Annotated in this window: 42 protein-coding genes (2 of these 42 running past the window's edge); 24 read left to right on the top strand and 18 right to left on the bottom strand. The window is 57.0% G+C overall.

Annotation, left to right across the window (positions count from 1 at the left end; all coding sequences use genetic code 11):
• From PQU98_RS14845 to PQU98_RS14815, 7 genes are all read right to left on the bottom strand, one after another.
• On the bottom strand, positions 1–100 hold the 5' portion of the coding sequence (locus PQU98_RS14845) for a sialate O-acetylesterase (RefSeq protein ID WP_272745741.1). 1853 nt of this gene lie to the left of the window's left edge; 100 of the gene's 1953 nt are visible here — the first part of the coding sequence; its start codon is at positions 98–100; its stop codon lies off the left edge, out of view.
• A gap of 152 nt (positions 101–252) precedes the next feature.
• The gene (locus tag PQU98_RS14840; protein ID WP_272745740.1) at positions 253–954 is read right to left on the bottom strand and encodes a DUF1013 domain-containing protein; all 702 of its coding nucleotides are present in this window, start codon (positions 952–954) and stop codon (positions 253–255) included.
• A 160-nt stretch (positions 955–1114) separates the two neighbouring features.
• Complete coding sequence (alaS, locus tag PQU98_RS14835) at positions 1115–3751, bottom strand: alanine--tRNA ligase (RefSeq protein WP_272745739.1); 2637 nt, start codon at positions 3749–3751, stop codon at positions 1115–1117.
• Positions 3752–3966: 215 nt separating this feature from the next.
• On the bottom strand, positions 3967–5049 hold the full coding sequence (gene recA, locus PQU98_RS14830) for a recombinase RecA (protein ID WP_272745738.1): 1083 nt from the start codon (positions 5047–5049) through the stop codon (positions 3967–3969).
• A gap of 176 nt (positions 5050–5225) precedes the next feature.
• Positions 5226–8063: a beta-L-arabinofuranosidase domain-containing protein gene (locus PQU98_RS14825; protein ID WP_272745737.1), complete on the bottom strand. Its 2838-nt coding sequence runs from the start codon at positions 8061–8063 to the stop codon at positions 5226–5228.
• A 24-nt stretch (positions 8064–8087) separates the two neighbouring features.
• Entirely contained in the window at positions 8088–9674 is a 1587-nt protein-coding gene (locus tag PQU98_RS14820) for a family 43 glycosylhydrolase (protein ID WP_272745736.1), read from the bottom strand.
• Positions 9675–9684: 10 nt separating this feature from the next.
• Positions 9685–12096, bottom strand: coding sequence for a glycoside hydrolase family 127 protein (locus tag PQU98_RS14815; protein WP_272745735.1), 2412 nt, complete (start codon positions 12094–12096; stop codon positions 9685–9687).
• Positions 12097–12204: 108 nt separating this feature from the next.
• On the opposite strand from PQU98_RS14815, the gene PQU98_RS14810 reads away from it, so the two are divergent.
• On the top strand, positions 12205–13959 hold the full coding sequence (locus tag PQU98_RS14810) for a DUF885 domain-containing protein (protein WP_272745734.1): 1755 nt from the start codon (positions 12205–12207) through the stop codon (positions 13957–13959).
• Between the two features lie 2 nt (positions 13960–13961).
• Positions 13962–14843, top strand: coding sequence for a glycoside hydrolase (locus PQU98_RS14805; RefSeq protein ID WP_272745733.1), 882 nt, complete (start codon positions 13962–13964; stop codon positions 14841–14843).
• Between the two features lie 41 nt (positions 14844–14884).
• Here the strand turns inward: PQU98_RS14805 and PQU98_RS14800 are convergent, their stop codons facing one another.
• Genes PQU98_RS14800 through PQU98_RS14790 form a run of 3 tightly spaced genes read right to left on the bottom strand, consistent with a single transcriptional unit; the run spans position 14885 to position 17648 of the window.
• Complete coding sequence (locus PQU98_RS14800) at positions 14885–15205, bottom strand: ribbon-helix-helix protein (protein WP_272745732.1); 321 nt, start codon at positions 15203–15205, stop codon at positions 14885–14887.
• A 27-nt stretch (positions 15206–15232) separates the two neighbouring features.
• On the bottom strand, positions 15233–16411 hold the full coding sequence (locus tag PQU98_RS14795; RefSeq protein ID WP_272745731.1) for a M24 family metallopeptidase: 1179 nt from the start codon (positions 16409–16411) through the stop codon (positions 15233–15235).
• 10 nt (positions 16412–16421) lie between these two features.
• The gene (locus PQU98_RS14790; RefSeq protein WP_272745730.1) at positions 16422–17648 is read right to left on the bottom strand and encodes an NAD(P)/FAD-dependent oxidoreductase; all 1227 of its coding nucleotides are present in this window, start codon (positions 17646–17648) and stop codon (positions 16422–16424) included.
• An 84-nt stretch (positions 17649–17732) separates the two neighbouring features.
• Here PQU98_RS14790 and PQU98_RS14785 point away from each other — a divergent pair, with 84 nt between their 5' ends.
• The 4 genes from PQU98_RS14785 to PQU98_RS14770 all read left to right on the top strand — a co-directional run bounded on the left by PQU98_RS14785 (position 17733) and on the right by PQU98_RS14770 (position 21722).
• The gene (locus PQU98_RS14785) at positions 17733–18647 is read left to right on the top strand and encodes a dihydrodipicolinate synthase family protein (protein WP_272745729.1); all 915 of its coding nucleotides are present in this window, start codon (positions 17733–17735) and stop codon (positions 18645–18647) included.
• A 215-nt stretch (positions 18648–18862) separates the two neighbouring features.
• On the top strand, positions 18863–19882 hold the full coding sequence (locus PQU98_RS14780) for a 4-hydroxyproline epimerase (protein ID WP_272745728.1): 1020 nt from the start codon (positions 18863–18865) through the stop codon (positions 19880–19882).
• Positions 19883–20031: 149 nt separating this feature from the next.
• A complete protein-coding gene (locus PQU98_RS14775; protein ID WP_272745727.1) occupies positions 20032–20688 on the top strand; it encodes a GntR family transcriptional regulator in 657 nt (218 codons plus the stop codon).
• Positions 20689–21083: 395 nt separating this feature from the next.
• The gene (locus PQU98_RS14770) at positions 21084–21722 is read left to right on the top strand and encodes a GntR family transcriptional regulator (RefSeq protein ID WP_272745726.1); all 639 of its coding nucleotides are present in this window, start codon (positions 21084–21086) and stop codon (positions 21720–21722) included.
• Between the two features lie 143 nt (positions 21723–21865).
• On the opposite strand, the gene PQU98_RS14765 is transcribed toward PQU98_RS14770, so the two are convergent.
• The 3 genes from PQU98_RS14765 to PQU98_RS14755 form a co-directional block, all read right to left on the bottom strand.
• On the bottom strand, positions 21866–23272 hold the full coding sequence (locus PQU98_RS14765; protein ID WP_272745725.1) for an APC family permease: 1407 nt from the start codon (positions 23270–23272) through the stop codon (positions 21866–21868).
• Between the two features lie 149 nt (positions 23273–23421).
• The gene (locus PQU98_RS14760; protein ID WP_272745724.1) at positions 23422–26193 is read right to left on the bottom strand and encodes a DUF5695 domain-containing protein; all 2772 of its coding nucleotides are present in this window, start codon (positions 26191–26193) and stop codon (positions 23422–23424) included.
• A gap of 241 nt (positions 26194–26434) precedes the next feature.
• The gene (locus PQU98_RS14755; RefSeq protein WP_272745723.1) at positions 26435–28432 is read right to left on the bottom strand and encodes a glycoside hydrolase family 97 protein; all 1998 of its coding nucleotides are present in this window, start codon (positions 28430–28432) and stop codon (positions 26435–26437) included.
• Positions 28433–28517: 85 nt separating this feature from the next.
• Between PQU98_RS14755 and PQU98_RS14750 the strand changes: the two genes are divergently transcribed.
• Both PQU98_RS14750 and PQU98_RS14745 read left to right on the top strand, forming a co-directional pair.
• Positions 28518–30020, top strand: a complete 1503-nt coding sequence (locus PQU98_RS14750) for a glycoside hydrolase family 27 protein (protein WP_272745722.1) — start codon at positions 28518–28520, stop codon at positions 30018–30020.
• A gap of 111 nt (positions 30021–30131) precedes the next feature.
• Positions 30132–31760 (top strand): ABC-F family ATP-binding cassette domain-containing protein, encoded by a 1629-nt coding sequence (locus PQU98_RS14745; protein ID WP_272745721.1) that lies wholly within the window; start codon positions 30132–30134, stop codon positions 31758–31760.
• A 54-nt stretch (positions 31761–31814) separates the two neighbouring features.
• On the opposite strand, the gene PQU98_RS14740 is transcribed toward PQU98_RS14745, so the two are convergent.
• Both PQU98_RS14740 and PQU98_RS14735 read right to left on the bottom strand, forming a co-directional pair.
• Positions 31815–34112: a S9 family peptidase gene (locus tag PQU98_RS14740; protein WP_272745720.1), complete on the bottom strand. Its 2298-nt coding sequence runs from the start codon at positions 34110–34112 to the stop codon at positions 31815–31817.
• Positions 34113–34136: 24 nt separating this feature from the next.
• The gene (locus PQU98_RS14735; protein ID WP_272745719.1) at positions 34137–34685 is read right to left on the bottom strand and encodes a hypothetical protein; all 549 of its coding nucleotides are present in this window, start codon (positions 34683–34685) and stop codon (positions 34137–34139) included.
• 151 nt (positions 34686–34836) lie between these two features.
• On the opposite strand from PQU98_RS14735, the gene PQU98_RS14730 reads away from it, so the two are divergent.
• Positions 34837–36348, top strand: a complete 1512-nt coding sequence (locus PQU98_RS14730) for a tryptophan halogenase family protein (protein ID WP_272745718.1) — start codon at positions 34837–34839, stop codon at positions 36346–36348.
• A gap of 102 nt (positions 36349–36450) precedes the next feature.
• Here the strand turns inward: PQU98_RS14730 and PQU98_RS14725 are convergent, their stop codons facing one another.
• On the bottom strand, positions 36451–39192 hold the full coding sequence (locus PQU98_RS14725) for a TonB-dependent receptor (RefSeq protein WP_272745717.1): 2742 nt from the start codon (positions 39190–39192) through the stop codon (positions 36451–36453).
• A 385-nt stretch (positions 39193–39577) separates the two neighbouring features.
• On the opposite strand from PQU98_RS14725, the gene PQU98_RS14720 reads away from it, so the two are divergent.
• The 3 genes from PQU98_RS14720 to PQU98_RS14710 are packed head-to-tail and all read left to right on the top strand — an operon-like array spanning position 39578 to position 44632.
• Positions 39578–41944, top strand: a complete 2367-nt coding sequence (locus tag PQU98_RS14720) for a glycoside hydrolase family 127 protein (RefSeq protein WP_272745716.1) — start codon at positions 39578–39580, stop codon at positions 41942–41944.
• Between the two features lie 22 nt (positions 41945–41966).
• A complete protein-coding gene (locus PQU98_RS14715; RefSeq protein WP_272745715.1) occupies positions 41967–43862 on the top strand; it encodes an Svx/AvrXca family virulence/avirulence protein in 1896 nt (631 codons plus the stop codon).
• Positions 43859–44632, top strand: a complete 774-nt coding sequence (locus tag PQU98_RS14710; RefSeq protein WP_272745714.1) for a hypothetical protein — start codon at positions 43859–43861, stop codon at positions 44630–44632. Before PQU98_RS14715 ends, PQU98_RS14710 begins: the two co-directional genes overlap by 4 nt.
• Here the strand turns inward: PQU98_RS14710 and PQU98_RS14705 are convergent.
• Entirely contained in the window at positions 44629–45393 is a 765-nt protein-coding gene (locus PQU98_RS14705; RefSeq protein WP_272745713.1) for a DUF695 domain-containing protein, read from the bottom strand. The two genes, PQU98_RS14710 and PQU98_RS14705, sit on opposite strands and share 4 nt — an antisense overlap.
• Before the next feature lie 131 nt (positions 45394–45524).
• On the opposite strand from PQU98_RS14705, the gene lepA reads away from it, so the two are divergent.
• The 4 genes from lepA to PQU98_RS14685 all read left to right on the top strand — a co-directional run bounded on the left by lepA (position 45525) and on the right by PQU98_RS14685 (position 49338).
• Positions 45525–47330: a translation elongation factor 4 gene (gene lepA / locus PQU98_RS14700; protein WP_272745712.1), complete on the top strand. Its 1806-nt coding sequence runs from the start codon at positions 45525–45527 to the stop codon at positions 47328–47330.
• 23 nt (positions 47331–47353) lie between these two features.
• The gene (locus tag PQU98_RS14695) at positions 47354–47749 is read left to right on the top strand and encodes a hypothetical protein (RefSeq protein WP_272745711.1); all 396 of its coding nucleotides are present in this window, start codon (positions 47354–47356) and stop codon (positions 47747–47749) included.
• Positions 47750–47997: 248 nt separating this feature from the next.
• Positions 47998–48591: a DUF3833 domain-containing protein gene (locus PQU98_RS14690; RefSeq protein ID WP_272745710.1), complete on the top strand. Its 594-nt coding sequence runs from the start codon at positions 47998–48000 to the stop codon at positions 48589–48591.
• A 66-nt stretch (positions 48592–48657) separates the two neighbouring features.
• Positions 48658–49338, top strand: a complete 681-nt coding sequence (locus PQU98_RS14685; protein WP_272745709.1) for a hypothetical protein — start codon at positions 48658–48660, stop codon at positions 49336–49338.
• 110 nt (positions 49339–49448) lie between these two features.
• Here the strand turns inward: PQU98_RS14685 and PQU98_RS14680 are convergent, their stop codons facing one another.
• Complete coding sequence (locus PQU98_RS14680) at positions 49449–50930, bottom strand: sigma-54-dependent transcriptional regulator (protein WP_272745708.1); 1482 nt, start codon at positions 50928–50930, stop codon at positions 49449–49451.
• Positions 50931–51152: 222 nt separating this feature from the next.
• Between PQU98_RS14680 and PQU98_RS14675 the strand changes: the two genes are divergently transcribed.
• The 8 genes from PQU98_RS14675 to PQU98_RS14640 all read left to right on the top strand — a co-directional run.
• Positions 51153–52955 carry a M3 family oligoendopeptidase gene (locus PQU98_RS14675; protein ID WP_272745707.1) on the top strand — a complete coding sequence of 601 codons (1803 nt, stop codon included), beginning with the start codon at positions 51153–51155 and terminating at the stop codon, positions 52953–52955.
• A gap of 84 nt (positions 52956–53039) precedes the next feature.
• Positions 53040–53303, top strand: coding sequence for an aa3-type cytochrome c oxidase subunit IV (locus tag PQU98_RS14670; RefSeq protein ID WP_272745706.1), 264 nt, complete (start codon positions 53040–53042; stop codon positions 53301–53303).
• A gap of 267 nt (positions 53304–53570) precedes the next feature.
• Entirely contained in the window at positions 53571–54704 is a 1134-nt protein-coding gene (locus tag PQU98_RS14665) for a Re/Si-specific NAD(P)(+) transhydrogenase subunit alpha (RefSeq protein ID WP_272745705.1), read from the top strand.
• 13 nt (positions 54705–54717) lie between these two features.
• Complete coding sequence (locus PQU98_RS14660) at positions 54718–55044, top strand: proton-translocating transhydrogenase family protein (RefSeq protein WP_272745704.1); 327 nt, start codon at positions 54718–54720, stop codon at positions 55042–55044.
• Positions 55044–56462 (top strand): NAD(P)(+) transhydrogenase (Re/Si-specific) subunit beta, encoded by a 1419-nt coding sequence (locus PQU98_RS14655; RefSeq protein ID WP_272745703.1) that lies wholly within the window; start codon positions 55044–55046, stop codon positions 56460–56462. Before PQU98_RS14660 ends, PQU98_RS14655 begins: the two co-directional genes overlap by 1 nt.
• A gap of 246 nt (positions 56463–56708) precedes the next feature.
• Positions 56709–56987, top strand: coding sequence for a hypothetical protein (locus PQU98_RS14650; protein ID WP_272745702.1), 279 nt, complete (start codon positions 56709–56711; stop codon positions 56985–56987).
• A gap of 2 nt (positions 56988–56989) precedes the next feature.
• Positions 56990–57406 carry a DUF1801 domain-containing protein gene (locus tag PQU98_RS14645; RefSeq protein WP_272745701.1) on the top strand — a complete coding sequence of 139 codons (417 nt, stop codon included), beginning with the start codon at positions 56990–56992 and terminating at the stop codon, positions 57404–57406.
• Positions 57407–57468: 62 nt separating this feature from the next.
• Positions 57469–57671, top strand: the beginning of a protein-coding gene (locus tag PQU98_RS14640) for a hypothetical protein (RefSeq protein WP_272745700.1). The gene runs 535 nt beyond the window's last position; 203 of the gene's 738 nt are visible here — the first part of the coding sequence; it begins with the start codon at positions 57469–57471; the stop codon falls past the right edge of the window.

Below are 57671 nucleotides of genomic sequence, written 5' to 3'. Positions count from 1 at the left end.
ACATCTCGGCCAAAAGCGGCCGGTTTGCCGGTGTTTGCGCACCAGCGGGCACACTTATCAGCGCGGCACAAAGCGTGCCTGCGATTGCAGTGAACTTCATATACATCTTCCCTGAATTATTATTTATGTTAGCGCTAAAGCTAACGCGCACCCCGGCAACGGACAACCCGCCCCAGCCATTATATTTTCAGGATTTATCACACAAAAAAGGCCCCCGTTACGGAGGCCTTTGATGCGATTGGATTTAAAGGATTAATCCTCGTCGTCCTCATCGTGAACCGGACGCGACGGGGCCGAACCGAACACGTCTTCGACGCTAAGATCAGGACGGCTGTTGTAGGTATCTTCTTCCTCATCCGGAATGATAGCGGCCGCCGGTTTCAACGACGGATCGTCAAGCGGAATCCCCAGTTTCTCGGCCTGCTTGATCTTGACGGCGGCAGCCTTGCGCACCGCAGCGTCCAGTTCGATCTGCGACACGAGGCCGAGCGTCACCGGATCGACCGGCTTAATATTGGCGGCGTTCCAGTGGGTGTTGTTGCGTACCTGCTCGATGGTCGATTTGGTGGTGCCGAGCAGCTTGGAAATCTGCGCGTCGGTCACTTCCGGATGGTGACGCACGAACCATTTGATGGCGTCCGGGCGATCCTGACGACGCGACACCGGCGTATAGCGCGGGGCCTTTTTGGACGGCTTAAGCAACTCAGCATGGCGGCTGACCAGGGCCTTCATACGGTAGGCCGGGGTGCTTACGGCCTTATCCAGCTCTTCGCGGGTCAACTGGCCGTTGGCAATGGGGTCGGCACCACGAATGTCGCGGGCGACCTCACCATCGGCAATGCCCTTAACCTCAAGAAAGTGCAGGCCGCAGAAATCAGCGATCTGCTCGAACGAGAGCGAGGTATTGTCGACCAGCCACACAGCGGTCGCTTTCGGCATCAAAATCTCAGACATAGGACTATCTTTCCTGAGCGGAGAACGATGATTTTTGTTGAAAAACCACCATTCAGAAACGGCTACGCCCAGCCTTTTCGGCCGGGCGCGGGTTGTTGCCGTCATCTATAAAGCGGTTTTGTCATTTAGGGAACACCCCAAACACAATTTCTTAGATGCGTTAAATCAGGCCCTTAATGGCCGCCAGACCCGCTTCAGCCTGTGAGGCGTCCGGCGCGCCGCCTTGGGCAAAGTCGGGTTTACCGCCCGCGCCTTGCCCCCCCATAGCGATGACGGCAGCCTTGGCCAGTTCGGCAGCATTGTATTTGTCAGTCAGGTCGGATGTCACGGCAACCGTCACCGCCGCTTTACCATCCAATACACCTACCAGCGCCACAATACCGGAGCCCAGAGCTTTGCGGAAATCCTCAGCCAGCGGCCGCAAATCCTTGCCGCCAACCCCTTCCAGGACACGTGCCGTGACCTTGATGCCATTGATCTCTTCGGGGCCGGACGCGGCCCCGCCGCCGCCGACCGCTAAAGCGCGCTTGGCATCGGCCAGTTCTTTCTCAAGGCGTTTACGATCAGAAATCAGGGCCTCAACGCGGGCGGATACCTGTGCCACCGGCACCTTGAACTGATCAGCTAACCCCTTGGCGATACCTGCCTGTTCCAAAAGATATTGTCTGGCGGCCTCACCGGTCACAGCCTCAATCCGGCGCACACCGGCGGCGATGCCGGTTTCCGACACGATCTTGAACAGGGCGATATCGCCGGTACGCGCCACATGGGTGCCGCCGCACAGTTCGACCGAATAGCCCCCCTCGCCCGCCAGCTTGGTGCCGAGCGACAGGACGCGCACTTCATCGCCGTATTTTTCACCAAACAGGGCCACAGCCCCTTCTTCGATAGCGGCTTCGGGCGACATCATCTTGGTCGCAGCCGCCTGATTTTGCAGGATGACGGCATTGACCTCGGCTTCGATCGCCTCAATCTCTTCGGCCGTCACAGGCCCGCCGTGGCTGAAGTCAAAGCGCATCCGCTCAGCATCAACCAACTGCCCTTTTTGCGCCACATGCGGCCCCAGCACGTTTTTCAGCGCGGCGTGCATCAGGTGCGCCGCCGAGTGGTTGGAGCGCGTGGTTTTACGCTTTACCGGGTCGACCTGAAGTTCAGCCTTATCGCCAACCTTAAGCACACCCTCAATGATTTCAATGCGATGAACGATCAGGTCACCGGCCTGCTTTTGGGTATCGAGCACGCGGCCATGACCGTGGATGAAATCGACCACGCCGGTATCACCCGCCTGCCCGCCGCCTTCGGGGTAGAAGGAGGTTTTTTCAAACACGACCTCAACCGTATCACCGGCATGGGCCGATTCGATGCCTTCACCATCATGGACGATAAATTGGGCATGGGCCTGCGCATTGAGGTGGTCGTAGCCGACAAATTCCGACGCGCCGATCTGATCCTTGATCGAGAACCATTCCGCCGCCACAGCCTTTTCGCCGGAGCCGGTCCAGTGTTCGCGCGCACGGGTACGTTGCGCCTCCATAGCGACTTCAAATGCGGCGGTATCGACCGTCAGGCCCTTGGCACGCACGGCATCCTGGGTCAGATCGAGCGGAAAGCCATAGGTGTCATAGAGCTTGAACGCTGTATCGCCTGACAGGACGTCGCCGTCTTTCAGGTTTTCGGTCGCTTCGTCCAGCAGGGTCATGCCCCGGCCCAAGGTGCGGCGGAAGCGTTCTTCCTCCTGACGCAGGGTCTCAACAATGGTGGCTTCGGCGCGTTTCAGCTCACCATAGTGGCCGCCCATTTCCTGCACCAGAACCGGTGCCAGACGCGGCATCAACGGTTCATTGGCGCCCAAGAGATAAGCATGACGCATAGCGCGACGCATGATCCGGCGCAGAACATAGCCACGGCCTTCGTTCGACGGGGTCACCCCATCAGCGATCAGGAATGAGGTCGAACGCAGGTGATCGGCGATAACGCGGTGCGACGGCAGGGCCTCCCCCTCGGCCTTAACGCCGGTCGCCTCGACGCTGGCGCCAATCAACGACTGGAACAGGTCGATGTCATAATTATTGTGCACACCCTGCAAAACCGCGGCGACGCGTTCCAAGCCCATGCCGGTGTCGATCGAGGGCTTGGGCAAATTCAGGCGTGTGCCGTCGGCCTGCTGGTCGAACTGCATGAACACCAGATTCCAGATTTCGACAAAGCGGTCGCCGTCTTCTTCGGGGGAACCCGGAGGGCCGCCCCAGATGTGTTCGCCGTGATCATAGAATATTTCCGTACACGGACCGCACGGGCCGGTATCACCCATGCTCCAGAAATTGTCCGAACCGGCGATGCGTACGATGCGCGATTCTGGCAGACCCGCAATCTTCTGCCACAGGCCAAAGGCTTCATCATCATCGATATAGACCGTGGCCATCAGGCGGTCTTTGTTCAGGCCGTAATCCTTGGTGATCAGGTTCCAGGCATGTTCAATCGCCTGTTCCTTAAAGTAATCGCCAAAGGAGAAATTCCCCAGCATCTCGAAAAAGGTGTGGTGGCGGGCCGTGTAGCCAACATTATCGAGATCGTTATGCTTACCGCCCGCGCGGACAACCTTTTGCGAGGTCGTGGCGCGTTTATAGGGACGGGTTTCCGCACCCGTGAAGACGTTTTTGAACTGCACCATGCCCGCGTTGGTGAACATCAGGGTCGGGTCATTTTGCGGCACGAGCGAGGAGGATGACACCACCTCATGGTCGTTGCGGGCAAAGTAGTCCAGAAAGGTCTTACGGATGTCGTTTAATGAGGGCATGGATAAGACGGAATAACCGCTCCGCGTTCAGGGGATTACAAAATTCAGGCGTATATAAAGGGCTTATGCCTGAGCGCAAAGGGGTTTGCGCGTTATTTGAAGTTTACGTGAAAAATTTACAAAAAAGCCGCCCCATTCAGAGCGGCTTTTAAGACGGTTAAGGGGTGGGATCGGGTTGGTTTAGGGATTCGTCCCCACGCCCTAACCGAATGACCTTACAGCGACTCATCGCCCTCATTGGCGTCGGGTTCAGGAGAGCCCAGCAGATCTTCGGAGAGTTTTTCCGTTTTCTTGCGCACACCCATTTCGATTTCGCGCGCCATATCCGGATTGGCCTTCAGAAATTCACGGGCATTTTCGCGGCCCTGACCGATGCGGGTCGAATTATATGAGAACCATGAGCCCGACTTTTCAACGATACCAGCCTTCACGCCCATATCGATGACTTCACCAAGCTTTGAGATGCCCTCACCGTACAGAATGTCGAACTCGACTTCGCGGAACGGAGGGGCGACCTTGTTCTTAACGACCTTCACCTTGACGTTGTTGCCGATGATTTCGTCGCGCACCTTGATCTTACCGATGCTGCGGATATCCAGACGGACCGACGCGTAGAATTTCAGAGCATTACCACCGGTCGTGGTTTCGGGTGAGCCGTACATGACGCCGATTTTCATCCGGATCTGATTGATAAAGACCACGATGCACTTGGACTTGGAGATCGAACCCGTCAGCTTACGCAGGGCCTGCGACATCAGACGGGCCTGAAGACCGGGCAGACTGTCGCCCATATCGCCTTCGATTTCCGCACGCGGCGTAAGCGCCGCCACCGAGTCGACAACCACGATATCAACGGCACCTGAACGGACCAGCGTATCAGTGATTTCCAGCGCCTGCTCACCATTATCGGGCTGCGACACCAGAAGTTCATCCAGATTCACGCCCAGCTTTTGCGCATAGCCAGGGTCAAGCGCGTGTTCGGCATCCACAAAGGCCGCCGTGCCGCCCTGCTTTTGGATTTCCGCCACCGTATGCAGGGCCAGGGTCGTCTTACCCGACGATTCCGGCCCGTAAATTTCAATCACCCGGCCTTTTGGCAGACCGCCGATTCCGAGCGCAATATCAAGGCCAAGCGAGCCGGTCGATACCGATTCGACCTCGGCAAACTTACCCGATGCGCCCAGTTTCATCACTGAGCCCTTACCAAAGGCGCGATCAATCTGCGCCAGCGCCGATTCCAGGGCGCGTTGTTTTTCTGCTTCGTCTTTTCCCACGAGTTTCAATACCGCTTGTGACATACCAATCCCTTCCCTATGTCACGATTCCCATTCAGGAATGTCCTAAATCTCGAAATCTTTCTGACGCGATATTCGTACCCCATTTGTTCCAAGTTCGCAATATGTTCTCGCTCGATTTTGGAACATTTTTATAATTTCAATAGAATCAAAAAATTAGGGGGATCGCTCCCCCTCTTTTACACCTTGTCGCGAATCCAGACCTGAGACTGTAGCCCCGTCACCCGCACCCGCGGCCCGACCGGTGCCTGCGCCACCGGCGTGGTCGCCCCCGGTGCGAAGTCGACATCGCCGCTACCGATCGCCGCCGCCTCACCGACGCGATTCATACGGGCATAGTTCGGGATGGCCAGCATCGGTGACCCGTCCTGCCACTTACCGGTGAGGGCCATGACCCCGCCCAGCAGATCGCCGCGCCATTCGGCCTTAATAGGTGCCTTGCTCAAAGCCTGCTCGATATTCGGCTGATCGGCTTTTTCGACATTGTAGACCAAGGGCCCATAGGCCAGAGCGACGCGCCCACGGTCCGCCTCAATGCGCTCATCGGCATGAATCCGTTGTGGCGCCAGCGGCAGGTCAAGCTCAATGCGGTCACCGGCTTTCCATTCGCGCGTGACGACGGCATAGCCTTTTTCGATGGTAGGGGTGACGACCTTACCGTTGACCTTAAACGACTTCACGCCGCTGACCGCCGGGGTCAGGGTGTAGAGATCGCTGGTCTTGCGATTCGGGATGCGCACATAGACCGTGAAGGTCTTGGTTTCTTTGGGATTGACGATGATTGAGACCGCGCCCTTCCAAGGATACTCAGTCTTTTGCACCATCTCAACGTCGGTGCCGGCGACGCGGTCGACCACGATCTTTGAGCCGACGAACATATTGACGTAGATGCCCGTCTTGTCTTTCACATAAGTCCAGGTCGGCACCATCAGAAGCGTGCGCGGAATATTGCCGACGCAGCATGGACAGACGTGCCACAGGGTGCGCTCACTGTTGATCAGCGGGTTGGTGTAGCCAAAGCTGGTGCCGTTAAGATCCGTGCCGCCCAGCAAAGCGTTATACATGGTCTGCTCATAGAGGTCGGCGTATTTGGCGTCATGATAGGCCAGGTTGAGCTTATACTGGAAGAATATCTCCCCTGCCGATGAACAGGACTCACAATAGGCATTGTTGCGCAAAGAATAGTCCGCGCCAAAGCCTTCGGCAGTTTCGCCTGAGCCGATGCCGCCGGTGACATAGTATTTGCGGTTGACGATGTTATCCCACAACGACATGACAGCACTTTGGTATTCAATATCGCCGGTTTCCGCCGCGATATCGGCCATAGCGGAATAAGAATAGACGGCACGGACGGCGTGGCCAACGGCCTCATACTGCTTTTCGGGCGGCAGGTGGCTCTGGTCATATTCATGACCGCCTTTGCGCGATTCGAGCAGGAAGCGCGCCAGATCGATATAGGCATCGCCACGCCCGCCGCCTTCCATGTCATTGACGAAGCGACCAAAGCGCACCAGCGCCTGCTCCATCTCCTGATGGCCGTCGAACCATTCGATCTTGCCCGGGCCGACATTGGCAACCCAGCAATCGGCCAGTTTCTTGGCGCCGTTATAGAGCCGCACGTCCTGCCCATTGGTCAGGGTGTAGTGGTTGATGGCCGACTCAATAAAGTAACCGGCAATATAGCCTTCGTGGTCGGCGCGATGGGCCGGGTCCCAACGCTTATCCCACGCGCCGGGCGCGGCCAGAGTCTTGGCCGTTTGCAGATAGCCATCGGATTCCTGCGCGGCGAGAATTGGCGGTATCCATTTATCCAGTGTCGCCTTCATGTGGGCTTGCGCCTTAATCATGTCGGCGTCGCCCTGCGGGTCAACCATCAGAGCGATACAGATAGCCTCGACCGTTTGCAGTACCCAGGCATTCGAGAACACCAGCCCCTTATGCGGGCCGTGCGGTTCGCCGCGATTGGCCTTGGCCGCCTCAAAGAAGTTGTCGATACCGCCCTGCCCCGTCGGCAGATCGGTACGCTCACAATAGTCGATGCAATGCGGAATCCAGTTGACGATCAAAGACTTGGCGCGGGCATTCCACAGCGGGCTGTCGAGGCTGTAGCGACGGGTATAGACCACATCCAGACGCTCTTTCGGCGGCGCGGCCTGAACCCGGACCCTAAGGCGCGAGGTCGTGATGAGATTGCCGTCATGACCGGCCAGTTCCAGCACATAGTCGCCGTTCTCAGAAAAGGTCGCAGTCGTATCAGGCGTCAGGGCATCGGCAAAGGTCACCTGACCGGGGCCGGAGACCTTACGCCACAGGCTGCCAGTCTGGGGGCCTGTCTTGAGCCAATCAGCCTTACCCATCAGATAGGTCTTGCCGCCGCTGATGACGATGCGGTCAACGCCCGCGACCACGGCCGGCGCAAAGGCTGGGACGACGCCAAAGCTATAGACCTTCCATTCCAGCACACCGGTCGACAGCTTTCCGTCCGAGACGATCTCAAGGCGCAGCTTATCGGTCTTGATCTCATCAAAGGTGGTGGTGTTGTAGCCATTGGCCTTAACACCCAGCCCCTTGGTATTGGGCACCGGCACAAAGGCCTTACCGTTCCAGTATAACACGCGGCACGATTTTGGCGCGCCCACGCCCTGCCCGTCGATCCACCAATAGACATCGACCTTATTGGTGGTCACCGGCTGGCTCCAGTCATACTGCACCCATTCGGTGCCGGTCTTGGGCCAGTTACCATAAGAGGTGGCGGCATTGTCGGCAGAATTCTGCGGCTCTACCCCGTCATTAAGCGCCGTCAGCTTACCGTCGCCCGACATGAAGGAGGTCGAGGGAACGGCGACCTTAGCCAGATTGACTACGGTTGTGTCGGCAAAGGCAAAACCTGCGCCCAACCCGATTCCGGCGGCAACCGATGCCCCCGCAGCAGTGGCCAGAAACCCGCGCCGGTCAAGGCAGCGACAATCGGGCTGGCACAGATGAGGATTAGCTTCAGCGGTAAATTTGCGGGTCATGGGTCAGGACTCTTACGGATTTAATTATTCAGATGGGACGCAGGTGGCGGAGGCCGCAAGCTTGGTGTCGGCAGCTTCGACCAGCACAGGCCTAGGGTAGAGCGCCTCCCATTCCTGGGCGGCCACGGCGGCATAGGTTTTACCATCAGTCGAGGCGTCAAACACCGCCCGCAGACAGCGCGTGGTCACCGGCTCAAACGCCACGTCATTAAAGGCGTTGAGCGTCGCGGCCGGATACTGGGCGGCAATCGGCGTCCATTTTTTGTCGGCGTCGGACCAGTATTCCAGATGCCAGGCCTTGGGCGGAGCGACACCAATACCGGAACCGGCGGGCTGATCACCCCAGAAGTAGATGCGTGAGCCATTGAACTTCAGCGCCTGCTCCCACTGGTAAACCACCCACTGCTGCTTGGGGTTATTGGGCGACCATGTGCCCCAGGTGTCGGGCGGCAGCGGCGCTTCGCGTACCTTGCCGTCATTGAGCGCCCTGATCCAGTATTGCACCGGCACGGGTGAGTTCGAGGCGACGATGCGGGCGGCAGGGGCCAGATTGCGGGTCGGGGTGGGCGCCGGCGGCGGAGCCTTGGTCGTTTCCACCACCTCAATGGCGGGCGGGGAGACGGTGTCGTCCCAGGTCACCTTATCCACCGCGACCGAACGACGGAAATGGCCGCCATTTTTGGCATCGGCATTGTGATAGGCGATGTACCACTCGCCCTTATATTCAACGATGCCGGGGTGCGAGGTGGTCGACGATACCGGATCGAGCATCACCCCGCGATAGGTCCACGGCCCCAGCGGCGACTTGGCGGTGCCGTAGGCGATACAGGCATAGTAAACCGCTTCGGTACATTCGGAATCAGGCCCGGCCTTATTGCCGGCATAGGCCATATAATAGATGCCCTTGCGCTTGAAAATCCAAGGCGCCTCAAAGAAACCGGTTAAGGTGTTCACATCGACGGGCGCGCCCTTAAAGGTCACCATGTCTTTTTCGAGTTCGACGCCTTTAAGGCGGCCGAACGTGCCCCAGTAGAGATAAACCCGCTGATCATCGTCGATCAAAACCGTCGGGTCGATGTTCTGAATGTCATTGGCCACCGGATAGGACTGCGACACCACCGGCCCCTTCGGATGGGCATCGACCCACGGGCCGGTCGGGCTGTCCGAGACGGCTACACCAATGGCAAAACCGTCTTTGTTGGTTGTGCCCTTCTGCATCACCGGCGCATAGAGATAGAACTTCTTATCCGGCCCCTGCACGATCTGAGCGGCATAGGCGCGGCCCGGCGTCGCCCATTTGAAGACATCATCCGGTTTCAGGAAATGCGGATAGTGGGTCCACTTGCTCGACTTGGGGTCAGAGGTTTCCAGCATCTGCCATTCCGGCATGATGAAGTCGTTGACGCCCGGCTCGGCCATATCGCGGCCGGTGAGGACATAGAATTTGTCACCTACCACCAACGGGGCCGGATCGGTCGTGTAATCCGCCCCGTCCGACAGGATCGGATTATGGGTTGCGGTAACCTGACGGGTTTCCAATGGAGTTTGGGCGATAACCGGCGCACACGCCGCGATTAACGGCAAAAGGCTTAAAGCCGCAAAACGTTTCATAGTATTCCCCTTAAACCGCTTTGGCCGCAGCCGTGGTAAACAGACGCACGCCAAACACAGGGCCAGCGGTCTTGCCTTCCTGCGGATTGAACTTGACCACGACCTTTGACTTACCCTTGGTCAGGTTATGCGGGATCGGATAGCTGACGTCGATCCAGTCACCCGGCTGACGACCCGACAGGCGTTCATGGGCGATGACGGTGCCGTCGATCTCGATCGTGAAGCTGCGGTTGAACTCCGAGCCCCAATAGGTCGCCTGCAGCACCAATGGGCCAGCGTCTTTGCCGTCTTTGGTCACCTTCATGTCAAACTGGAAGAAGCCCATAGTGCGGGCATCGCGGCCCTTACGGCCACGATAGACGACCGGGAATGAGTTACCACCGGTCGTCAGGTTATGATCCCGTTCCGGCTGCATTTCCCCCAGATACATGACATCAACCGACCGCGCGGCGAGGTCTTTCAGGCGGGCCTGCTCCTCACGGAACGCCACCTGAGCCGTTGCCCATTCGGCATCGTTATAGCGGTTGAAATAGACGGCGTTGCGGCGTTCATACTGGGCATAGAAGGGCTTGAACGTCAGGTCGCCCGGACGGCCAATGCCATTGGTTTTATAGATGGCCTCAGAGGCTGAGACCGGCACAATACCCGCCAGCAGGTCAGCCCCGACCAAAGCGGGCGCATCGCCCTTATATTCCGGATCTTCATCGGCTTTTGGTGCCGCGCCCAGGTCAGCGGCCATGACCATCGGCCCGCGCAGTAGCGCCACGACCTTATCGTTACCCGCAGCGGCTTCAAAGCGCAGATCGAGCGGCAGATCAAGCGTGACCACATCGCCGGAGCGCCATTTACGGGTGATCAGGGCATAGCCCTTATCGATCTTGGCCAACGCCGGCTTGCCATTGACCAGCAGGGTGTTTGACTTGGCCCAACCCGGAATACGCACAGCGACGGTGAACGATTTCGCCCCCTGCACACGCTTGAGCTTCAGCGCGATATTGCCCTCATAGGGGTACTTGGTCAGAAGCTCGAACTCGGCCTTTTTCGTGGCCCAGTTCAGGGTCGAGGGGATAAACAGGTTCACAAACAGCGTATCGCCGCTTTCCCAATAGATGGAATCGCCGTGCTTGGAATGGCTCTCAATCCCCGACAGCACGCAGCACCAGAACGAATCGAACGGCGTCGAATATTCCCGCGCCGTACCCGACATCAGCGGCATCATATAGGTGAACATGCCGGTCTCAGGGTGCTGATGCGCCAGAATGTGGTTCAGATGCGCCCGCTCATAATAATCAAAATAAGACGCCTGCGGCGACCAGCTATAGAGATGACGCGTCAGCTTCATCATATTATAGGTGTTGCAGCTTTCGCAGGTCTGCTCAGTGATGTGGGCCGAAATGGTATCGGGCTCAAAGAAATATTCACGGTCGGCATTACCACCAATAGCAAACGAATGGTGGTTGGTGACCCGCTCCCAGAAGAAGGACGAGGCCTTTTGATACTCCGGCTTGCCGGTAATTTCATAAAGACGCGCCAGTCCGACCAACTTTGGTACCTGAGTATTGGCATGGAAGTTGGCCAGTTTGTCCTCACCGGCCTTGAGCGGATCAAGATTGCGGTTGTCATAGATGCGCTCGGCCAGCACCAGCCAGCGCGCATCCTTGGTGCGGACATAAAGCTCGGCAAAGCTCTCGTTGATCCCGCCGTATTCGCAGGCCAGAACCTTTTGCACCTGCTCATCGTTCAGGGCAGCAAACACCTTTTCAATGTAACCGCCAAGCCCAACCAGGATCGGAATACCGGCATCGTTTCCGGTCAGGGCCTGAACATCGAGCAGACCGGCATAGAGCTTATGCCAGTTATAGAACGGCACCCAGCAGCCATTGAGATCGAAACCAGCCGAGCGGATATCACCGGCCATGATTTCGGGGAAAATCTCTTTGCCATCAACGACCGTGCCGTCTTTGCGCTTACGCATGAAGCCGGCAACATAACCGTCACCATGAGCGGCCTGCACCTTTTTCAGCTCGGCAATGATGTAATTGATGCGGGTGATGCATTCAGCATTGCCCGTCTGGGCGTACATCAGCGCCAGGGCCGACAGATAATGGCCCAAAGCTTCCCCGGCAATCGTGTCCGATTCCCAGCCGCCATAGATTTCGCCCTTGACCGGCAGGCCCGCGAATTTATGGTAGTTGTGCAGCAGGCGGTCGGGCTCAAGGCTCATGAGATATTTGGTGTTGACCTCAACGGCATTGAGGAACGGCGATGGCAACAGCCGCACATCCTTCATCGGCACGGGCGCGGCCTTGAGCGGCACCGCTGTGGCGGCCATGACCGGCAGGCTCAGGCCACTGATAAATGTGCTTGCAGCCACCCCACCCAGAAGGGCGCGGCGGTTGGTGATAAGGGCGGGTCGGGACATGATAGCGGCCTCGCATTTTTGAATAGTCAGACAGTTGCACCACAATCATTATACTGTATACAATTGTCAAGACACATTGTTTCGTTCTGTTCGTGAGGTTCGCACCCTATGAAGTCCCTGTTCGCCGCCACCGCTGTTTCCGCTGTTTTGTCGTTAAGTGCCATGACCTCGTTTGCCGATCCCGCCACCGACAGCCAGTTTAAAGACATCTATACCACCGAATGGAAATGGCGCGGTGAGCAAATGTCAGTCAGCGAAGACATCCCCGCCGATCAGCGCGGCGGCGGCCTGCCCGACGTGTCAAAAGCCGCTCAGGATAAGAAACTGACCTACTGGCAGAACGTGCTGAAACAACTGGACGCCATCGATAAATCCAAGCTGTCGGAAGCCGCTGCCGTCGATTACCAGATCTACCGCTTCCAGATCGAAACGCTCTATAATGCCCAAAAATTCAAGACCTATGAGCGTCCGCTGGCGGGGGATACCTCCTTCTGGAGCGACCTCAGCTACATCACCGGCGGCACCTATCGCACCGAGGCCGATTACCGCAATTATCTGCGTCAGTTGAACGACATGCCGCGCTATTTTGGCCAGAACATGGACAATATGCGCGCAGGTTTAAAGCGTGGCTTTACCGTGCCTAAGGTCGCACTGGCCGGTCGTGATGTGTCCCTGACCACCGTGATCAACGCCAAGGGTGAGGACAACTCATTCTATAAACCCTTCAAGTCCATGCCCGCCTCCATCCCCGCCGATAAACAGGCGGAACTGAAAAAGCTGGCGCTTGAGGCGATCAATAAGAGCGTTATCCCCGCCCACCAGTCGGTGCTAACCTTCATCACCAAGGAATATGAGCCCAAGGCCACGGCCAAAATCGGCGCCTATGACCTGCCCGACGGCAAAGCGTTTTATGCCGCCCAAAGCCGCGAATACACCACGCTTGATCTGACACCGGAGGAAATCCACCAGATCGGCCTCGATGAAGTGGCCAAGATCAAGGCTGAAATGCTCACCGTCATGAAAGAGGTCAAGTTTGAGGGCGACCTGTCCGCATTTTTGAACTTCCTGCGCACCGATCCGCAGTTTTATGTCACCAAACCGCAGGACCTGCTCGATCGTGCCGCCTGGACCGCCAAGGAATTTGATGCGGTGTCCGGCAAATATTTCGGCCGTCAACCGCGGATGAGGTTCGGCATTTTCCCCGTCGCCCCTGAACTGGCGCCCTTTTACACCGGCGGCCGCGGCGGCCCCGGCGGTTACTGGGTCAATACCTATAACCTGCCCGCCCGTCCACTCTATTCCCTGCCCGCACTGACCCTGCACGAATCCGCCCCCGGCCACGCCTTCCAGATGCCGCTGGCCATGGAAAACAAAGGCCTGCCGGAGTTCCGCCAGAACACCTATATCTCGGCTTACGGCGAAGGCTGGGCGTTGTACGCAGAACGTCTCGGTGTGGAAATGGGAATGTATCACACACCCTATGAGCACTTCGGGATGCTGAGCTATCAGATGTGGCGCGCCGCCCGTCTGGTGGTTGATACCGGCATCCACGCCAAGGGCTGGACCCGCGATCAGACTATGGCCTTCATGCGCGATAATACCGCACTAAGTGAGCACGAAATCACGACGGAGACCGACCGCTATATCGCCTGGCCGGGTCAGGCCCTCAGCTACTACCTTGGTGAAATGGCGATATGGAAAGCCCGCGCCAAGGCCGAAGCCGCTTTGGGTGAAAAGTTTGACATCCGCGCCTTCCACGATACCGTGCTGGAACTGGGCTCGGTGCCTTTGCCGGTGCTGGAAACGGCGGTCGATAAGTTCATCGCCCGTGGTGGCACCAGCCCTTATGAAGGTAAAGACTAAGTATGAAAGCGGCTGCGGGGCTTTTGGGACTGGCATTGGTCGGGGCGTCCGCGTCCCTATCTTACGCCCAGCCTGTCATCACGCCCCCGCCGCCCTCGCTGGCCCTCGATCCGTTCTATACCAAATATGCTGATGCAGGCGGCATACCGGTGACGACCTCAGCCAAAGTGCCGGATGACGCCATCCTCGCCGCCCGCGACATCGTGGTCTATCTGTTGAGCGAACGGCCCGACCTGCGCGATGCCCTGATCCGCGAAGGGGCGCGCGTCGGGGTCATGGCGGTGGATGAAACCACCACCGACCTGCCCGAACAAAGCGACTGGAAAAAACCGGCCAAGGACGATCCGCGCCTGTCGAAATGCGATGTCCGCGACTATGACACCACTATCGGCAAGATGACCGACCGTGATTACTGGGCGATGCGTGCCCGCGGCATGGGCGGACTTTATACGACCGGGGCGGCGGAGAATATCTTAGGCGTGCCAAACACCCGCTATTACGGTGAAAACATCATGATCCATGAGTTTTCGCACAATATCCTGAATGCCATCCGCACAACCGATCAGGCCCTGATGAGCCGTATTGAAGCCGCCTTTGCCAATGCCAAATCAAAGGGCCTGTGGCGCGGGGCCTATATGGCGCTGAACATCGACGAATACTGGGCCGAAGGCACCCAGTTCTGGTTCAACTCCAATAAGGCCTATAAGACCGATGATGTGATGATTGCCACCTCTGATGACCTAAAGGCCCACGATCCCGAGCTTTATAAGGTATTATCAGAAGTCTACCGCCGCGACCACCGCATCCCTACCGATGCTTTTTACATGCACCCCGCCCGCCTGAACGTGGCCAAGGCCGATCTGGTCAACGACTGTTTTTCGTGATCAGCGGTTTTGGGCGGCGTGCAGAAACCGGATGATCTGCCTCATTCACCCGCCCTGATCCGGGCGAGAAACGACTGACGCTGGCGCTCCATATTTGCCTTAACCTCTTCATGGCTATGCCAGACGGTATTAGGGTCGTCGGCTTCTTTCAGGCCGGCCTCAACCTCGGCCCGGAACCAGTCATCATATTCACGGGCCTTTTGTTGCTGATCAACATAGTCGCGCATAAATTCCCGCACGATCTGTGACGCCGGACGATGCACGGCGGCGGCTTCCGCCATAAAGGCTTCGCGCAGTTCCGGCTCGATTTTCAAGGTAAATACGGCTTCCTTGGACATGGCGATCTCCGAGAATATACTCACGATGTATATACACCGTGAGTACCTATTCTACAACCGATCGATCGCGGCCTGCGGTTCCGTAAACCACTTAGCGCCAGTTTCGGTGACATACATATGGTCTTCCAGCCGGATGCCAAAGCGCTCCGGCACCACGATCATCGGTTCATTGGAAAAACACATGCCGGGCATAAGCGGTGTCTTGTCGCCACGCACCAGATAGGCCGGTTCGTGGATGGCCAGCCCGATGCCATGCCCGGTGCGGTGCGGCGTACCGGGCAGGCTATAGTCCGGCCCCAGCCCATGTCTTTCCAGAATCGCGCGGGCGGCATAGTCGACGCTTTCGCACGGTTTGCCGACCTCGACCGCCGCAAAGGCCGCCGCCTGGGCTTCCTTTTCGATATCCCAGATGCGCTGCTGCTCAGGCGTGGCCCGACCGTAAATATAGGTGCGGGTGATATCTGACGTATAGCCCTGCACGTAACAGCCGGTGTCGATCAGCACCAGATCGTTCTCGTTAAGCGTCTGCACACCGGGCAGACCGTGCGGATAGGCGGTGGCATGGCCGAACTGCACAATCACAAACGAATTGCCCGCCGCCCCCATCTTACGGTGAGCGGCTTCGATAAAGTTGATGACCTCGGTCGTGGTGATGCCATCACGCAGGATTCGCGCGGTCGCCTTATGCACAATCTCGGTCATGGATTTGGCCTGCTGCATCAGGGCCAGTTCGGCGGTCGATTTATACATCCGGCAGCCATTAATCACTGAGGATGCCTCCTGGATCGCCAGACCCGTTTCGCGCATCAGACGACTGACCATTTCAAATGATAGGGCCGGATCGACCGCGATGCCCCCGCCGCCCCAGTCGGACATGGCCTGCTTAATCAGGGCGTGGGGGCTTTCGTCCTCCTGCCACAGGCGCAGTTCGGCCGGAATTTTCAGATCGGCCTCTAACGACCCGCGCTCAAAGAACGGGCAGATAATCAGCGGCTCCCCATCCACCGGCAGCAACATGGCCACCAACCGCTCCGATGCGCCCCACGGCACGCCGGCGAAATAGCGTAGCGATGCACCCGCCCCGACCAACAGCGCTTTGGCGCCCAGGTCGCGGGTCAGTTTGCGGGCCTTATCCAGACGCACCTGATATTCCGCGGCTGAAATAGCCTCTGCCGCCACTGGGGGCTTAAGCTTGGCCAGTTCGGCCTCAATCGTCGATCCACCGATCATCGTCTATCCTTTACGCAAATCTATTCAAATCAAAGGCTTTGGGCGCATGTCCCGTGGTGATCATGTCCGCCACGATCTCACCGGTCACCGGCCCCAGCGTCAGGCCCAGATGCTGATGACCAAACGCATAATAAAGATTATCCGCCTTATCGCTTTTACCGATGGCAGGCAAATAGTCCGGCAGGGTTGGTCGCGCCCCGATCCACTCGACGCCCTCGCCTTCAAATGGCAGGCCCAGCGCCTTGACATGGCCGCGCAGCCGTTGCCACTTGCGCCCATCGGCGGGCGCATCAGGGCGGTTTAGTTCCACAAAACTGGCCGCGCGCAGACCGCTTTCAAACCCTGTGACGATCATCGAACGATCCTCAAACACGACTGGTGGCAAGCCCTTCGGCCAGCCATGCTGCGCCGTTTGAATGTGATAGCCGCGCTCGGCAATGATGGGGACGCGGTGCCCCAATGGCTCCAGCAGGGCCTTTGATCCCACGCCCGCACTGATGACCACGCGATCAGCGGTCAGTATCTCTCCGCCTCTAAGTTTTACGAAAGCCTGCCCGCCTTCGACGCTAAGGGCGGCCACGGATTTATAGTAGATCACCCCGCCGCGCTCAACAAAGACGGCCTCCAGCGTTTTCAGAAGACGGGCAGTGTCGCTGACCTGTCCGGTATTTTCAAAACGGATGGCCCCCGCTATGGGCGTAGAGGTAATGGCTTTAAGCTGCGCCATTTCATCATCGGTCACCTCACGAAAGCGGGCTGTGCCAGTGTCGGTTTCCTTCCATCCTGCCAAGCCCTTGGCCGCGGTTTCCGGCGTCTCCCATATAACAAAGTGTCCGTCTTCGCGCAGCAGGTCAGTCGCACCTATATCTGCCACCCTGCGTTTCCAGGCGGGCATGGCCTCTGCGATCAGCGCCGACAGTGCGGCCTTGCCTTTGGCGAACCGGGCGGGCGACGATGCCTTGAGCAGACGCCATGAAAACGGCAGCCATTCCCCAAAACCTGCTGCCGGAAACGATAATGCCCCGCCCAGAGCAAACCAGCGCTTAAAGGCCGAACGGATCATGGCCACCGACGCCAGAGGCTCAACCTGTTCGATCGCTATATGTCCGGCATTGCCATAAGACGCCGCCTTGCGCACGGGCTCGGCCTCCAGCAAGATAACGCTGATATTTTTGTTCTGGAGCGCCAGAGCGATGTTCAAACCCACCACGCCACCGCCGACCACAATCGCCTTCATTTAACCAACCAATCTGTGTTGCATTACACCATCGCATATAGTATACGGTATATGTTCCTATACAAGACTCAGGAGTAGTATAAAATGAAAATCGATTGGCAGGGCGTGTTTCCGGCCGTTACCACGCAATTTAAAGAAGATCTTTCAATCGATTATGCTGACAGTCAGCGCGTCGTTGATGACCTGATCAATGACGGTGTTACCGGTATCATCGCGCTCGGCACCTGCGGCGAAAACAATTCACTTGAGCCTGACGAAAAGCGTAAACTCCTGACCGCTATCGTCGAAGTCGTCGCCGGTCGCGTGCCGGTGGTTGTCGGCACCTCCGAACTGACCACCCCGCGCGCAGCCGCATTCGCTAAGGATGCCGAAAAGATCGGCGCCACTGGCCTGATGCTGCTGCCGGCTATGGTTTATGTCCCTAAGACCGCTGAACTGGTTGAGCACTTCACCCAAGTCGCCAATGCGACCTCGCTGCCGATCATGCTTTATAACAATCCGACCGCCTACCGCGTCAATATTGGTAATGACGCTCTGGAAGCTCTGCGTCCGGTTAAGAACATCGTCGCCATTAAGGAATCGGCTGCCGATACCCGCCGCTTCACCGATGTCTATAACGCTTTCGGTGATCGTTATTCGATCTTTGCCGGTCTGGATGACGTGGCTTACGAAGGCCTGCTGCTGGGTGCTCAGGGCTGGGTTTCGGGCCTGACCTCGGCCTTCCCGGCTGAATCGGTTCTGCTGGTTAAGGCGCTTAAGGCCGGTGACCTGAAAACCGCGCTTGAGATCTATCGCTGGTTCCTGCCGCTGCTGCACCTTGATGCCGATCATGACCTCGTTCAGTCGATCAAGCTGGCCGAGCAGATCATGGGTCGTGGCTCTGAGCGTGTACGTATGCCGCGCCTGCCGCTGACGGGGGCGCGCCGCGCCGAAGTCACCAAGATGGTTGAAGAGGCCGCCGCGTCGCGTCCAAGCCTCTCGATCCACAAAGCCGCCTAAACTACTCATGGGGGGAGTTACCTCCCCCCATGTGCCCCCTTGGTTTTTGTTTGATCGCAATATTATAGCCGAAAACCGCAAACACTTTTCGGCATATTGCTCTGTGATGAGAAAAATCCGCTTGAAGCGGTTCTTCGCGGATTTTTCCCTTTCCTGACATTACACGGCAAAGTATTTGCGGCTTTGCCGCCAAACTTTATCCGTGAGTATGCTTTATGCGTCATACCTTCTTCTGCATCGATGGTCATACCGCCGGTAATCCGGTCCGTCTTGTCGCCGGTGGCGCGCCGTTGCTTACGGGCAGCAACATGTCCGAGCGGCGTCAGGACTTTCTGAACCGCTTCGACTGGATCAGAACCGGCCTGTGCTATGAACCGCGCGGCCACGACATGATGTCAGGCGGGTTCCTGTATCCCCCGACCCGCGAAGACACTGACGCTGGCATCCTGTTTATCGAAACCTCCGGCTGCCTGCCTATGTGCGGCCACGGCACCATTGGTATGGTGACGTTTGCGCTGGAAAACGGCCTGATCACACCGCGCACACCGGGTAAGCTTAAGCTCGAAGTTCCCGCCGGCATCATCAATATCGATTATAAGACCAACGGCCCCAAGGTCACGGCGGTCAAGATCACCAATGTCCCGGCTTATCTGGCCAAGACCGGCATCGAAATCGATGTACCGGATTTCGGTCACCTGACGCTGGATGTGTCTTACGGCGGCAACTATTACGCCATCATTGAGCCCACCATCGACGGCCCCTATACCGGCCTTGATGATCTGGGGGCCGCGCGAATCATCGAACTGTCGCGCACGATCCGCACCCTGGTTCGGGAGGTCTATGAGCCCGTCCACCCGCTTGATTCGACCATCCGCGGCGTCAGCCACGTCCTGTGGGCCGACAAACCTAAGAATACCGAAGGTGAGCCTAGCCCGGCTCATGGCCGCAATGCGGTATTCTACGGTGAGCGCGCCATTGACCGCTCACCCTGCGGCACCGGCACTTCGGCACGACTGGCCCACCTGCACGCCAAGGGCGAGCTGAAAGTCGGAGAACCCTTTATACATCAAAGCTATATCACCAGTCGGTTCACCGGGATGGTGACCGAAGAGGTTGATCTGAACGGTGTTGCCGCCATCATTCCGTCTATCGAAGGCTCGGCCATTTCGACCGGCTTCAACACCATCTGGATTGACCGCGAAGACCAGTTCTGGGAAGGCTTTCAGGTCGTCTGACAGCGCTAACAAAACCGCGTGAATCCCCCCTTGCCTTTCGTAACAATTTAATGAAATACTGGTATACTTTATAAGTAAAAGTGCCAGAATTCTTACGGAATAAAGGCCGCAGGGGAACGCCGATTATTCGGTTATAATGGATTTAATAGATGGCCATTGTGGTTCAGACGCTCTCAGAGCAAATATTCTCCCTGGTGCGTGACCGCATCATCTCAGGCAAGTTCCCGGTTGACGTTGCCATCCGTCAGGACGCTCTGGCGGCGGAACTGGGGGTCAGCAAGATACCATTGCGCGAAGCTCTGGCTCGTCTTGAACAGGACGGGCTTTTGCTGTCTCAGGCCAATCGCGGTTTTTTTGTCCGCCCGCTGAATGCCGATGAGGTCGATGAGGTCTATGCCCTGCGCCTCAAGATCGAGCCCGAAGCCGTCGGCATGGCCTCAAAAGTCGCCACTGATGCCGATCGTAAAGCCGCCAAAGAAGCGCTTGATGCCCTTGATCAGGCTGCGATCACCGATAAAACTCAGGTCGGACGCCTTAACCGCGCGTTCCATATGTCACTGGTTCGCCCCTTGCATAAGCAAGTCACAATTCAGATTATCGAACGCCTGAACATCATTTCTGAACGCTATGTGGGTAAGCATCTGGAACCCGCCGGACGCGGTGACCGTGCGCACAATGAGCATACCGCTATGCTGGAACTGTGGGCCACAGGTAAGGCCGATGAAGTGGCTGCCGTGATGTATGAGCACATCGCCTCAACCCTGGTTGATCTGCGTAAGCAATTCGAGGCTGAAAAAGCCGGGTAATCTGGTCAAAAAAAAAAACGATGTTACAAAGCCGCAGCCCTCTGCGGCTTTTTTACTTTTAAAGCCCTCGCCGGGCGGTGGCTCCGCCACCTTGGCCGCCGCCGCAATGGCGGCTTGTTCAGCCCTCGCCGGGCGGTGGCTCCGCCACCTTGGCCGCCGCCGCAATGGCGGCTTGTTCAGCCCTCGCCGGGCGGTGGCTGCGCTGCAAATGGCGGTTTGATCGGACGGCTGCCTTCCAAACATTATTCGCTCTAAATGAAACAATATGTGTAGGCTTTTTTTACAGCCGACCGTCGTAAAATCACCACATCTCGGCTATATGGATTGTATAAGATATAACAACACACAGGAAGTACGCCCCAGAAAGCGCTGGTAATCATTTCAGTGGTGCTATCATGGGAATACATGTCCAGACCGTTTCCGAACAGGTCTACAGACTTTTACGCGATCGGCTGGTGTCAGGCACTTTGAGCCCGCATGACGCCATTCGTCAGGAAGCCATCGCGGCTGAACTTGGGGTCAGCAAAATCCCCGTGCGTGAAGCGCTGATCCGGCTTCAGAACGAGGGGCTGGTGGTGCTGGAGGCCAATCGCGGTTTCTTCGTCTCGCCGCTGTCGCTGGAAGAGGCCGAGGATGCTTACGGTCTTCGCCTGACCATGGAGCCGCAGGCCGCGGCGATCGCCGCCATGCGCGCCACCCCCGAAGATCGTCTGGCGGTCACCGCCGCCCTCGACCGCCTGCAACAGGCCGCCGAGTCCGACCGCAGCGAGGTGGGTCGTTATAACCGCCTGTTCCACCTGTCGCTGGTGCAACCGGTGCGCAAACCGGTTACCATCAGCTTTATCGAGCGGCTTCATCTGATCTCCGAGCGCAATGTCTGTGAGCATCTGGTGGCGGCAGGCAGCGAAGACCGCGCCCATCAGGAGCATCTGGTCATGTATGACGCCTGGATGTCCGGCAAGGGCGATGAGGTCGCGCAACTGGTCTATGACCATATCAATGCGACGTTCGAGGAACTCAAAGACCACTACTAATCATAAAAAAGGCCCCGGAAATCCGGGGCCTTTTCATTTGGGGTTAGAGCGGAATGATCTGAGGGAACCATTCCGCTCAAGCCGCCATTGCGGCACGGCCAAGGTGGCGGAGCCACCGCCCGGCGAGGGGCTAAAGATAAGCTTTAAGCACCTTTACGCAGGCGGCTGTTCCAGCGGCCATAGGAGAAGTAGAACGCAAGACCTATTGCCATCCATATCAGGGTAAACATCTGAGCTTTGACCTGAAGGCTGGAAAAGATGAAAATACAGCCGCCGATGGTGACCAGACCAACTAACCAATGTGCAGGCGTCTTGAACGTGCGCACGACGTCAGGCATCTTTTTGCGCAGAACCAGCATCGACACAGCCACCGCTACGAAGGCGATCAACGTACCGGCATTGGAAAGGGCTGCAATCTCGTCAAGGGGGAAAAAGCCTGCAAACACGGCCACGAAAATACCGGTCAAGGTCGTGATGAGAGCGGGCGAGCCCTTTTTATTGACCTTGGCCACAGCGGGCGGCAGAAGACCGTCGCGGGCCATAACAAAGAAGATGCGGCTTTGGCCGTACATCATGACCAGAATGACGGATGGTAAGGCGACTAGGGCAGCGCCACCGACCAGAGTAGCAACTAAAGGCTGACCAAGGCTGCGCAGAACATGCGGCAGGGCCTCACCGGAGAAGGCGAACTCCTTGAAATTCACCGCACCGACGGCGGCGCCTGCAACCAGCATATAGATGATGGTTGAGATACCCATAGAGCCCAGAATACCGATGGTCAGGTCACGACCGGGGTTCTTGGCTTCTTCAGCGGACGTCGAGACCGCATCGAAACCAAAGAAAGCAAAGAAAACAATCGCAGCCGCGGCCATGATACCATATTTCTTACCTTCCATTTCGTGCGCCAGAAAGCCGTAAGGGGCGAACGGATCGTAGTTACCGGCCTGCACCGCCGGGAGCGCGAAAAAGATAAAGGCTCCCAAAGCAACGATTTTGATAATGACCAGCAGAATATTGAGTGTAGCGCTTTCACGTGCACCAATCAGCAGCAGGCCCATGACCGCCAGCGATACCAGCACGGCGGGCAGGTTGATCAGACCTCCGGCATGTGGGGCATTCATAAGCATAGCCGGCAGTTGCAGCCCAACCCCGTCATGGAGCCAACCAAACAAATGCGCCGACCAGCTAACCGCCACAGTCGAACAGGCCAGAGAATACTCGAGAATCAACGCCCATCCGACAATCCAGGCGAGGGTCTCACCTAATGCAGAATAGGTGTAGGTATAGGCTGAACCCGCCGTCGGGATCATTGTCGCCATTTCGGTGTAGCACAAGGCCGCACAGGCGCAGACAATACCGCAAAGTGCAAAGGACAGCAGCACGCCCGGACCGGCCAAGCCTGCGCCTGTGCCTGTCAACGAATAGATCCCCGTACCGATAATGCCGCCGATACCCAGCGCCATCAGGTGCGGCCAGCTCAGCGTCTTAGCCAGCGCCTTCCCGTCTTCTTCTGCTCTGTGCAGAGGCTTTAACGGCCCAAATAATCCCATTGTGTAAGTCCCCTTGAACTACCATTTACCGAATTAGGATGACGAATCCCGACACTGTCAACATATCGTCATCATTTTGTTTCAAATGCAACATGTCACTCTGTTGCGAAAAAAGGCCATGCCGCCGGAGCGACATGGCCTGATGAAATTTATGCGGGTGTAAGTTCCGCTGTGGTCGTGCCCGCGCCCAGCTTGACGGCATAGGCCCCCAGTTCCTTAGGTGCCGACAGGCTGTAGGTCTTGGCGCCCTTGACCGTCGCCTCCAGATTGACATAGGCCTTGGGCGTATATTGATCGGCGGCTTCAAACGTGACGCTGACCATGCCAGATGCCGTATCATAGGCGACCGACGCGATTTTACCGGCATCGAGCGTGATCCACAAACCGGCAGGGGCGATGAATACGCGTCTGCGGCCGCTGTCTTTCGGGGCGATGGTGATCACCGAACCCGATTGCGTGACCACACCGCCAAAGCCGGTCCAGCCAAAGGTTGGATGATTGACCAGATAAGACGCCGTCGTCACCGCATGACCAAAGAAGCTCATGCCGTAATCGCCGTTGATGGCATCCCACTTCATGGCGTCCGGGAAGGAGTGGAACGCCGCCGAAGCAAAGCCTTCGTTGTCGATATTGGTCAGCGACCCCATCAGGCCGCCGTAAGCGACGCGCAGCATGTAAAGATCGTCCGGCGTTTCGCGGAAAGCATCAAACAGCGGCACGGCATTAAGCGACGACCCATAGTGGTGAAGCTGGCGCTCGATGCGCGACTGCTTACCGGCATAGAGGAAGTCCCAGAACCGGCGCGCCGAACCGTTATAGCCCCAGTGCGGAATGGCCGGATCATAGGCCATGATCACTTCGCGGGTGACATCGGCTTGATCCTGATGACCGAAATGACGCATCCACATATAGACTTCGGCCTGACCGGTCGAATCCCACGGCATTTCCGAGCCGAACGGATATTTCAGCTTACGCCAGATTTCGACGCGGCCCTTCATCAGGGTTTCGACCTCTGCGGCCAGTTCGGTCATGTTCTCGCGCTTAAGATCCAGCAGGATATAGAGGAAGACATCGCCTTCCATCTGACCGAACTGGGTGTAGTACGGCGCCTTGGTCATCATGGCCTTGGTCGTTTCCGCGGCCCGCGTCAGATAGGTCTGCCAGCTCTCACCCGCCGTCATGCCGGTGTGGTAGCGGCCCAGACGATAGAGTGTCCACCACGCCGCCGCCGGATGCGGATAGTTGTAAGATCGCCCCAGATCACCGGCGCCCTTACGGTTCCATGCCGACCAGACCTTCCAGTTCAGGGCCGGATCATAGGTACCTGCGGGCATGGTGTCAGGATCATAGAACATTACCGACTTGCGCACGCCGTACTTATCCGGGCCGTCCGGTGTCTGTATCTGCCCCCACAAGGTGGTGTTGGCGAAGCGCTCGAACTTGGCGACTTCTTCCTTTTTGGGGTTATCCAGTTGCTTCATGATCGCGGCCAGCCAGGCACCGGCGCCGCCTTCGTCCGACAGGCCGGATATCCAGACGCGGTTGTCCTGAAGTACGATCTCGTTCTTGTCGCGGTCATAGATCATGATCGACGGCGAGCGCTTGAACGGATCGTTAGGGTTCTCGTACCACTGCTTGGTGGTCAGGAAGTGGCCCATATCGGCCACGGCTTCGGCCTGAGGCTTGGTGACCTTATAGTGGATGGTCTGAACCGTGTTGTCGGCATAGGTCACGTCAATACGGGCGCGCCCCAAGACCTTACCGGTCACCGAATACTTGACCCAGCCGCCCTTAACGGTGCTGGCGGAAGATACCTCCAGCGCACCGGCGGGATGGACGCTCAGCGCCTTCACAGGTTTCGGCGCATGCAGGAACAGATCAGCCGGCAGATCAGTCGGCACGACATAGCCCGGCAGGCCCACAGCCACCGGACGCTTGTGCTTGATCAGGGTCGGTTCGATCTCACGGATGGTCGGCGACAGGACAAACTTGACGGCCACCGTGGTCGATTGACCGGGCTTTAGCGTGAACGAGGTCGGCGTGTTCCACTGCTCGATCCCCTTCCATTCGGTATCGGCAAAGCCCTTGGCGTTGGTCATCCAGCTATAGAAGCCTTCAAACGTCATGTTGCGGGGTTCGGCGTCGTTATAGATTTTGAGCTTTTTCTCGGCGTCACGCTCATTGAGGATCGGCTTATAAAGCTCGAACTTAGCGGTATCGGTTTCCGGCAGCACCAGCAGCGACGGCCCCTGCCCGTTCAGGCGATTGACCTGCAAATAGCCCGCATTGAGACCGACATAGGGATCGTAGAACGACGCCACATCATGGGCTTCATCCAGATGACGGCCCGTGATGATATTGTCAAACACCATCGCAATGCCTAAGCCGCCGACTTCAACGGTTTTTGTAGTCGGGTTCGACAGGGTGAAACGCAAGACCAGCTTGCCGCCGACCACGGCCCATGTGCGGACAACTTTCAGCGGCACGCCCCCCAGTGACGGCGTAATATCAGCCGAGGCCAGCGCGCCTTTCGGTTTCGGCAGGGCCTTGACCTTGGCACGCTTAAAGGCGGTTGAGTGGTCGCTCCATGCCGTATCGCCTTCTGAACGCACGCGCAGATCAAGGTCACCGAGACGATAACAGCCATCGGCCAGGCGCTGGGTGAACTTGCCTGACGGGGCGAAATCAAACCCACCGGCGACGCCCTTGGGCGCCAGCGACACGAGGGTCTGGGAGGTGTCTTGCAGTGAAATCAGAAAATCAGGTGTTTCAAAGACCGTGGTGGCCGCATCCGGGCTGTTCCATGAATTTCCTTGGGCGTTGGGCGCCGTTTGGGCCAGTGCAGGGCCAGCCGTCATGGCGGCAGCTAATGAAATCAGGCTCGTCCGTCTCGTGAGGTGCGGGGCGGGGATGCGGGTCATTAGGGGCAGTCTCCGAATAGGTCTTTATGACGAAAAGAACGTCTGCCGCAGTCCTTCCACGGCAGACGCCTAAAGTTGCCGACAAAATGCTCTGCACCAGGGAGGACCAGAGATTTCAGTGCCGGAGTGAGGATACGCAAAACAAATCTACAACAGCCGCGAACGACTAAGTTCGATAGTAACCATCATATGACAAGACCGTCAAATATAAATTATACGATTTATCATAACGACAGCGTTATCACTTGGTTTTTTTACCTTTTCCGGCCGGCGCAATGACGGCCACCGCGCCACCGGAGGGCGCTAATGTCAGAGTAAGGCTGTCCGTGGACGTGGCTTTCTGGGTTGTGGTGTTAAGGCGAGACACCGTCGCGCCGTCCTGCCACAGGCGCGCCTCATAGGTTCCGCCTTTGAGGAATGACAGCGGCAGGGTAAGGTTACGAGCCTGCTCATTGGTCATGGCGCCGATGTACCAGACCTCGCCCTTGCGGCGGGCAGTGACGATGAACTGCCCGATATCGCCCTGAAGGACGCGGGTTTCATCCCACGTCACCGGCACGGATTTGATAAAATCAACGCCGTCTTCCCACTCACCACTCGCTTTCTTGTAGGCCTGCGGAGCATCCGACAGCATGGTCAGGGGGCTGTCGTAAACCACATACATGGCCACGGCCTGACCGCGGGTCGTCATGGTCATGGGCCGGTCAATCTGGATCTTAAAATCCTGCGGCGTGCGGTGAGCAAACCCGCCCGGTGTGTAGTCGATCGGGCCTAAGATCATGCGGGTATAGGGCAAGGTGACATTGTGGGTCGCAGTGATGCGTGTCGTCCACTTATTGTATTCCGCCCCTAGCACACCTTCCTGCGTGATGTAGTTCGGATAGGTACGCACCAGACCGTTCGGCGCATAGGCCCCGTGCAGATCGACCAGCAGCTTGTGTTTCGCGGCCTTGGACAGCACCTTGTGGTAATAATCGACCATGTCCTGATCAGAGCGGTCCATGAAGTCGATCTTGATGCCGGCAATGCCCCATTGCTCATAGGCCGCCAGTGCCTCATCCATCTGCCAGTCCAGTTGTTGCCATTGCAGCCACAGCATGACCTTGACGTTACGGTCTTTGGCATATTTCAGGATTTTAGGCATATCGAGGGCCGGAATGGCCTTGGTCACATCCGATCCGGGCTTCGGGCGGGTCGACGATCCGACCGACCAGCCTTCGTCGATCAGCATATATTCCAGCCCCATTGCCTTGGCGAAATCGATATAGGCCAGATAGGTCTCGGTATTGATGCCGGGGTTTTTAACCGGCGCATTAAAGCCGTTCCACCAGTCCCAGGCGCTCTTGCCGCCCTTGATCCAGCTTGTGTCCGCAATCTTTGACGGCTCGCCTAATGTGGCGATCAGGTTGGATTCAACCAGTTCGCGCGTGCTGTCGCCAATCATGACCACCCGCCACGGGGTTTTGAACTCAGATTCGGTCTGGGTGATCTTGGCGACATAGGGCTTGATGGAGTCGCTGTCCAGACGCGGCGGCAGCTTGACCGCCACGCCTAAACCATTATCGCCCTTACGATTATAGAAGGTCGACGGATAGTGCTTTACATCGGATTCAGCCAGCGCAAACGCCGTCTCACCGGTTCCCGTTTTACACACCAGTGGCGAATCGAGCAGGTAATGATCGCGGATTAGCGATGATTTGACCGCATCAAATTCGCCCTCGTGGGCATTGTGGAATTTGCCGAGGTTCAGGCCCCAGCAGTCGTAATCCTTAGCAAAGGCAAACTCGGTCTTTTCACCCAATATCCCAAAGCTTTCAAAGCCCGGTTGGTTGGGCAGGACATAGCGCACCGCCGCCCCGTTATCATAGGCGCGCGCCACAATCGCGATCTTACGCCCGCCCTCCACCTCCTCAAAGGTCAGGGTCGTCTCAGTGTAATGATCTGGTGCCGATTTGGCTTTGCCCACCACGATATTGTAGGTTTCATTGACCGTGCGTGTGGTCACCAGCGGGGCCTTGAAGCCCTTAAGTCCAAAGCCCGCCACATCGGTGCGCAGGCCCATAGCCGATGGTGCAATCACCGGCTGGCCCTTATAGGTCACGCGCCATGTCGGCAGGTCAGCCCCGGACTTATCGAGCGTCACCACCACCTGCCCGTCCGGCGATGCGGCGGTATAGGTGTCAGCAGCAGCCCCTCCCGCTACGGCCATCAGCATCAGCGGTAAAAATGAGCGAAACATGGCGGGCCTTTTTTCAATAGACGGACAATTGAAAATATGAATACTGTATACGATACACATCTGTAAAGCACTTAAAGGATATCGGATGCGCCTTCTGCCTGTTGCGACCTTACTGATCAGCACACTGTTGTCATCAGCCGCTATGGCCGCCCCGCCGACCGGTGCCTGGGTGTTTGACAGCTCTCCCAAATATCCCGACTTTACACGCGTGACGGTCACACAATCCGGCGGCACATTGACCGGCATTATCACCTCACGCTGGTACGGCGATCTGCCCATGACCGATCTGCGCGCAGAGGGCGATGTGCTGAAGTTTAAGATCGTCAACGGCAATCCGCGCCTGACGCCGACTGATATCACGCTTAAGGCCGAGGGCGCATCGGTGCGCATGACGGGTAAGCTGTGGTATCAGGATTTCGACATCACCGCCCGCACAGGGACTAAGGCCGAACTCAAAGCGCTTGATTTTCCGACCTATCCCCTGCCCCCGCACCGGGTGGTGCCGCAGAAGAATCTGGCCGCCAAACCGCCTATGGGCTGGAATTCGTGGAACAAGTTCGCCACCGACATCGACGATAAAACCGTGCGCGAAATCGCCGACGCTATGGTCAGCTCCGGCCTGCGCGATGCCGGTTATATCTATGTCAATATCGATGACGGCTGGCAGGGTAAGCGCGACCAAAACGGCGTGCTGCAACCCAACGAAAAATTCCCGGACATGAAGGCACTGGCCGATTACGTCCATTCCAAGGGCTTGAAAATCGGCATCTATAGCTCGCAAGGGCCAAAGACCTGCGGCGGCTATGAAGGCTCATACGGTCACGTCGAGCAGGACGCTAAAACCTTTGCCGCCTGGGGCATGGACTATCTGAAATACGACCTGTGCTCCGGCGAAGCCTTTTACCACACCAAAGAAACCGTCTACGCCTCCTATCAGCAGATGGGGGAGGCTCTGGCCGCCACCGGCCGCGATATCATCTTCAGCCTGTGCCAGTACGGCCGTTTCGATGTCGGCGCGTGGGGGCGCGATGTCGGCGGGCACCTGTGGCGGACGACCGGTGACATCGAAGATAATTATGCCCGCATGTCGTGGATCGGCTTTGACGCCAATGGCAAGCCTAACCACACCGGCCCCAATGGCTGGAACGACCCGGACATGCTGGAAGTCGGCAATGGCGGCATGAGCCATGATGAATATAAAACCCACATGTCGCTGTGGGCGCTGATGGCCGCACCATTGTTACTGGGCAATGATGTGCGCACCATGACGCCGGACACCATAGCCCTTCTGACCAACCGCGAAGTCATCGCCATCGATCAGGACGTGGCCGGCGTGCAGGGCCTGCCGGTCAAAAAAGACGGCACGACCGAAATCTGGACCAAGAAACTGAGCGATGGCTCCACCGCCGTCGGCCTGTTTAACCGCGCCGAGGCGCCGGTGACCGTCAGCGGAAACTGGGCGGAGATCGGTCTTGGGGGTGCCGGTAAGGTGCGCGATGTCTGGGCCCATAAGGACGCCAAGGCCACGGCGGCCTATAGCTTCACCTTGCCTGCCCACGGCGCGGTGCTGCTCACGGTTAGCCGGTAAGGCTTCGGATTGTTTCGGGTATTGACGGCGGGGGCGGTCAAACACCCCCTTCCCTAAACCTGCGCGCCATTGTAGAGGCCTCTCAACGTTCCCTTATACAGTAAGCCCCGCATGATCCGCCTCGATAATATCAGTAAGCAAAACGGCCACCAGATCCTGTTCATCGATGCGTCGATGGGCATCCAGAAGGGCGAAAAGGTCGGGCTGGTCGGGCCCAATGGGGCGGGCAAATCGACGCTGTTCCGTATGATCACCGATCAGGATCAGCCCGATGACGGTCAGGTCGCCATCGATACCGGCATGAAGATCGGCTATTTCAGTCAGGACGTGGGCGAAATGTCGGGCCAGAGCGCCGTCGCCGCCGTAATGGATGGTGTCGGCCCGGTGAGCGCGCTGGCGGCTGAAATGGCAAGCCTGGAGGCCGCTATGGCCGATCCGGATCAGGCCGACGCCTTCGATGCCATCATGGCACGCTATGGCGATGTCCTGGAGCGGTTTCAGGAACTGGACGGTTACTCGGTTGAGGCCCGCGCGCGCGAAGTGCTGGCGGGCTTGAGCTTCAGTCAGGAACGCATGGACGGCGATGTGGGCTTACTCTCCGGCGGCTGGAAGATGCGGGTGGCGCTGGCGCGCATCCTGCTGATGCGGCCCGACGGCATGTTGCTGGATGAACCCTCCAACCACCTTGATCTCGAAAGCCTGATCTGGCTGGAGGCCTTTCTTAAAGATTACGACGGCGCGCTTTTGATGACCTCACACGACCGCGCCTTCATGAACCGGATTATTAATAAGGTGGTGGAAATCGACGGCGGCACGCTGATCACCTATTCGGGCGATCTTGATTTCTACGACCAGCAGCGCGCCCTGACCGAAGCCCAGCGGCAGGCACAGTATGAACGCCAGCAGGCTATGCTGGCCAAGGAAATCAAGTTTATTGAGCGCTTTAAGGCCCGCGCCTCCCACGCCGCACAGGTGCAAAGCCGGGTGAAAAAACTCGACAAGATCGAACGGGTCGAAGCCCCACGGCGCCGTCAAACCGTCCAGTTTGAATTCCGCAGCCCTCCGCGGTCGGGTGATGACGTCCTCAACCTGCGCGATGTCCACAAAGGTTACGGCGATCTGTCCATCTATTCGGGGCTGGATTTCAAAGTGCGGCGCAAAGAACGCTGGTGCATCCTCGGCGCCAACGGCGCCGGCAAATCCACCCTGCTGAAACTGGTGGCCGGAGATGCCTCACCCGATAAGGGCACCGTCACCGTTGGGGCCAGCGTCAAGATGGGTTATTTCGCCCAGCACTCTATGGACCTGCTCGACGGCGAAGAGACGATTTTCGAGTCGCTGGAAGGCTCTTTCCCGCAGGCGGGTCAGGGGGCCTTGCGCACACTGGCGGGCTGTTTTGGTTTCTCCGGCGATGATGTCGAAAAGCCGTGCCGCGTCCTGTCCGGCGGCGAAAAAGCGCGGCTGGTCATGGCCAAGATGCTGTTCGATCCACCCAATCTGCTGGTGCTGGATGAGCCGACCAACCACCTGGATATGGCGACCAAGGAAATGCTGGTGGCGGCGCTCGCCGATTTCGAAGGCACCATGTTGTTTGTGTCCCACGACCGCCATTTCTTAGGCGCGTTGTCGAACCGTGTGCTGGAACTGACACCGGAAGGCATCCACCAGTACGGCGGCGGCTACAGCGAATATGTCGCCCGCACGGGTCAGGAAGCGCCGGGCCTTCATCCGGGAGGATAAGCGCCGCCCTGCTCACAAAAAACCCCTCCCGAAGCGTTCGGGAGGGTTTTTTTGTTATTTCTGAACGATCGGATCGTCAGCTCTGGGTTCGATCAGGTTGTCATAGAAAAACCCGAACATCTTCTGGAAGTAATAGGGCTGGGTCACATTGTGCTTGGTATTGGGCAGGATGACCAGTTCGTGGTCCTTACCGGCATCGATCAGGGCCTTGGACAGCTTCATGGTCGCGGCAATCGGCACATTGTCATCAATGTCGCCGTGGATCAGCATCAGCTTGCCCTTGAGGTTTTTGGCCACCGGAATATTGGAATTGGCTTCCCAGGTCGCGTCATCGGCAATGCCCATCGACACTTCCGGCCACCACGCCTTATCGATGCGCTGATCATGATTGCCGGATGAGGCAACTCCGACCTTATAGACATCCGGCCGGCGCAGGACAAAGCGCGCCGTATCATAACCACCGGCCGAGCCGCCATAGACGCCGACGCGGTTCAGATCGAAATAGGGATATTTCGCCTTCATGGCCTTCAGCACCCAGATGTGGTCATCAAGACCTGCCTCGGCCAGATTCTGATAGGCCGAAGACCGGAAGGCCTTGCCGCGCTGGGACGTGCCGCGCCCGTCGATGGTCACGACAATCGCCCCCAGTTGCGCCATAGCGTTCAAACCATTGACGATATTGCCGCCGTAATCCTCGTTAAAGCGGTGGGTCGTCGGGCCGGTATAGACATTTTCAATGACCGGATAGGACTTCGACGGATCGAAATTCTTCGGGCGATGGATCATGCCGTAAAGCCTGGTCTTACCGTCATCGGCCACCGTCTCAAACGGCTCCGGCAGGGTAAAGCCGGTGGCCAGCAAAGCCGAAATATCGGCGCGGCCCAGTTCGGCAACGATCCTGCCGTCCTTCGCGTCCCGCAGCACGGTGCGCGTCGGATCGGTGGGTGAGGACATGCGGTCGATGATCCAGTTGCCATCCTGTGAGATCGTCGTGCTGTGATCCAGCGGCTCGGGCGTCAGGTGGGTGATTTTACCCGCTTTGGTGACGCGATAAAGCGATGAATAATAAGGATTAATGCCCTTTTCACGACCGATACCGGCAATGATTACATCGTCTTTGTCGATGCGTTCAATGCCCGTGACTTCCCAGTCGCCGGTTGTCAGGGCCTTGCCGCCCTCCGGATTTTCGCCGGTCTTGAGGAAATAGAGCTGCGCCCAGCCACTGCGTTCGGAAATGACGAAGTTACCGCCCCATTCCGGCGCGTGGCGGATACCGCTGGAGGTCACGGTCACGATCGGTTTCAGCGCCTCACGCACCCGTACCACAGCCTTGGCGGTGGCCGGATCGACTTCGTACAGCAGGATCTCGCCATAGCCGCGCTTTGACCATTCATAGACGATCTTATCCCCGGCCCAGTAGACCGCCGGATCGCCGGGCCACAGAAGCTCGGTCGCGGGCACCTCAAGGTAGGTCGCCTTACCTTTCAGATCAATCAGCACCGGCTTAACCAGCGGCACATTGGCGGCCCCTGCGGACGGATAAACATAGTTGAACGCGCGCGGGAAATGGCTGCCTTGCGGGCTCTGCTGCACGCCCGTCCAGATATAGGCGCCGTTGCGATCCATGCGGTAGGTCAGTATCTGTTGCGAATCCTCTGACCACTGCACACTCAGGCGCATTTTCGGGGTTTCGGAATTGGCATCGGCCATGTCGCCAAACAGCGGATAGTTCTGGCCGTAACGCTGATCGTAGCCCCCGTCAAAAGTCAGCGGCGTTTCGCGGTTGGTGGCGACCTCAACCAGATAAAGATTATAGTCGCGGGCGATGACCTTATATTTGCCATCCGGCGATACCATCCCGTCCGGGGCCACATAGGGCGCATTGGCGGTCAAGTTACCGGTAGCCAGTTCATAGGTCCAGTCACGCCCGCCAGCGGCGAATTTCAGCACCTTCTTATCGGCATCATAGTCCGTCGGGCGGACATCGACGATGCCATCTGCCTTTACACCCGCGTCTTTCAGCTTAGGCGTCAGGGCCGCTTCCATCGTCAGTTCGGTCTGTGTGCCCTTGGTCGGGTCAGCCAGCAGGATCGCCCCCTGCCCCTTCGGCCCCTTGCGGTAGATCACGCCGCTGCCGCCGCCCGCAAACGATGCCTGCATATTCAGGTCGGTCACCAGAGCCGACAGATTGCCGTGCATATAGGCCTCGGCCGCCTTGAAACGCTCAGCGCGCTGGGTCGCAGTCGCCGGAGCCTGCGCATAGGCCAGTTGCAACGGCGCAACCGCAAGGCCGGTCGCCATAAGCGTGGCGGCCATGACCGATGAGGCCAAAAGGGAGGATTTGAATTTCACGAAACTACTCTCGGGTTACAAAAACTATTGGGCCGCAACCGCTGTGACCACGACCGTCAGTTCACCGGCATTATCGGCAAAAATATCGTCATTCAGGCCGAACTGAAGCTTTTTGGCATTCGGCGGCACGATCACCTGAAACGCCTCGCCGACCGCAAACGGACGGGCGACCAGGGCACCCTTATCGTCGACAAACACGCCGATCAGCTCATTAAGGTGCACCGGATACATGGCCGGATCGATAAACCGCGCCGGAAAGATCGAGCCCGACCCGCCGACCTGATCGGTGGCAATGAACGATTCCTGCCCTGCAGGCCCAAAGGTCGGCCCGCCCGGAATGGTCGACGTCCCGCCGGTGGCCGTGATCATGATCTCCTTGCCCGGAACAATATCGCCACCCTTGACCTCGATCGGCTTGGTGCCATCATTGCGGCCGAACGGAATATTCTTGTTGGCCTTCAGGCTCCACGGCATACTTGTGCCCGGCACCTTGACCGTCACCGTCTCGGCAAATGTAGCCCCAGCCATAACTGAAAAGGTGGCCATAATGACCATAGCGATCTTAGCCGACATATCTGTTCCCCTCGGTCTATGATATTGTCAGACATGTTGAGCAATTCCGCCAAACAGTCAAATATTTTATACGATATACCGATATATTGACAAATTTTACCCGTCGCCTAGGGTCTTTTTGTATTCTAAATGGCCGCAGACTGAGGACGCTATGCCCCAAATTCGTAAACTGGTAATCGTTGGTGGCGGCACCGCTGGCTGGATGGCGGCCTCTGCCTTGTCGCGGGTCATGGGCACGCGCAATTATCAGATCACCCTGATTGAATCCGATGAGATCGGCACGGTCGGCGTCGGCGAAGCGACCATCCCGACGATACAGGAATTCAACACCCTGCTGGGGATCGACGAAAACGACTTTATGAAGGCGGTCAACGGCACGTTCAAGCTCGGCATCCGTTTTCAGAACTGGTCGGCGCCCGGCAGCGACTATTTCCACCCGTTTGGTGTGTACGGCGTTGATATGGGGGGGCTGAATTTCAATCATTTCTGGATGCGCTATCACAAAGCCGGTGGCTCAGGCGATTTCGGCCTGTTCAACCCGCAGACCCTGGCCGCCCGCAAAGGCCGGTTCGGACGCATGGCCGAGATCAACCCCAATGCGCCAAACGTCAATTACGCCTTTCATTTCGATGCCTCGCTCTACGCCAAATTCCTGCGCGGATACTGTGAGAAAAACGGCGTGGTGCGTCAGGAAAGCAAGATCACCAGCGTCGCGCAACACCCTGAAACCGGCGATATCACGTCGGTGACACTGGCTAATGGTCAGGCAGTCAGCGGTGATCTGTTTATCGACTGTTCCGGTTTTCGCGGCCTGCTAATCGAACAGACGCTGAAAAGCGGCTATGAGGACTGGTCGCAATGGCTGCCGTGCAATCGTGCCGTCGCTGTGCCGTGTGACAAGGTCGGGCCCGCCACGCCCTACACGACCTCGACCGCGCAGGAAGCCGGCTGGCAATGGCGCATCCCGCTCCAGCACCGCACCGGCAATGGTTATGTCTTCTGCGACGCCTATATGGATGAGGCCAAGGCCAGTGAGCTGATCCTGCAACGGCTGGATGGCAAGGCTCAGGCTGAGCCACGCGTTATCCGATTTGTCACCGGCCACCGTAAGCAGATGTGGAATAAGAATGTCATCGCTATGGGCCTGTCGTCGGGGTTCCTGGAACCGCTGGAGTCGACTTCGATCTACCTGGTGCAACATGCCGTTCTCAAGCTTCTAAAATACTTTCCAAAAGATGAGATTACACCATCAATACGCATTGCCTTCAATCAAGACATGCTAAGGGCCTATGACAATGTCAAGGATTTCCTTATCGCCCATTATAAGGTCACGAAACGGGAAGACACGCCGTTCTGGGCCTATTGCAAACACATGGACATCCCGGACAGTCTCAAAATGCGGCTGGAAATGTTTCAATATCATAACGATGCACGCGTCACCTCACTTGAATTGTTCACGGAACCAAGCTGGTTTGCCATTTTGGTTGGACAAGGGCTAGTTCCTCGTTCTTATCACCCAGCTGCCGATGAGATGCCACAAGAGGAATTCCGCTGGCGAATGCAGAAAATACGAGACGGGAGTACAGGATTAGCCGACATGATGCCTAGCCACGAAAGCTACCTCGCCAAGACCTGCCCCTCCCCGCAACGGGTTGCCGTTTAAATCCAACCAATCGCCAGTCAATTGGCGTTTTTTTTATTTTGTTCACATAACAAAACAGCCCGCCGTATCCGGCGGGCTGTTCGTTTACACGCTTCAAATAGTTTAGAAGCGGAAACGTGCACTCAACTGAATGGTTTTGGCCATCATACGAATGTTTTTCGCAAGTATCTTGTTTTCCCCCCAATAGCTGCGGTAGTCGTTTTCCAGCAGATTGGCGCCTTCAAGGCTAAGTGTCAGCCATTTGACCGGCGTATAGTTGACGGCGGCATCCAGTCGCGACGTAGGATCGGCATAAATAGAATATTCGGGGAACGCTGAATAAACCGATTCACGCCAGCCATCACGGTAGTTGTAAGCGACACGTGCACTAAATTGTGGCGTATCATAATACAACGTCGCATTATAAGTATACTTAGAAGTACCAACAGCAGTTGGCTCCACCGTTGCCCCATCCGCAGTAACAGGATAAGTTATCTCAAACTTATTCATGTAAGTAGCATTCAGGCTACCACCGAAGTTGCTCCACTTTCCAGGCAGGAAGTCAAAGAAACCCTGCGCTGTAAATTCAAGCCCTGAGAATTCGCCGTCGCTAGCATTGCGGTTCATGTAAAGTCGGCCACGTCCGGTCGGGTTTTCTGGGCGAACCAACTCTGGGTCTTCAACCCAAGAGTAATCATAGAACATAAAGCCCTTCGGCTTTTTCAGGAAGGCCCCTAACGAGAGCTGCCCTGCACGACCAAAATAATATTCCAGCGAAGCATCATAACTCGTTTGACGATAAGGCTTCAAATCCGGATTACCCGCCCAGATAACAGCATTGTTCAACTCAACGGTACGCCATGATGACGTTGCCATAAAGTCAGGACGCTGAACATTGTATGTGTAAGCCAAACGCAACTGAAGTTTCGGTGTGAAGTGCATGATTGCATTCAAGCTTGGTAGCGTATCAATGTAATCATTTTCACCATAGGCGTCTTTGACGACCCGGTTCCAGTCTTTATCAAAGTTGATTTGCTGACTTTTGATATAGCCTGATGTCTTGGTAACCCGCACACCAGCTACGCCATCAACAGGAATGCTTCCGAGATTAAAGGCGTAGAAAAGCTGGCCGAATATTGCCGTAGTTTCTTCCTTGGATTCCCAGACACCCCCAACTTCCCCTCCCGGACGCTCACTGGTCCAGGACACACCACCGCCGCCGATACCGGCATTGTTAGCGGGGTCTTGGAAGAAAGCCCGCACGTCGTCCATGTTAGCCATGATTTCAGAAGACGAAAGGCTTAGCCATGTCGGGCCATCAAAGCCTTTGACATCGGGCGTATGTGAAACAACAGAGCCCGCCGGGAATTGATCAAAGGTCCAACCACCTGTGTTCGCCCAGGCATCACGATAACCATAATTCCGACGCGTGTCCCGGTCAGAATATCTGGCCCCGACCTGAACGCGGCGCAGCAGTTTGTCATCAGAAATACGATAACTGATATCAGTCTCAGCGACGAGTTCGTTGCTCTTAAGGTTTTCCTGTCTATCTGTAAAATTAGTGATACGATAGATGCTGGCATCCGTCAGATCTACCCCTGGGAATGTTATCAGTGGCCCACGCCCAGAAACTGCCGAAGAATTGAAATCAATGTGGGCAGTATCAACACCATCTAGACGCATAACGGTCAGGACAGCATAGTCATTATACTCACTTTCGTTATAACTTAAAGCCGCATTAATATTTAGACGCTCACCACGCCAATGGGTCTCAAAGTTGGCACGGTAGTTATCTGTATCGGCCTCAATATAATCAGACTGCGGCCCACCTGTGAGACGCCCCCCCGGAGTTGATACAGTTAAAGATTCCACCATACGCCCATCAGACGTTAGAACCACATCTGAAACGTCGTTATTCCACTCACGCGCAATGACTTTCAGGTTGTTATAATTGCGCTCTTCCTCACTACCAAAGTATGACCCTTCGAGAACAAAATCAAGATTATCGTTAACTCGCCATTGCAGGGCGGCATTAACAGAAGGTCGACTATAACGCCCCTTTTCATAACCATAGAGCGTCGCATAAGGTGTTACGATATTCTTCATATCGGCAGGAAGCTTGTTGTAGGCTTCAGCAAAAAACAATCCTGGATCCCAAGTATCTATGTAATTTTCTTCATAATTGCTACGAGTATAAGATGCATTAACCAAGAAACCTAACTGACCTGCGTCCGTATCCCATCTATTAGCCACCAACAGGCTCGTATAAGGGCTATTATGATCCCCAATATTGGAATTCACGTTCCGGAAGCTACCGGCTACCGTCCAACCTCTATCCAAATCGAGCGGGCGGCGCAGATCAACGTTAACCGTACCAGCAATACCGCCTTCAACCTGATCGGCAGTGCGTGTTTTATAAACCTGAACCGACTTCAAAAGCTCGGCCGGAATGTCAGACAGATTTGCTGAACGTGATGCCCCGACCGAATTATTTTGACCATTTACAGTTGTTTGCACATCAGTCATGCCGCGAATAGCAATACCCGACCCCTCACCCCTCTGACGAGAAACCTGCACACCAGTCACACGCGACAAAGCCTCGATAACATTGTTATCCGGAAGCTTGCCAACATCTTCGGCGTCAATGGAGTCAACGATCTGTGCCGACCGGCGCTTACGGTTCACTGCCGACTGAAGGCTCTTGCGCAGACCCTTGACGACAACGGTTTCCAGTTCTTCGGCCTCAGCCGCAGTATCGGTGGTGGCTGTAACTTCTTGAGCAATCGCAGGCGCGCTGATAACCGCCGCGATCAAGCCACTGGCTGCCAGAACCCAGCGTCTGGCATTCTTATTCGAGTGCATCATTAATCTTCCCTTTAAGCGAATGTCGCCTGAGCTTAAAAGGCCATGAAAAATGGGGAACGTCAAAATATTTTATACGATATACCGGTGTTTTCGTGACAATTCTATTAACCGGACAAATAATGTTGCAGTTATGCAACGGCGTTTTCATCTATGATATGCCGCATCCAGGATAAACAACTTACTGTAATGGCGGTATATTTTAGCATTCCCGGCCCACAATAAAGGATACGATATACAAAATACGAAAATTCACGCGCAATCCACGCCTGAGCAACAGTATGGCGATTCTCCGGCAGATTTCGGTACAAACGCACCTATTTGTCTGCGTAAAGCCTTGCATATATCCGTATATTGTATACAACTTGACGCAATAATGGAGACCCACATGCCCTCATTTGCCCTCACGTCCCGCCGCCGTCTGCTGTGTGGCGCCGCCGGATTGACCGCCCTGACGGCCCTGCCCGCTATTGCGCAAACAGCCTCGAAATTACTGCCACAAAAGGCCAGGTCATTGCCGCTGTCGGACGTGCGGCTTTTGGCATCGGACTTCAAAACCGCCGTCGATGTCAATGAAAAGTACCTGCTGACGGTCAATGCCGACAGCCTGTTGCACAACTACCGAAAGGGGGCGGGCCTCCCCCCCAAGGCTGAGATATATGGCGGGTGGGAGCGCGACACCATCGCTGGCCACTCACTGGGGCACTATCTGTCAGCCGTCTCCTTAATGTACGCCTCAACCGGCAATGCCGAGTTCAAGACGCGTGCTATCTATATCATTGACGAACTGGCGCTGATTCAGGGGATGCAGGGCGACGGCTATGTGGCGGGCTTTACCCGTAAGCGCAAAGACGGCAGCGTCGTCGATGGTAAAGAGATTTTCCCGGAAATCATGGCGGGCGATATCCGCTCGGCCGGCTTTGATCTGAACGGCTGCTGGGTGCCGCTCTACAACTGGCATAAGCTGTACGGCGGCCTGTTCGATGCGCAAACCTTCTGCGGCATCAACAAAGGCATCTATGTCGCCGAAAAGCTGGGCGCCTATATCGATAAGGTGTTTGCCGCCCTGAACGATGAGCAGGTCCAGAAGGTTCTTGACTGTGAATTCGGCGGGCTGAACGACAGCTTTGCCGAACTTCATCGCCGCACCAACAATCCGCGCTGGCTGGCTCTGGCCAACCGCATGCACCATAAGCGCATCATCGACCCGCTGATGGCTGGTGAGGACAAGTTGGGCGGCAACCACGCCAACACCCAGGTGCCAAAACTGCTGGCCGAAGCCACGCTCTATGAAATCACCGGCAAGCCTGAGCATCATAAGGCGACCTCCTTCTTCTGGGAGCGAGTCACCAAGCACCATTCCTATGTCATCGGCGGCAATGCCGACCGCGAATATTTCTTCGCGCCGGACACCATCTCAAAGCACATTACCGAAGCGACATGTGAGCATTGCAACACCTACAATATGCTCAAGCTGACGCGCAGCCTCTATAGCTGGAACACCGATTCCGGCTATTTCGACTATTTCGAGCGCGCCCACTTCAACCACGTCCTGTCGCAGCAGAACCCCAAGACCGGCATGTTCAGCTATATGACGCCGCTGTTTACCGGCGCTGAGCGCGGCTTCTCCAGCCCGTTTGACAACTGGACCTGCTGCCACGGCACCGGCATGGAAAGCCACGCCAAACATGGCGAGTCGATCTTCTGGGAGGGAGGTGATGCCCTGTTCGTCAACCTCTATATCCCGTCGACGGCCAAGTGGGCTTCAAAGGGTGCTCAGATCACGCTCGATACCCGCTACCCCTATGACGGCGCGTCAAAGCTGACCGTCACCTCGATCCGCCGCCCGACCCGCTTCAAGCTGGCCCTGCGTGTGCCGGGCTGGGCGAAGTCGGCAGATGTTTCGGTCAATGGCAAGCCCGCCAAAGCCACCCGCGACGGCGGTTATCTGGTCATCGACCGGGTCTGGGCCGCCGGCGATTCGGCCACCCTCACCCTGCCGCTCGATCTGAGGTTTGAAGCCACCACCGACGATGCCAAGGTCGGCGCGATCCTGTACGGCCCGCTGGTTCTGGCCGGTGACTTAGGCCCCGTCGAGACCGAGTTTAAGGGCACCGAGCCCGCTTTAGTCGCCAACGACCTGATCTCGACTATCAAGCCGGTGGCCCTTGAGAAAGCCCACTTCCGCACCGAAGGCTCTGGCCGCCCGGGTGAGCTTAACCTCGTGCCGTTCTACAGTCAGTATGAGCGCCGCAGCGCCGTCTATTTCAAGAACTTCGACGAAGCCCAGTGGAAGGTCGAAGAAGCCGCGTTCCTGGCTGAGCAGGCCCGTCTGAAAGACCTCGCCGCCCGCTCAGTCGATGTCATGCACCTCGGCGAAATGCAGCCTGAGCGTGACCATAATCTCGAATCAGATGTGTCATGGCCGGGCAGTTACCGCGGCCGCTATGGCCGCGATGCCCGTCAGGGCGGCTTTATGCAGTTCACGATGAAGGTGCGCCCCGATGTGCCCCTGATCCTTCAGGCCAGCTACTGGGGCGATGATCGCCGCCAGTACGATATCCTGATCGACGGTGAAAAGCTGACGACGGTTACTCACGCCACCGCGCCGAAACCCGGTGAGTTCTTCGATGAACAATATCCCGTGCCGGAACGCTTCACCAAGGGCAAGTCGCAGGTGCTGATCCGCCTGCAACCCTCCGGCGGACGCTCGACCGGTATGGTCTTTGGTATGCTTTTGTTCACCGCCAAATAATTCAGCCCTCAGGACTCCGAACATGATCCGCGCCCTGCACCATAGTGCCTCAGCGATTGCGCTTTGCCTGTCACTGTCTGTTACCCTGTCGGCCTGTGGCGGCGGGGGCGGATCAGCCTCGGCCCAAACCCCGCCGGCCACACCGCCGCCGGTCACACCTCCGGTTGATGCCAGCGGCTGCGTGGTCGGTGACTATAAGGTCGTCTCCGGCACGCCGGACGAAGCCGCCGTGCGTTATGAAACGGCCCACTACGCCTTCCGCTGGAAGGGCGACACGGTCAAGATGGAAGACGCCGTCCGTGCCGGCCAGAAGCTTGAGGAAATCTGGCTTGCCTATATGGGGCCGATCAAGTTCCCGACGCCCTATTGCGATACCGCCGTTAAGGGCAAAGCCAATATCAATCTCGATACGACGTTTGCACTCTCAGGCGGGCCGACCGGCGACCGCGACATGGGCATGTGGATTCACCCCCTGTCACTTAAGGACAACTGGGGTCTGGCCCATGAGTTTGCCCACGGCCTGCAGGGCTCAACGCGGGGCCTGCGCGACTCGCCCTATGTCGGCTGGCTGTGGGAAAGTCACGCCAACTGGATCACCCATCAGTTGCCGGAGTTCCGTTCCAACGTCCATTGCTCAGAGATGCTGGTCAACTTCCCGCATCTTTACTACGGCTCGACCCGTGACCGGTACTGCAATTGGCAGTTCCTGGAGTATCTGAAGAACGAATATGGCTATGAGGCCGTCAATAATATCTGGACAGGCGCTATCGACACCGGCCAACCGGGTTACCTTGAGGAAGATGTCTTCGCCATCCTGATGCGTAATCAGAAATGGACGATTGATGAGCTTAACACTGTCTTTGGCAACTGGGCGCTGAGCAATGTCAACTGGGACTATATCAATCCCGACGGCAGCGATCAGGGTGCCGTCTACCGTCAGGCCTATGGTTCATATGATAATCGTGACGGCCAGCGTGCGTTGCGGGTAACGCAGCTTGATCCGATTGATCTGGCCAAGGGCCGTTTTGCCGTACCCGAACTGTGGGCGCCGCAACGCTGGGGCTACAACATCGTCAGACTTTATCCCGATGCGGGGGCAAAACGTGTCACCGTCACCTTCCGCGGCGTGATGCAGGATAAGGCGGCGTCCGCCTTGCCCGGCCTGAATAACGAACCGGCCAGCCTGCAAGAGGCCAATTCCGACTGGCGCTGGGGCGTAGTCGCCATTCGCGCGGACGGCACATCGCGCATCAGCCCTGCCGTCGATGGCGCGGACGGTGATATGGTCTTCCCGGTCAGGGCCGACGATAAGGCGCTCTATATGGTCGTGGTCGGCACGCCCAAGGTGCACCAAAAAATCCAGTGGGATCAGGCCTATTACTCGCTCTATCGCTATCCGTGGATGGTACAGCTTGAGGGGGCCAAACCCGAAGGCTTTCAGGCCGGTGCCCCCAATCCGACCGCCAGCGGTCATCGTCACGCCAATGGCGGCGGCTGGGTCGCTAATGCGGCCAGCGTCGCCTCAAGCGCCTATGTCGGCCCCTATGCCCGCGTTCTCGGCGGTAAGGTGTCAGGCTCAGCCCGCATCGAAGACCACGCCATCGTCACCGGCGGCGATATCTCCGGCAATGCCATCATCGGCGGCATGAGCATCATTTCCCGCAATGTGGTGGTTAAGGACAATGCCGTGGTGAAGACCACCTTCATGGGCATCGGTGAGTTTGAGCCCGGCACGGAGCTATCCGGCACGGCCCAGATCTATGGTGATGCCGAGGTGCGCGGCGGGCCGAAACTGTCCAAAGGGGTCTATACCGGCATGGTCGATCAGGCGTCGCAGTCCGATCCGAAACAGGGATCAGAGCTTACGGCTATCCCAGCCGGTGTGACGGCGAAACCTGCCTATGTGTGGCGTCCATGATCCGGCGCGGGTTTATCACCGCGGTAGCGGCTTTAGCGTTCCGGCCCTGCGTCTCGTGGGGGCAAGCTGCACCCGCCATGCCTGATGACAATACCAGGGTCATTCAGATCACGGACATCGCCAACCGCCGCACCAATCTGCGCGCTTTGGCCGACAAGTCAGGCTATAAGGGCGAAACGCCGGCCAGCTTTGCCTTTGTGGTGCCTGCCAAGACTAATATCTTAGGCGCGCAGGGCGGCGGTCACGGCATCGACACCGGTGAATGGCCCAAAGACGCCCACCTGTGGCTGATCGTTGACGGCAATGTCTACGGCGGCGGCGGAGACGGCGGCAATGGCGGCGATATTCCGGGGGCCTCTGATGGCGGACGCGGGGGCGATGCCGTTTATGCCCGCGCGCCGATCCACATCATTGTCACCGGCAAAGGTTCCGTCAAAGCCGGAGGTGGCGGCGGCGCAGGCGCCAATGGTGGCGGCATTGGCGGTTCCGGCGGCGGCGGCGGTTTCCCGAATGGTCGCGAAGGGGCCGCAGGTTCAGCCTCAAACCCCAGCGATCAGTATAATCAGGTCGGCAACAAAGGCCGCATCGGCACCATAGCCGGTGGCGGCGCGGGCGGCACCAAAGGCAATCCGGGCGGAGACGGCGGCAATGCCGGCATGGCCGGACAGTCCCTAAGCCGTTCCGGCGGTGGCGCAGGCAATGCCGTCCGCAAAAACGGCCACACCGTCAAGGTCGTCAACTACGGCCAGATCATCGGCGAGAGTTATTAAGCGACTTCGCAGCCCCATCCGTCGTAGTCACCTCTACAGTGCTCAACCAAGGGCAGGAGTTCATCGATGATATCATTGATATCCTGCGGAGCCGCTTTTTTATAAAAATCTACGAATACAGAACTCTCATCGGGCTCATGATTGCCACTTTCAATCGAGTAGCCTTTAGCGACGACCTCTTTTTCAAAGGCTTTTGCATCATTGATACAGTCAAAATAAACGCGATGATCAAGGTTGCGGGGCACAGCCAGATCATCCCCATGATCCTTCAGAGACTCCAGCACACGACGGTCCATTATATTCCGAAGACTTCTGGCATCAGGGTACATGAAACCAAGGTAGACCGACCAGTCTTTATCTTCTTTGAAACCCAGTTCGTATTCGTACTCAGGTGAGCGTAACATCGCCTTGTTTGCGGCTTTTTCAAAAGCCGCAAAATCCTTAGCGTAGAATACAAAATCACGCCGTCCAGCAGTCGTGACGCGGCCCACGTACACGGCCTTATTACCAATCTCTTTTTCGAGGCTGTCTTCAATTATATTGAGTGTCTGATACTCATCATTGCTCGACAAGCCGTCCTCTCTGGGCATCTTCATGAACACTCTGACGTAGCACATCAAAGGCACGCCTTTGACAGGCGCTCTGTCCTTTTGCCCTAAATCCAGAAATATAGACGCAGGCGCACTATCGACCTGACAGAGATAAAAGTCCCAATCGTCTGTTTTATGTATTGTATCGGCCTTATTTAAAAACCAAGACATGCCCACTCCTTGTATTCAGGCACGACTATATCCCGCCCTTTGCCGCATTCAATGAATATCATCCAGGTGCAGGGGCCGCGCCCCCGCCTGCCCCCTTCCCTTCCTTTGTGGCCCATGCTATCGCGGCGCGTATGAGCACTGATTTGTCCCTGATCCGTAACTTTTCCATCGTGGCCCACATCGACCACGGGAAATCGACCCTGTCCGATCGTTTGATCCAGTTCACCGGCGGCCTGACCGCGCGGGAAATGAAGGAGCAGGTGCTCGACAATATGGAGATCGAGCGCGAACGCGGCATTACCATTAAGGCCCAGACCGTGCGTCTGAACTATAAAGCTAAAGACGGCAAGACCTATATCCTCAACCTGATGGACACGCCGGGCCACGTCGACTTTGCCTACGAAGTGTCGCGTTCTCTGGCCGCCTGCGAAGGCTCGATTCTGGTGGTCGATGCGTCGCAAGGCGTTGAGGCGCAGACTTTGGCCAACGTCTATCAGGCGATTGATAACAACCACGAAATCGTGCCCGTGCTGAACAAGGTCGATCTGCCGGCCGCCGAGCCTGAGCGCATCCGCGCCCAGATCGAAGACGTGATTGGCATCGACGCCAGTGAAGCCGTGCTGTGTTCGGCCAAGTCCGGCATCGGGATCGAAGACGTGCTGGAGGCTATCTGCGCCAAGCTGCCGCCGCCCAAGGGCGATGTGACCGCCCCGCTTAAGGCCTTGCTGGTTGATGCCTGGTACGATGCTTACCTGGGCGTTATCGTTCTGGTGCGGGTATTTGACGGCGTGATGAAGCCCGGTCAGCAGGTTAAGCTGATGAACGCGGGTGCGACCTACAAGATCGACAAGCTGGGTGTGTTCCAGCCCAAGGCGACCGATGTTGAGGCGCTTGGCCCCGGCGAAATCGGCTTTTTCACCGCCCAGATCAAGGAAGTGTCCGACGCCGCGGTCGGTGATACCATCACCGATGAGAAGAAGCCCACCGCTCAGGCCATGACCGGCTTTAAAGAAGTCCAGCCGGTGGTGTTCTGCGGCATCTTCCCGGTCGATGCGGCTGATTTTGAGGATCTGCGCGCGGCGATGGGCCGTTTGCGCCTCAATGACGCCAGTTTCTCCTATGAGATGGAAACCTCAGCCGCGCTGGGGTTCGGGTTCCGCTGCGGGTTTTTGGGCCTGCTGCACCTTGAAATCATTCAGGAACGTCTGTCGCGTGAGTTCAATCTTGATCTGATCGCAACGGCCCCGTCCGTCGTCTATAAGATCTATATGAACAACGCAGATGTGATTGATCTGCACAACCCCGCCGACATGCCGGACGTGGTCAAGATCGACCATATCGAGGAGCCGTGGATCAAGGCGACCATCTTCACACCTGATGATTATCTGGGCGCGGTCATCAAGCTGTGTCAGGATCGCCGCGGCATTCAGCTTGATCTGTCCTACGTCGGCACCCGCGCCATGATCGTCTATAACCTGCCGCTCAATGAAGTGGTGTTCGACTTCTATGACCGCCTGAAGTCGATCTCCAAGGGCTATGCGTCGTTCGACTATACGATTGAGGAATACCGCGAAGGTGACCTCGTGAAAATGTCGATCCTTGTAAATGCCGAGCCGGTCGATGCGCTGTCGATGCTGGTCCACAAAGACCGCGCCGAAATGCGTGGCCGCGGCATGTGCGAAAAGATGAAAGACCTGATCCCGCAGCACCTGTTCGTGATTCCGATTCAGGCGGCCATCGGCGGGCGCATCATCGCGCGCGAAACCGTGCGGGCCCTTCGCAAGGATGTGACCGCCAAGTGCTACGGCGGCGACGCCACCCGTAAGAAAAAGCTTCTGGAAAAGCAGAAGGAAGGCAAGAAGAAGATGCGGCAGTTCGGCAAGGTCGAAATCCCGCAGGAAGCCTTCATCGCCGCGCTTAAGATGGATAATGACTGATCGGGAACGGCGGCCTTTCTTACATGAGTGGTGAAAATCCGACAAACCTTGTTGCCGAATTTGAGGCCGCATATATTTTTCCACTTGCTCAATACGCATGGCAAAGCGAACGAGGTCGTTCCTGCTGGATCGACCTCGAAATTTGGCAAGACGCCTTAGCAGGGCCAATTTACAACATCATAAAAGATGGCAACTGCGCATATGTTTACACTCGTAATGATGATTACTTCGCGGGCGTAAATGATGCTACGACATTGTATGACAAATTGCAGCAATGGCACGGCAAGCTGGATGCGGGTCTGGATAGTTTTATCCCGACTACCCATGCCGAAGAGATTGACCTTACAGCTATGCGGCAGTTCGCAAGTAAAATGTGGGCTGTGGCAGAAAAAGCGATTGAAATAGAGCGGCGTCGATAATCGCCCTCCCCTCATAAGAACTCCCCCCTGCGCTCAAGCAGAGAAGCGGTAGCGCGCTAAGATATGTAGGGGGAGCTTCTGTTTAAGCGCGCTTAAACAGAAGAGGGGGTTAAACCGTGCGAAGATTAACCCCACCTCCGGCCCTTTGGGCCTCCTCCTCCCCTCCATGAGGGGAGGTTCTAAGAAATCAGTCCAAAACCGGCCCCCGTTCGTAGAAAGCGTAAGTTTTCACAACCGGAGCAAAAACCATGCCCATTCGCGTTCCTTCATTGGCGGCCGCCCTCATTGCTGCCGCCAGCACGCTGGCCCTGTCGGCCTGTGCGTCACTGGATATGGCCACGAACTCTCAGCCGGAACCGGAGTTCGTTCTGGAGGACTATTTCGCCGGCAAGACTTTGGCCTACGGGACGTTTGAGGATCGCTCATCCAAGGTCATGCGCACCTTTTCGGTCGTAACATATGGCTCCAAAACCAATAGCGGCTTTACGCTGGATGAGCAGTTTTTGTGGAGCGACGGTGAGCGTCAGCGCCGCACCTGGACGTTCACCAAACTCAGCGAAGGGCTTTATGAGGGCCGCGCGGGCGATGTCGAAGGCGTGGCTAAGATCACCAATCGCGGCAATGCCATTCGCATTCAGTATGACCTGAACGTGCCCTATAAGGGCAAGACGATCAAGCTCAGGTTCGATGACTGGTCGCATCTGGTGGCTGACGGGGTCGCCATCAACCGCGCCGACGTGTCGAAATTCGGCATCCATGTCGGCCGCGCGACGTTAAGCTTTATCAAGCCCGATGCGGAACGTCCGGTCGCTGATGAACTTGAGAAATCGTTCACGCAGTAGCGATGCCGTTTTAATTGACGAGACTTGCTTGATGCTCATAAATTGCCCCTATTAACGGGGGCAATAATGAAACAACTCTCCAATCTCGTGGCCTGCGCTGTGGCCTTGGTGATGCTGGCATCAAACGCTTTTGCATCGTCGTTTGAAATTACGCCTGAAGACAGCAAGGCTATTGCAAAGATCAATGATGAATTGATTGTCCCGGGCAGTCGAAAGAACATCGAAGCTTTGGAGGCTCTGGAAACCGATCCGGCCAAAAGTTGCCCACTCTCAAAGGAAGCCTTGCAGCTCTTCAGGGATGCTCGCACGCAGATTGCAGAGATCAGTGATCGGCTAGTAAAAGAGGGAAAACCCACGGCAATGATTATCGGTTTATCCGATCAAACCGCATATGCACTTTCAAAAATTGAAGCGCAAACATGGCTTCTCTGTACAAAAAATCAAAATTTAAAACTCAATCGAGAAGCATTTGAACTACTCGTCGAGCTTGAATCATATGCTGCTGAGTTTTCTGAGATTAGCGGGAAATTATCTAAGGAGTACTCGTCTCAAAACACAACCGAGTATTGTCTTACTGCCAAAAAAGCGCTTTTGATTTACGATAAAGTAATTCGTTCGATGAAACAGAATCGTGACTTGGCCATAAAGAATGGCCAACCCGTAAGCCAAATCGATGAACAACTGGCTAAAGGCGAAGAGTGGAAAGCCGGAATGGCGACCACCTTAACGAACTGCCCTGCCGACTAATTTCATCTGCATACAAGAGAAATTCGGGCTTAAGCGCAAACCCGCTTAAGCCCGTCCATCTAAATCCACCCAAAATGTATTGATGCGCCGCATCAAACTTTTGGGTGAGCCTAGCTTGCGTCCTTAACCATGCCTTCAAGGCCGCAGTCGCGGACTTTACGATACAGCGTCGAGCGACCAATACCCAAGCGGCGGGCGACTTCGGACATGTGGCCAGCATAGACACCGATGGCATGTTCGATCAGATCGCGCTCGATCTCTTCCAGCTTACGCAGGTGGCCTTTGTCGTCCAGAATACGCACCGGCGCGTCCTGATGCAGTTCGCTAAAGGCGGCCTGATGTTCGGCAATGACCTGCGGGATAGTGGGCACCGCCTCCGCCACCGGCGCATAAGACGCGGGCGCGGGCATAGGCGCGCTTTGGCCACTGATGGCCGGGAAATCAAAGGCTTGCAGATGCGGTGTATCCGACAGCACAATGGCGCGGTAGATGGTGTTTTCCAACTGACGGACATTGCCGGGCCAGTCATAGCTGGTCAGCATATGCAGGGCCTCAGGCGACACACCGGTGACGCGCTTGCCTTCTTCGATATTGAAGCGGCGGATAAAATGCTCAACCAGCGCCGGAATATCTTCGCGGCGTTCACGCAAGGACGGTGCATCGACCGGAAAGACGTTCAGACGGTAAAACAGGTCTTCGCGGAACGCGCCGGCCTTGACCTGATCCTGTAAATTACGGTTGGTGGCGGAAATGATGCGGACATCGACCTTGACCGGGCGCTTGGAGCCGACAGGATCAATCTCGCCTTCCTGAAGCGCGCGCAGCAGCTTGACCTGCATATCGAGCGGCAGTTCGCCGATTTCATCAAGGAACAAGGTCCCGCCGTTAGCTTCCTGAAACTTACCCAGATGCTTATCCGACGCGCCGGTGAACGAGCCCTTTTCGTGGCCGAACAGGATCGATTCCACCAGATTTTCCGGCAAGGCGCCGCAGTTAACGGCCACGAACGGCTTACCTGCCCGCTCCGATGAGCCCTGAATGGCGCGCGCGATCAGTTCCTTCCCCACCCCGCTTTCGCCCAGGATCAGCACGGGGATATTGGACTTGGCCGCCCGTTCCCCTAAACGACGGACCATCAGCATGGCCTGAGATGTGCCGACCAGATCATCAAACGAGGTGCGACCGGTCGTGTGCTTCTTGAGGCGCTGCACTTCGGCGACCATATCGCCCATTTGCAGGGCGTTGCGGACGCTGACGACGATGCGCTCAGGCGACGCCGGTTTGATGAAGAAGTCCTGCGCGCCGGCCTGCATGGCCTTAACGACCGTGTCGATCCCGCCCGATGCGGTCAGCACCACTACCGGCGTTTTGATACCCGCGGCGCGAATGTCTTTTAAGGTGTCGATGCCGGATTGTCCCGGCATGACCAGATCCAGAATAACCGCATCAATGGTTTGACCGCCCGACAGGCGATCATAGGCCTGCGCACCGTTTTCGGCATGTACTACCCCAAAACCTTCGCGCTCCAGTACGGCCTGAATCAGGCGACGCTGCGTCGGATCGTCATCGGCGATCAGTATCGTCTTAGCCATGTAAACACCCATCTCATCTGATTTTCGGTGGCGGACATTTCCGCTAAACCGGATTATTTTGAGACAGGTTTACCCGCATCAGGTGAAAATCACGTCAAGACATGTGGTTAATGTATCGTTTCAGTACGGTTTTTACGCCTAAAAATATCATCGTTATCTGATTTTGGCATCAAATACAGATAGATCTCGATTTTTCACCGCCAGTGTGGTTGAACCCGAACCATGACCAAACATGCCCCCCTGCCCGTCGATCTTGAAACGCAATTGCCCGTCTGGGATCTGTCCGATCTCTATAGCGGCCCGGAGGATCCGGCTATCACCGCCGACCTTGAGACGGCGCAAGGGTTGATCAAAGATCTTGCCAAGCTGAACGGTGCGTTTCTGGCGGGGCGGCACGATGCGGAGCGTTTGGGGGCCCTGATTGATCAGGCCGCCACCCTCAATGAGCGGGCGATGGACGCCTTAAGCGGTGCTATGGCCTATGCGACTCTGGCCTCCACGATCAACCGCGACGATGCACGTATCTCAAAGCTTGATGCTGATCTGCGCGCCAAGGTCGCCATGATGTCGACCGACACTTTGTTTCTCAATCTGGAACTCAATAAGCTTGAGGATTGGGAAATCGAGCAGGCGCTGAAATCCAGCCGCGCGGCCAAATGGCGACCGTGGCTGCGCCGTATCCGCGCCGGTCGCCCCCATGAGTTATCGCCAGAGCTTGAAAAGCTGATGCTGGAGCGGATGCCCGCCACCGCCCAATGGACGCGCCTGTTTGATGAGACCCTGGCCCGTCTGCGCGCCAAGGTCGGTAAAGAAACCCTGACCCTGAATGAGGCCCTGTCGCGTCTGGCGGCACCGCAAAGTTCGGTGCGCAAGGCCGCCGCCAATGCCTTAAGTGCCGCCTTAAAAGACCATGCGCCGACCCTCGCGCTGGCGCTCAACACACTTGCGTTCGAAAAGCAGATCGATGACCGCTGGCGCAAATATCCCACACCCGCCGCGTCCCGCCATCTGGCCAACGAAGTTGATGCCGATGCGGTCAATGCGATGGCCGAGGCGGTCAGCGAATCCTACGCCGCCCTGTCGCATCGTTACTATGCCCTGAAAGCGAAACTGATGGGCAAGAAGCAGCTTGATTTCTGGGACCGCAACGCGCCGATCACCAGCGATGTCCAGAAAAAATATAGCTGGGACGAGGCTAAATCGATCGTCCTGAAAAGCTTCGCCCAGATGGGTGGTGATTTCGAAGCCCGCGCCCGCGTGTTCTTTGAAAATCCGTGGATTGATGCCGCACCGCGTGCCGGGAAATCGTCGGGTGCCTATGCCCATCCGGTGTCATCTTCGCACCACCCTTACGTTATGCTCAACTTCACCGGCGACCGGCGCGAAGTTCTGACCCTGGCCCACGAACTGGGCCATGCGGTGCATCAAACGCTCGCCGCACCGCTGGGGTCGACACTGGCCGACACGCCGCTGACCTTGGCCGAAACCGCCTCGATCTTTGCTGAAGGTCTGGTGTTTGAGCATCTGGTGGCGGGGGCGACCCCCGATGAGAAAAAGGCCCTGCTGGCCGGTAAGATCGAAGATGGCCTCAACTCGGTCATCCGCCAGATCGCCTTTCACCGCTTTGAGGAAAAATTCCATGCCGCCCGCAAAGACGGCGAAGTCAGCGTCGATCAGTTAAACGCCCTGTGGCTTGAGATCATGGGCGAGTCTCTGGGGCCTGCGATCAAGCTTAATGACGGCTATGAATACTGGTGGGCCTATATCAGCCACTTCGTCCATGTGCCGTTCTATGTCTATGCCTATAGCTTCGGGGATTTGCTGGTCTCCTCCCTGATGGAAAAGCGCCGTCAGGATCCGGCGGGGTTCACGCCGCTTTACGCGCAATTGCTGGCCGCCGGGGGCACCAAAACCTATATCGAGGCCCTGGCGCCATTCGGTCTTAACCCGCGTGAAAAAGCGTTCTGGAAGTTGGGCTGTCAGCGCTTGGAGAGCCTGATTGATCAGTTTGAAGCCCTGAATTGACGATTAGAACCGGCGACCTGTTGACCGGATCGTCAGGCTTTTGTAATAGCCTTTAAGAATCTAGATTTTATCAGGAGCCGCGTCATGGCCGGATCTCACGACTCTCACAACGACTCTCACAATGACTACGTCAAGGGTGAGATGGATATCCACGATCAGCAGAATTCATATAACCTGTTCATGGGCATGACCAAGTGGGGATCGCTCGGTACCGCCGCGTTTGTTCTGTTCATCACCGTCATGTTCGCCGTTAAGGGCGCGGGTTTTATTCCGGCGGCAATTTCCACCGGTGCACTTTTGGTCATCGGCTGGTTCATGCTGAAGACCAAGCCTGACGCCAAGCACTAAATTATCACACAGCTTATCTATGTGCGCCCTGACTTTTGGCTAAGTCAGGGCGTTTTCGTGTGCGCCGCACAATAATACCTTAATTGTCAGACCAATACACAAAAATGACACCGGTGTCTCAGATTTGATAAACACGCTTTGACAGAGTGACTATTTCCCCATAATGACGCAATACTTGTACGCAGAGACATATTTGGTTTCAATTGAGAGTATTTACCCGCCGTGAATACTTTAGCTGTCGCCAGATAAGCAAAAAAGGGATCAGACGTGGCCATTACCATCGCCATACCTAAGGAAACGCGAAGCGGAGAAACGCGCGTCGCCGCTACCCCCGATACCGTGAAAAAATGGACGGCCGCAGGGATTACCGTTCGGATTGAAAGCGGCGCGGGTCTGGGGGCCGCCATTACCGATCAGGCCTTTATCGACGCGGGCGCTCAGATCGCCAAATCGGCCGTCGATGCCATTGCCGCCGCCGATATTGTATTGAAGGTGCGCGGGCCGGAGGCGGCTGAGATTGCCGCCCTCAAATCCGGTGCGCAGGTCATCGCCCTGCTCGATGCCTATCGCGAGAAAGACACCCTGACCGCGCTGGCTAAAGCGGGTGCTGCGGCCTATGCGATGGAGTTTGTGCCGCGTATCACCCGCGCTCAGGTCATGGACGCCCTGTCGTCTCAGGCTAATCTCGCCGGCTACCGTGCGGTCATCGATGCCGCCGCCATCTACGGCAAGGCCTTTCCGATGATGATGACGGCGGCGGGCACCGTTGCTCCGGCCAAGACCTTCATCATGGGCGTGGGCGTTGCGGGTCTGCAAGCCATCGCCACCGCACGTCGTTTAGGTGCAGTCGTGTCCGCCACCGATGTCCGCCCCGCCACCAAGGAACAGGTCGAATCTCTGGGGGCCAAGTTTACCGCCGTTGAAGACGAAGAGTTCAAAAACGCCCAGACCGCAGGCGGCTACGCTAAGGAAATGTCGGCGGAGTATAAGGCCAAGCAGGCCGCCCTCGTCACAGCCCATATCGCCAAGCAGGACATTGTGATTACCACCGCCCTGATCCCCGGTCGGGCCGCGCCCATTCTGGTGACCAAAGAGCAGGTCGCCTCAATGAAGCCGGGCTCGGTGATCATTGACCTGGCGGCCCCTCAGGGCGGCAATGTCGAAGGCTGTGTGCCGGATCAGATCGTCGATGTGAACGGCGTCAAAATCTATGGCCCGACCAATATCGTCACCGCCATCGCCTCGGATGCTTCGGCGCTGTACGCCAAGAACCTTCAGGCGTTTGTGGGGCTACTGATCACCAAGGACGGCGCATTGGCACCGGATTTCGAGGACGAAATCCTCAAAGCCGCGCTGATCACCAAAGACGGTGCGATCGTGCACCCCAATTTACAATCTTAACAGGGGGAGACACATGGAACATATCAATCCCACCGTCTTCTATTTCGCTATTTTCGTGCTGGCGGTCTTTGTCGGCTATTACGTGGTCTGGTCGGTAACACCGGCCCTGCACACGCCGCTGATGGCCGTCACCAATGCCATTTCTTCGGTCATTATTGTGGGGGCATTGCTGGCCGCCGCCGCGTCTGCCACCGGTTCAGGCGCATGGATCTCCAAGGGCTCTGGTGCCATCGCCTCAGCCTTTGCCGCCGTCAATATCTTCGGCGGCTTCATGGTCACGCGCCGGATGCTGGCTATGTATAAGAAGAAAGAGAAAAAAGCCGAAGGGGGGAAACACTAATGACCTTTTCTGACATTTCCGCCCTCGCCTACTTAGTGTCCGGCGTTCTGTTCATCCTCGCCCTGCGCGGGCTGTCATCGCCGGAAACCAGTCGTAAGGGCAACCTCTACGGCATGATCGGCATGGCCATTGCGGTCGGCGTCACCCTGATCGGCCTGTTTATCGGCGGCCAGCTTGATCCGGTCACCATTGGCCTGATCCTTGGCGGCATCGCCATCGGCGGCTTTGCCGGCGCCACCATCGCCAAAAAGGTCTCCATGACCTCGATGCCGCAGCTTGTGGCCGCGTTCCATAGCCTTGTCGGCATGGCCGCCTGTCTGGTCGCCGTCGGCGCGCTATATGCCCCCGAAGCGTTCCATATTTCGGACGGTTTAGGCGGCATTAAGGTGCAGTCGATCATCGAACTGTCACTCGGCGTGGCCATCGGGGCCATCACCTTTACCGGCTCGGTCATCGCCTTTGCCAAGCTGAACGGCAATATGTCAGGCGCACCGATCATCCTGCCCGCCCGTCACCTGCTTAACATCGCGCTTGGGGTCGGCATTGTAGTGCTTATCGGCGTGCTGATTTCGACATCGGGTCAGGCGACTTGGGCGTTCTGGGCGATCTTTGCGTTGGCGCTGATCCTTGGGATTACCCTGATCATCCCGATCGGCGGGGCCGACATGCCGGTCGTGGTGTCGATGCTCAACTCCTATTCCGGTTGGGCCGCCGCCGCATTAGGGTTTACGCTGGAAAACATCGCCCTGATCATCACCGGCGCTCTGGTGGGGTCCTCCGGCGCGATCCTCAGCTACATCATGTGTAAGGCCATGAACCGGTCGTTTATCTCGGTCATCCTGGGGGGCTTCGGCGCCACGGCAGATGCCGCGGCGGGCGGCAAGGTCGAAACCCGTCCGGTCAAGCAGGGCTCGGCTGACGACGCTGCCTTCATCATGAAGAACGCCTCAAAGGTCATCATCGTCCCCGGCTATGGCATGGCGGTCGCTCAGGCCCAGCACACTTTGCGCGAAATGGCCGACAAACTCAAAGAAGAAGGGGTCGAGGTCAAATACGCCATCCACCCGGTCGCCGGCCGTATGCCCGGCCACATGAACGTGCTGCTGGCCGAAGCCAACGTGCCCTATGATGAGGTGTTCGAGCTTGAAGACATCAATTCGGAGTTCGCCACCGCCGACGTCGCCTTCGTCATCGGGGCCAATGACGTGACCAATCCGGCGGCCAAGACCGACCCGACCTCGGCCATCTTCGGTATGCCGATCCTTGATGTCGAAAAGGCTGGCACCGTCCTGTTCGTCAAGCGCGGCATGTCCTCAGGCTATGCGGGCGTGGAGAACGAACTGTTCTTCCGCGACAACACCATGATGCTGTTTGCTGATGCGAAGAAGATGGTTGAGGGGATTGTCAAAGCTTTGTAGCGCTTCGCATCAGCGGGGATGCTGTTTGCCGACGCGAAGAAGATGGTTGAGGGGATTGTCAAAGCTTTGTAGCGCTTCGCATCAGCGGGGATGCTGTTTGCCGACGCGAAGAAAATGGTCGAAGGCATCGTGAAGGCGCTGTAGCAGGAACAGAGTCCCTGCGAACCGGAACTGAGAGCAGACCGAAAGGTCTGCTCTTTTTATTTCACACTGTCCGCGCTATCCTCACCCGCACGGGAGGGGCGTATGACGAAATCCACACGGTTACTCACTTTCGGCGCGACGCTGGTCGCCGCATTGGCCTTAAGCGCCTGCATGGCCCATCAACCCGCAGGCACACCGGGCGCTCCGGCCTTCTGGATGGGGCTGTGGCACGGCCTGATCGCCCCGATCAGCTTTGTCATCAGCCTGTTTAACGATGACATCCGCATGTACGCCGTCCCCAATGTCGGGCGCTGGTACGATTTCGGGTTTTTGCTCGGGCTGTCCATTTGGGGCGGCGGAGCAGCCGCCTCAAAGGACTGATCATGGCCGAACCCAAAACCCAACCCACCGATGCCGATCCGGCAGCTTTTGTCGCCAGCATTCCCGACCCGAAAAAACGCGCCGACGCTGAGGCCCTGCTCACCCTGTTTTCCGAAGTGACCGGCGAAGCACCGGTCATGTGGGGGACATCTATCATAGGCTTTGGCCGCTACACCGATACCAAAAACCCGAAAAAGCCTGCCGACTGGCCACTGACAGGTTTTTCGCCACGATCCGCCAATCTGACGCTCTACATCATGCCGGGCTTTGCCGAGCGCCCCGACCTTATGGACGGCTTAGGCAAATGTAAGACCAGCGTATCGTGCCTTTACATCAAATCCTTGAAGGATGTGGATACCGACCGGCTGCGGACCTTGATCCGCTGGGGTTATGAAGCGATGAAAGACAAAAATAGCTGATTTTAGGGGTTCATCTTCCATTCAGCCCAACTATGGTCATATGACGCCTGTAAAGACGAACCATGGAAACGATGATGCACACGAAAACCGCCACCCGACCCCAGACTTCATTTCTGGCCGCCGCCATGTTTGGTCTGACGGCTCTGGGTGTCGCCTTTTCGCCGGTCATCGCAGACGCAGCCCCCGTCGGTCAGATTGAGACCAAGGAAGTCGCCGCCTCGCGCCTGTTTCCGCTGCTCAAAGGCTTTCTGAGCCAACCCGCCTC

Source organism: Asticcacaulis machinosus, from assembly GCF_028550435.1.
Taxonomy (GTDB): Bacteria; Pseudomonadota; Alphaproteobacteria; order Caulobacterales; family Caulobacteraceae; genus Asticcacaulis; species Asticcacaulis machinosus.
This window is presented reverse-complemented; position numbering and strand designations above follow the sequence as displayed.

Excerpts from the sequence above, each read along its gene's own strand:
- PQU98_RS14840 (WP_272745740.1), bottom strand. The coding sequence starts at position 954 with ATGTCTGAGATTTTGATGCCGAAAGCGACCGCTGTGTGGCTGGTCGAC.
- alaS (WP_272745739.1), bottom strand. The coding sequence starts at position 3,751 with ATGCCCTCATTAAACGACATCCGTAAGACCTTTCTGGACTACTTTGCC.
- recA (WP_272745738.1), bottom strand. The coding sequence starts at position 5,049 with ATGTCACAAGCGGTATTGAAACTCGTGGGAAAAGACGAAGCAGAAAAA.
- PQU98_RS14825 (WP_272745737.1), bottom strand. The coding sequence starts at position 8,063 with ATGACCCGCAAATTTACCGCTGAAGCTAATCCTCATCTGTGCCAGCCC.
- PQU98_RS14820 (WP_272745736.1), bottom strand. The coding sequence starts at position 9,674 with ATGAAACGTTTTGCGGCTTTAAGCCTTTTGCCGTTAATCGCGGCGTGT.
- PQU98_RS14815 (WP_272745735.1), bottom strand. The coding sequence starts at position 12,096 with ATGTCCCGACCCGCCCTTATCACCAACCGCCGCGCCCTTCTGGGTGGG.
- PQU98_RS14810 (WP_272745734.1), top strand. The coding sequence starts at position 12,205 with ATGAAGTCCCTGTTCGCCGCCACCGCTGTTTCCGCTGTTTTGTCGTTA.
- PQU98_RS14805 (WP_272745733.1), top strand. The coding sequence starts at position 13,962 with ATGAAAGCGGCTGCGGGGCTTTTGGGACTGGCATTGGTCGGGGCGTCC.
- PQU98_RS14795 (WP_272745731.1), bottom strand. The coding sequence starts at position 16,411 with ATGATCGGTGGATCGACGATTGAGGCCGAACTGGCCAAGCTTAAGCCC.
- PQU98_RS14790 (WP_272745730.1), bottom strand. The coding sequence starts at position 17,648 with ATGAAGGCGATTGTGGTCGGCGGTGGCGTGGTGGGTTTGAACATCGCT.
- PQU98_RS14785 (WP_272745729.1), top strand. The coding sequence starts at position 17,733 with ATGAAAATCGATTGGCAGGGCGTGTTTCCGGCCGTTACCACGCAATTT.
- PQU98_RS14780 (WP_272745728.1), top strand. The coding sequence starts at position 18,863 with ATGCGTCATACCTTCTTCTGCATCGATGGTCATACCGCCGGTAATCCG.
- PQU98_RS14775 (WP_272745727.1), top strand. The coding sequence starts at position 20,032 with ATGGCCATTGTGGTTCAGACGCTCTCAGAGCAAATATTCTCCCTGGTG.
- PQU98_RS14770 (WP_272745726.1), top strand. The coding sequence starts at position 21,084 with ATGGGAATACATGTCCAGACCGTTTCCGAACAGGTCTACAGACTTTTA.
- PQU98_RS14765 (WP_272745725.1), bottom strand. The coding sequence starts at position 23,272 with ATGGGATTATTTGGGCCGTTAAAGCCTCTGCACAGAGCAGAAGAAGAC.
- PQU98_RS14760 (WP_272745724.1), bottom strand. The coding sequence starts at position 26,193 with ATGACCCGCATCCCCGCCCCGCACCTCACGAGACGGACGAGCCTGATT.
- PQU98_RS14755 (WP_272745723.1), bottom strand. The coding sequence starts at position 28,432 with ATGTTTCGCTCATTTTTACCGCTGATGCTGATGGCCGTAGCGGGAGGG.
- PQU98_RS14750 (WP_272745722.1), top strand. The coding sequence starts at position 28,518 with ATGCGCCTTCTGCCTGTTGCGACCTTACTGATCAGCACACTGTTGTCA.
- PQU98_RS14745 (WP_272745721.1), top strand. The coding sequence starts at position 30,132 with ATGATCCGCCTCGATAATATCAGTAAGCAAAACGGCCACCAGATCCTG.
- PQU98_RS14735 (WP_272745719.1), bottom strand. The coding sequence starts at position 34,685 with ATGTCGGCTAAGATCGCTATGGTCATTATGGCCACCTTTTCAGTTATG.
- PQU98_RS14730 (WP_272745718.1), top strand. The coding sequence starts at position 34,837 with ATGCCCCAAATTCGTAAACTGGTAATCGTTGGTGGCGGCACCGCTGGC.
- PQU98_RS14725 (WP_272745717.1), bottom strand. The coding sequence starts at position 39,192 with ATGATGCACTCGAATAAGAATGCCAGACGCTGGGTTCTGGCAGCCAGT.
- PQU98_RS14720 (WP_272745716.1), top strand. The coding sequence starts at position 39,578 with ATGCCCTCATTTGCCCTCACGTCCCGCCGCCGTCTGCTGTGTGGCGCC.
- PQU98_RS14715 (WP_272745715.1), top strand. The coding sequence starts at position 41,967 with ATGATCCGCGCCCTGCACCATAGTGCCTCAGCGATTGCGCTTTGCCTG.
- PQU98_RS14710 (WP_272745714.1), top strand. The coding sequence starts at position 43,859 with ATGATCCGGCGCGGGTTTATCACCGCGGTAGCGGCTTTAGCGTTCCGG.
- PQU98_RS14705 (WP_272745713.1), bottom strand. The coding sequence starts at position 45,393 with ATGTCTTGGTTTTTAAATAAGGCCGATACAATACATAAAACAGACGAT.
- lepA (WP_272745712.1), top strand. The coding sequence starts at position 45,525 with ATGAGCACTGATTTGTCCCTGATCCGTAACTTTTCCATCGTGGCCCAC.
- PQU98_RS14695 (WP_272745711.1), top strand. The coding sequence starts at position 47,354 with ATGAGTGGTGAAAATCCGACAAACCTTGTTGCCGAATTTGAGGCCGCA.
- PQU98_RS14690 (WP_272745710.1), top strand. The coding sequence starts at position 47,998 with ATGCCCATTCGCGTTCCTTCATTGGCGGCCGCCCTCATTGCTGCCGCC.
- PQU98_RS14685 (WP_272745709.1), top strand. The coding sequence starts at position 48,658 with ATGAAACAACTCTCCAATCTCGTGGCCTGCGCTGTGGCCTTGGTGATG.
- PQU98_RS14680 (WP_272745708.1), bottom strand. The coding sequence starts at position 50,930 with ATGGCTAAGACGATACTGATCGCCGATGACGATCCGACGCAGCGTCGC.
- PQU98_RS14675 (WP_272745707.1), top strand. The coding sequence starts at position 51,153 with ATGACCAAACATGCCCCCCTGCCCGTCGATCTTGAAACGCAATTGCCC.
- PQU98_RS14670 (WP_272745706.1), top strand. The coding sequence starts at position 53,040 with ATGGCCGGATCTCACGACTCTCACAACGACTCTCACAATGACTACGTC.
- PQU98_RS14660 (WP_272745704.1), top strand. The coding sequence starts at position 54,718 with ATGGAACATATCAATCCCACCGTCTTCTATTTCGCTATTTTCGTGCTG.
- PQU98_RS14655 (WP_272745703.1), top strand. The coding sequence starts at position 55,044 with ATGACCTTTTCTGACATTTCCGCCCTCGCCTACTTAGTGTCCGGCGTT.
- PQU98_RS14650 (WP_272745702.1), top strand. The coding sequence starts at position 56,709 with ATGACGAAATCCACACGGTTACTCACTTTCGGCGCGACGCTGGTCGCC.
- PQU98_RS14645 (WP_272745701.1), top strand. The coding sequence starts at position 56,990 with ATGGCCGAACCCAAAACCCAACCCACCGATGCCGATCCGGCAGCTTTT.